Annotated in this window: 51 protein-coding genes, 3 tRNA genes and 1 pseudogene; 6 read left to right on the plus strand and 49 right to left on the minus strand. The window is 66.1% G+C overall.

Annotated elements, in window-relative coordinates; translation table 11 throughout:
• Positions 1-113: 113 nt before the first annotated feature.
• Complete coding sequence (gene phzM / locus HMPREF2716_RS02225; protein WP_019726769.1) at positions 114-1,322, plus strand: pyocyanin biosynthetic protein PhzM; 1,209 nt, start codon at positions 114-116, stop codon at positions 1,320-1,322.
• A 104-nt stretch (positions 1,323-1,426) separates the two neighbouring features.
• Here phzM and HMPREF2716_RS02230 read toward each other — a convergent pair whose 3' ends face one another.
• The 10 genes and pseudogenes from HMPREF2716_RS02230 to pchR all read right to left on the minus strand — a co-directional run bounded on the left by HMPREF2716_RS02230 (position 1,427) and on the right by pchR (position 22,007).
• Positions 1,427-2,671, minus strand: coding sequence for a RhtX/FptX family siderophore transporter (locus tag HMPREF2716_RS02230; RefSeq protein WP_023518042.1), 1,245 nt, complete (start codon positions 2,669-2,671; stop codon positions 1,427-1,429).
• Positions 2,664-4,169 (minus strand): PepSY-associated TM helix domain-containing protein, encoded by a 1,506-nt coding sequence (locus tag HMPREF2716_RS02235; RefSeq protein WP_023518043.1) that lies wholly within the window; start codon positions 4,167-4,169, stop codon positions 2,664-2,666. Before HMPREF2716_RS02235 ends, HMPREF2716_RS02230 begins: the two co-directional genes overlap by 8 nt.
• A gap of 1 nt (position 4,170) precedes the next feature.
• A complete protein-coding gene (locus HMPREF2716_RS02240; RefSeq protein WP_003142872.1) occupies positions 4,171-4,452 on the minus strand; it encodes a protein FptB in 282 nt (93 codons plus the stop codon).
• Positions 4,452-6,614 carry a Fe(3+)-pyochelin receptor FptA gene (gene fptA / locus HMPREF2716_RS02245; protein ID WP_033862807.1) on the minus strand — a complete coding sequence of 721 codons (2,163 nt, stop codon included), beginning with the start codon at positions 6,612-6,614 and terminating at the stop codon, positions 4,452-4,454. The genes HMPREF2716_RS02240 and fptA overlap by 1 nt, the downstream gene beginning before the upstream one ends.
• A 91-nt stretch (positions 6,615-6,705) precedes the next feature.
• Positions 6,706-8,430: an ABC transporter ATP-binding protein PchI gene (gene pchI, locus HMPREF2716_RS02250; protein WP_023128343.1), complete on the minus strand. Its 1,725-nt coding sequence runs from the start codon at positions 8,428-8,430 to the stop codon at positions 6,706-6,708.
• Positions 8,427-10,139, minus strand: coding sequence for an ABC transporter ATP-binding protein PchH (gene pchH, locus HMPREF2716_RS02255; RefSeq protein WP_003123949.1), 1,713 nt, complete (start codon positions 10,137-10,139; stop codon positions 8,427-8,429). The genes pchI and pchH overlap by 4 nt, the downstream gene beginning before the upstream one ends.
• Positions 10,136-11,185, minus strand: coding sequence for a pyochelin biosynthesis thiazoline reductase PchG (gene pchG / locus HMPREF2716_RS02260; protein ID WP_023088845.1), 1,050 nt, complete (start codon positions 11,183-11,185; stop codon positions 10,136-10,138). The genes pchH and pchG overlap by 4 nt, the downstream gene beginning before the upstream one ends.
• Positions 11,182-16,611 (minus strand): pyochelin non-ribosomal peptide synthetase PchF, encoded by a 5,430-nt coding sequence (gene pchF, locus HMPREF2716_RS02265; RefSeq protein WP_023518045.1) that lies wholly within the window; start codon positions 16,609-16,611, stop codon positions 11,182-11,184. The genes pchG and pchF overlap by 4 nt, the downstream gene beginning before the upstream one ends.
• Positions 16,608-20,923: pseudogene (gene pchE / locus HMPREF2716_RS02270) on the minus strand (pyochelin non-ribosomal peptide synthetase PchE). Before pchE ends, pchF begins: the two are co-directional and overlap by 4 nt.
• Before the next feature lie 193 nt (positions 20,924-21,116).
• Positions 21,117-22,007 carry a pyochelin biosynthesis transcriptional regulator PchR gene (pchR, locus tag HMPREF2716_RS02275; RefSeq protein ID WP_003106955.1) on the minus strand — a complete coding sequence of 297 codons (891 nt, stop codon included), beginning with the start codon at positions 22,005-22,007 and terminating at the stop codon, positions 21,117-21,119.
• Between the two features lie 229 nt (positions 22,008-22,236).
• Between pchR and pchD the strand changes: the two genes are divergently transcribed.
• The 4 genes from pchD to pchA are packed head-to-tail and all read left to right on the plus strand — an operon-like array spanning position 22,237 to position 26,364.
• Entirely contained in the window at positions 22,237-23,880 is a 1,644-nt protein-coding gene (pchD, locus tag HMPREF2716_RS02280) for a pyochelin biosynthesis salicyl-AMP ligase PchD (protein WP_023518047.1), read from the plus strand.
• Entirely contained in the window at positions 23,877-24,632 is a 756-nt protein-coding gene (pchC, locus tag HMPREF2716_RS02285) for a pyochelin biosynthesis editing thioesterase PchC (protein WP_003142837.1), read from the plus strand. The genes pchD and pchC overlap by 4 nt, the downstream gene beginning before the upstream one ends.
• Entirely contained in the window at positions 24,632-24,937 is a 306-nt protein-coding gene (pchB, locus tag HMPREF2716_RS02290; RefSeq protein WP_003106950.1) for an isochorismate lyase PchB, read from the plus strand. Before pchC ends, pchB begins: the two co-directional genes overlap by 1 nt.
• Complete coding sequence (gene pchA / locus HMPREF2716_RS02295) at positions 24,934-26,364, plus strand: isochorismate synthase PchA (RefSeq protein WP_003114686.1); 1,431 nt, start codon at positions 24,934-24,936, stop codon at positions 26,362-26,364. Before pchB ends, pchA begins: the two co-directional genes overlap by 4 nt.
• A gap of 88 nt (positions 26,365-26,452) precedes the next feature.
• On the opposite strand, the gene ssb is transcribed toward pchA, so the two are convergent.
• Both ssb and HMPREF2716_RS02305 read right to left on the minus strand, forming a co-directional pair.
• A complete protein-coding gene (ssb, locus tag HMPREF2716_RS02300) occupies positions 26,453-26,950 on the minus strand; it encodes a single-stranded DNA-binding protein (protein WP_003114685.1) in 498 nt (165 codons plus the stop codon).
• Between the two features lie 16 nt (positions 26,951-26,966).
• Entirely contained in the window at positions 26,967-28,355 is a 1,389-nt protein-coding gene (locus HMPREF2716_RS02305) for an MFS transporter (protein WP_070621789.1), read from the minus strand.
• Between the two features lie 213 nt (positions 28,356-28,568).
• Between HMPREF2716_RS02305 and uvrA the strand changes: the two genes are divergently transcribed.
• Positions 28,569-31,406 carry an excinuclease ABC subunit UvrA gene (gene uvrA / locus HMPREF2716_RS02310; protein WP_003118151.1) on the plus strand — a complete coding sequence of 946 codons (2,838 nt, stop codon included), beginning with the start codon at positions 28,569-28,571 and terminating at the stop codon, positions 31,404-31,406.
• Between the two features lie 71 nt (positions 31,407-31,477).
• On the opposite strand, the gene bfr is transcribed toward uvrA, so the two are convergent.
• The 37 genes from bfr to birA all read right to left on the minus strand — a co-directional run bounded on the left by bfr (position 31,478) and on the right by birA (position 51,722).
• Positions 31,478-31,942, minus strand: coding sequence for a bacterioferritin (bfr, locus tag HMPREF2716_RS02315; protein ID WP_003093668.1), 465 nt, complete (start codon positions 31,940-31,942; stop codon positions 31,478-31,480).
• 130 nt (positions 31,943-32,072) lie between these two features.
• Positions 32,073-33,521, minus strand: coding sequence for a catalase KatA (katA, locus tag HMPREF2716_RS02320; protein WP_003103909.1), 1,449 nt, complete (start codon positions 33,519-33,521; stop codon positions 32,073-32,075).
• Between the two features lie 280 nt (positions 33,522-33,801).
• Positions 33,802-34,191, minus strand: coding sequence for a 50S ribosomal protein L17 (gene rplQ / locus HMPREF2716_RS02325; RefSeq protein WP_003093672.1), 390 nt, complete (start codon positions 34,189-34,191; stop codon positions 33,802-33,804).
• Positions 34,192-34,234: 43 nt separating this feature from the next.
• A complete protein-coding gene (gene rpoA / locus HMPREF2716_RS02330) occupies positions 34,235-35,236 on the minus strand; it encodes a DNA-directed RNA polymerase subunit alpha (RefSeq protein WP_003093675.1) in 1,002 nt (333 codons plus the stop codon).
• A 22-nt stretch (positions 35,237-35,258) separates the two neighbouring features.
• Positions 35,259-35,879 (minus strand): 30S ribosomal protein S4, encoded by a 621-nt coding sequence (gene rpsD / locus HMPREF2716_RS02335; protein ID WP_003093678.1) that lies wholly within the window; start codon positions 35,877-35,879, stop codon positions 35,259-35,261.
• 16 nt (positions 35,880-35,895) lie between these two features.
• On the minus strand, positions 35,896-36,285 hold the full coding sequence (gene rpsK / locus HMPREF2716_RS02340) for a 30S ribosomal protein S11 (protein ID WP_003093689.1): 390 nt from the start codon (positions 36,283-36,285) through the stop codon (positions 35,896-35,898).
• An 18-nt stretch (positions 36,286-36,303) separates the two neighbouring features.
• Entirely contained in the window at positions 36,304-36,660 is a 357-nt protein-coding gene (gene rpsM, locus HMPREF2716_RS02345; RefSeq protein WP_003093692.1) for a 30S ribosomal protein S13, read from the minus strand.
• Between the two features lie 130 nt (positions 36,661-36,790).
• A complete protein-coding gene (gene rpmJ / locus HMPREF2716_RS02350; RefSeq protein ID WP_003093693.1) occupies positions 36,791-36,907 on the minus strand; it encodes a 50S ribosomal protein L36 in 117 nt (38 codons plus the stop codon).
• A 28-nt stretch (positions 36,908-36,935) separates the two neighbouring features.
• Entirely contained in the window at positions 36,936-38,264 is a 1,329-nt protein-coding gene (gene secY, locus HMPREF2716_RS02355) for a preprotein translocase subunit SecY (protein ID WP_003093694.1), read from the minus strand.
• A complete protein-coding gene (gene rplO / locus HMPREF2716_RS02360; protein ID WP_003093695.1) occupies positions 38,265-38,699 on the minus strand; it encodes a 50S ribosomal protein L15 in 435 nt (144 codons plus the stop codon).
• Between the two features lie 3 nt (positions 38,700-38,702).
• Positions 38,703-38,879: a 50S ribosomal protein L30 gene (gene rpmD / locus HMPREF2716_RS02365; RefSeq protein WP_003093696.1), complete on the minus strand. Its 177-nt coding sequence runs from the start codon at positions 38,877-38,879 to the stop codon at positions 38,703-38,705.
• Between the two features lie 2 nt (positions 38,880-38,881).
• On the minus strand, positions 38,882-39,382 hold the full coding sequence (gene rpsE, locus HMPREF2716_RS02370) for a 30S ribosomal protein S5 (RefSeq protein ID WP_003093697.1): 501 nt from the start codon (positions 39,380-39,382) through the stop codon (positions 38,882-38,884).
• Positions 39,383-39,385: 3 nt separating this feature from the next.
• Complete coding sequence (gene rplR, locus HMPREF2716_RS02375) at positions 39,386-39,736, minus strand: 50S ribosomal protein L18 (RefSeq protein WP_003093698.1); 351 nt, start codon at positions 39,734-39,736, stop codon at positions 39,386-39,388.
• Positions 39,737-39,746: 10 nt separating this feature from the next.
• On the minus strand, positions 39,747-40,280 hold the full coding sequence (gene rplF / locus HMPREF2716_RS02380) for a 50S ribosomal protein L6 (protein ID WP_003093699.1): 534 nt from the start codon (positions 40,278-40,280) through the stop codon (positions 39,747-39,749).
• Positions 40,281-40,291: 11 nt separating this feature from the next.
• The gene (rpsH, locus tag HMPREF2716_RS02385) at positions 40,292-40,684 is read right to left on the minus strand and encodes a 30S ribosomal protein S8 (RefSeq protein WP_003093700.1); all 393 of its coding nucleotides are present in this window, start codon (positions 40,682-40,684) and stop codon (positions 40,292-40,294) included.
• A 189-nt stretch (positions 40,685-40,873) separates the two neighbouring features.
• Positions 40,874-41,179 carry a 30S ribosomal protein S14 gene (rpsN, locus tag HMPREF2716_RS02390; RefSeq protein WP_003093701.1) on the minus strand — a complete coding sequence of 102 codons (306 nt, stop codon included), beginning with the start codon at positions 41,177-41,179 and terminating at the stop codon, positions 40,874-40,876.
• A 13-nt stretch (positions 41,180-41,192) separates the two neighbouring features.
• Complete coding sequence (rplE, locus tag HMPREF2716_RS02395; protein ID WP_003093703.1) at positions 41,193-41,732, minus strand: 50S ribosomal protein L5; 540 nt, start codon at positions 41,730-41,732, stop codon at positions 41,193-41,195.
• A 19-nt stretch (positions 41,733-41,751) separates the two neighbouring features.
• Positions 41,752-42,066, minus strand: a complete 315-nt coding sequence (gene rplX, locus HMPREF2716_RS02400; RefSeq protein WP_003093711.1) for a 50S ribosomal protein L24 — start codon at positions 42,064-42,066, stop codon at positions 41,752-41,754.
• Between the two features lie 12 nt (positions 42,067-42,078).
• Positions 42,079-42,447 (minus strand): 50S ribosomal protein L14, encoded by a 369-nt coding sequence (rplN, locus tag HMPREF2716_RS02405; RefSeq protein ID WP_003093714.1) that lies wholly within the window; start codon positions 42,445-42,447, stop codon positions 42,079-42,081.
• Positions 42,448-42,470: 23 nt separating this feature from the next.
• The gene (gene rpsQ / locus HMPREF2716_RS02410) at positions 42,471-42,737 is read right to left on the minus strand and encodes a 30S ribosomal protein S17 (RefSeq protein WP_003093717.1); all 267 of its coding nucleotides are present in this window, start codon (positions 42,735-42,737) and stop codon (positions 42,471-42,473) included.
• Between the two features lie 2 nt (positions 42,738-42,739).
• Positions 42,740-42,931: a 50S ribosomal protein L29 gene (gene rpmC, locus HMPREF2716_RS02415; RefSeq protein WP_003093720.1), complete on the minus strand. Its 192-nt coding sequence runs from the start codon at positions 42,929-42,931 to the stop codon at positions 42,740-42,742.
• Positions 42,931-43,344 (minus strand): 50S ribosomal protein L16, encoded by a 414-nt coding sequence (rplP, locus tag HMPREF2716_RS02420; protein ID WP_003093723.1) that lies wholly within the window; start codon positions 43,342-43,344, stop codon positions 42,931-42,933. Before rplP ends, rpmC begins: the two co-directional genes overlap by 1 nt.
• An 11-nt stretch (positions 43,345-43,355) precedes the next feature.
• Positions 43,356-44,042 carry a 30S ribosomal protein S3 gene (gene rpsC, locus HMPREF2716_RS02425; RefSeq protein ID WP_003093727.1) on the minus strand — a complete coding sequence of 229 codons (687 nt, stop codon included), beginning with the start codon at positions 44,040-44,042 and terminating at the stop codon, positions 43,356-43,358.
• Positions 44,043-44,054: 12 nt separating this feature from the next.
• Positions 44,055-44,387: a 50S ribosomal protein L22 gene (rplV, locus tag HMPREF2716_RS02430; RefSeq protein ID WP_003103908.1), complete on the minus strand. Its 333-nt coding sequence runs from the start codon at positions 44,385-44,387 to the stop codon at positions 44,055-44,057.
• Between the two features lie 12 nt (positions 44,388-44,399).
• Positions 44,400-44,675: a 30S ribosomal protein S19 gene (gene rpsS, locus HMPREF2716_RS02435; RefSeq protein ID WP_003093734.1), complete on the minus strand. Its 276-nt coding sequence runs from the start codon at positions 44,673-44,675 to the stop codon at positions 44,400-44,402.
• A 16-nt stretch (positions 44,676-44,691) separates the two neighbouring features.
• Entirely contained in the window at positions 44,692-45,513 is an 822-nt protein-coding gene (gene rplB / locus HMPREF2716_RS02440) for a 50S ribosomal protein L2 (RefSeq protein ID WP_003103878.1), read from the minus strand.
• An 11-nt stretch (positions 45,514-45,524) separates the two neighbouring features.
• Complete coding sequence (rplW, locus tag HMPREF2716_RS02445; RefSeq protein WP_003093736.1) at positions 45,525-45,824, minus strand: 50S ribosomal protein L23; 300 nt, start codon at positions 45,822-45,824, stop codon at positions 45,525-45,527.
• Entirely contained in the window at positions 45,821-46,423 is a 603-nt protein-coding gene (gene rplD, locus HMPREF2716_RS02450; RefSeq protein ID WP_003093737.1) for a 50S ribosomal protein L4, read from the minus strand. The genes rplW and rplD overlap by 4 nt, the downstream gene beginning before the upstream one ends.
• Before the next feature lie 13 nt (positions 46,424-46,436).
• Positions 46,437-47,072 (minus strand): 50S ribosomal protein L3, encoded by a 636-nt coding sequence (rplC, locus tag HMPREF2716_RS02455; protein WP_003103877.1) that lies wholly within the window; start codon positions 47,070-47,072, stop codon positions 46,437-46,439.
• Between the two features lie 82 nt (positions 47,073-47,154).
• Positions 47,155-47,466: a 30S ribosomal protein S10 gene (rpsJ, locus tag HMPREF2716_RS02460; protein WP_003103876.1), complete on the minus strand. Its 312-nt coding sequence runs from the start codon at positions 47,464-47,466 to the stop codon at positions 47,155-47,157.
• 156 nt (positions 47,467-47,622) lie between these two features.
• The gene (gene tuf, locus HMPREF2716_RS02465; protein ID WP_003115146.1) at positions 47,623-48,816 is read right to left on the minus strand and encodes an elongation factor Tu; all 1,194 of its coding nucleotides are present in this window, start codon (positions 48,814-48,816) and stop codon (positions 47,623-47,625) included.
• Between the two features lie 84 nt (positions 48,817-48,900).
• Positions 48,901-48,976, minus strand: a tRNA-Thr gene (locus HMPREF2716_RS02470).
• A 19-nt stretch (positions 48,977-48,995) separates the two neighbouring features.
• Positions 48,996-49,069 (minus strand) — tRNA-Gly (locus HMPREF2716_RS02475).
• A gap of 26 nt (positions 49,070-49,095) precedes the next feature.
• A tRNA-Tyr gene (locus HMPREF2716_RS02480) sits at positions 49,096-49,180 on the minus strand.
• A 147-nt stretch (positions 49,181-49,327) separates the two neighbouring features.
• Entirely contained in the window at positions 49,328-50,032 is a 705-nt protein-coding gene (locus tag HMPREF2716_RS02485) for an SPOR domain-containing protein (protein WP_003118935.1), read from the minus strand.
• 8 nt (positions 50,033-50,040) lie between these two features.
• Complete coding sequence (locus tag HMPREF2716_RS02490) at positions 50,041-50,787, minus strand: pantothenate kinase (RefSeq protein ID WP_003093768.1); 747 nt, start codon at positions 50,785-50,787, stop codon at positions 50,041-50,043.
• Positions 50,784-51,722 (minus strand): bifunctional biotin--[acetyl-CoA-carboxylase] ligase/biotin operon repressor BirA, encoded by a 939-nt coding sequence (birA, locus tag HMPREF2716_RS02495; RefSeq protein WP_016252943.1) that lies wholly within the window; start codon positions 51,720-51,722, stop codon positions 50,784-50,786. The genes HMPREF2716_RS02490 and birA overlap by 4 nt, the downstream gene beginning before the upstream one ends.
• Between the last annotated feature and the right edge of the window lie 133 nt (positions 51,723-51,855).

The raw sequence follows: 51,855 nt of genomic DNA on the forward strand, positions 1-51,855 counted from the left end.
CGAATAACGCCACCGGCGTTATCCGCCGCTGCGCCGACGTTTCATCGCGGTAAACGGTCATCCGTCCCAGCCGAACCCCCATCGATTCGAACACTCGAGAAAAGGAAGCACCCATGAGCGAACCCATCGATATCCTCATTGCCGGCGCCGGCATCGGCGGCCTCAGTTGCGCCCTGGCCCTGCACCAGGCCGGCATCGGCAAGGTCACGCTGCTGGAAAGCAGCAGCGAGATACGCCCCCTTGGCGTCGGCATCAATATCCAGCCGGCGGCGGTCGAGGCCCTTGCCGAACTGGGCCTCGGCCCGGCGCTGGCGGCCACCGCCATCCCCACCCACGAGCTGCGCTACATCGACCAGAGCGGCGCCACGGTATGGTCCGAGCCGCGCGGCGTGGAGGCCGGCAACGCCTATCCGCAGTACTCGATCCATCGCGGCGAACTGCAGATGATCCTGCTCGCCGCGGTGCGCGAGCGCCTCGGCCAACAGGCGGTACGCACCGGTCTCGGCGTGGAGCGCATCGAAGAGCGCGACGGCCGCGTACTGATCGGCGCCCGCGACGGACACAGCAAGCCCCTGGCGCTCGGTGCCGATGTGCTGGTCGGCGCCGACGGCATCCACTCGGCGGTCCGCGCGCACCTGCATCCCGACCAGGGGCCGCTGTCCCACGGTGGGATCACCATGTGGCGCGGCGTCACCGAGTTCGACCGCTTCCTCGACGGCAAGACCATGATCGTCGCCAACGACGAGCACTGGTCGCGCCTGGTCGCCTATCCGATCTCGGCGCGCCACGCGGCCGAAGGCAAGTCGCTGGTGAACTGGGTGTGCATGGTGCCGAGCGCCGCCGTCGGCCAGCTCGACAACGAGGCCGACTGGAACCGCAACGGACGCCTGGAAGACGTGTTGCCGTTCTTCGCCGACTGGGACCTGGGCTGGTTCGACATCCGCGACCTGCTGACCCGCAACCAGTTGATCCTGCAGTACCCGATGGTCGACCGCGATCCGCTGCCGCACTGGGGCCGGGGACGCATCACGCTGCTCGGCGACGCCGCCCACCTGATGTATCCGATGGGCGCCAACGGCGCTTCGCAGGCGATCCTCGACGGCATCGAGCTGGCCGCCGCGCTGGCGCGCAACGCCGACGTGGCCGCAGCCCTGCGCGAATACGAAGAAGCGCGGCGGCCGACCGCCAACAAGATCATCCTGGCCAACCGCGAACGGGAAAAAGAGGAATGGGCCGCGGCTTCGCGACCGAAGACCGAGAAGAGCGCGGCGCTGGAAGCGATCACCGGCAGCTACCGCAACCAGGTGGAACGGCCACGCTAGCAACACCGGGCAGGCCACCGCGCCTGCCCTCTCCCGCCTCTCCCGTCCGCGGGAGAGGCGGCATCCGTGCGGGTGCCGGGCGCTGCGCGCCTATCGGCAGCGCCTCAGACCTCTTCCGCCCGCCCCTTCCACTCCCCGCGCCCCTCACCGGCCTGCAGGCGCAGGGCGAGCAACAGGGCCAGCACCGCCAGGGCGCTGCCGGTGAGGAAACCGCCGGCATAGCCGATCTGCGCGGTGAGGCTGACCAGGAACGAAGACGCCAGCATCTCGCCGAGGTCTCGGGTGCTCTGCACCGCGGTGACATCGGTGCCGGCCTGGCCGCCCTGGCCGGCGAAGCGCATCGCCGCGGTGAGGATCGCCACCGAGGTGATGCCGGTAGCCAGCGAGCCGATCAGCACGCAGGTCCACGCCAATCCTTCGCTCAGTGCCAACCAGCGACCGGCCTGCAGATACCAGAGCAGCGCCGAACAACCGGCGAGCACCACGCCAAGGGCGAAACCGCGCCACAGGCCGATCCGCCTGACCAGCCAGGCGCCGCCGCCGCAGCCGAGGAATACCGTGACCAGGCCACCGCTCATGCCCAGCCGGCCGATGTCCTGCAAGGCCCAGCCGGCATCGCTGAGGTACAGCTTGGACAGGCCGAAGCCGGATACCGCGGTCATCGCCGACAGCAGTGCCAGTGCCAGCAGCGAAGGCGCCAGCGGCCGACGCAGGAAGCGCAGCAGGCTGGCCTTGGCGGCCGGTGCCGGGGGGAGTTCGTGGGGGTCGCCGCGCCCCAGGGCGAGCACGCAGCACAGGCTTGCCAGCGGCACGCAGGCCACGACCAGGAACGCCGCGCGCTGGCCGAAATGCCCGGCGAGGATCAGGCTGCCGGCGCCACCGCCGAAGAAGCCGATCATCACCCCGGCGATCTGTACCGCGTTGACCTTGGCCAGCAGCTCGCCGCTGAAGTGCTCCGCCGCCATGCCGTCGGTGGCGATGTCCTGGGTCGCGCTGGCCAGCGAAGCCAGCGCCAGCAGGCCGACCGCCCAACCGGCACTGGCCACGCCGAGGCCGAGCGTCGCCAGGCCGAGCAGGCAGGCGAGGACGATGCATTGCATCGGCAGGATCCAGCTACGCCGCCGGCCGAGACGGCGCGACCAATGGTTGTCGACCCAGGGCGCCCAGAGGAACTTGACCACCCAGGGCAGCCCCACCAGGGGCAGGAAGGCCAGCGCCTGCAATGGCGCGCCATCCTGGCGCAGGAGGGTGGGCAGGGCGTCCATGGCCAGGCCGATGGGAATGCCCTGGGACAGGTAGAGCAACGCCAGGGTGATGACCAGGCGGCGGTGGCGATACAGCTCAAGCATGGTGGTCTCCGGTGACACGGGGGTGGGCGGGTGGCGCGGCGGCGCGCGCCTGCATCCAGGCGTGCCGGATGAGTAGCGCGCCGCAGAGGATCAGGGTGAGGTCGGGGCCCAGGGCCGGCAGCCGGCCGCGCATGAGCCAGGGCGCCAGGTGCGCGACGGCGGCCGCCAGGCAGGCCAGCCCGGCGACGCCGAGCAACCCGCGCGCCAGCGGCCAGTCGCCCGGCAGCAGCAACGCCGCCAGGCCAGCGGCGGCCCACAGGACAAGGAACAGCCGCCCCGGCCAGGGTCCGGCGAGTAGCTCCGAGGGCACGAGTTGCAGCCCCAGCAGGAGCAACGCGGCCGCCGCCACCAGGCCGGCACAGAAACCCTGGCTCAGGCGCTGCAAGAGCCGTACGCGGGCGTCCGGCGCCGAGGCGCGTCGTTGCAGCCACAGGTACAGGCCGCTGGCGCAGAGCAGGCAGGCGCCGAGGCCCATCGCCAGGTGCAGGCCGCGCAACGCGGCGGACCAGCCCGGCCCGAGCCACTGGTACTGGGCGAAATGCAACGGCTGCACGGCGATGAAGGCGCGCAGCCAGAACCCGCGCTGCGCCGAGCTGCGCTCGTCGAGCAGGGCGCCGTCGGCCAGCCGATAGCGGTGCCGCTCGAAGTTCGCGGTACTCGGCAGGCCACGCTGGATACCGGCGATCTCCACGCTGCCGGCGACATCCCCGGCATGGCTGAGGCTCAAGCGCTGGGCGACGAAGCCGGGCGCCCGCACGGCATCGCCGGCAAGCAGGCGGTCGAGATCGATGCGGGACGCCAATGGCCGCCCCTCGGCGGCGGGCGGCGGCGGTCCCATCAACTCGACGAACACCCGGTTCGGTTCCTGCGGGTAGGCCACCGGCGCCAGCAGCAGGGTCCCGAGCGCGCCCAGCCCGCTGAGCGCGCCGGTGAAACCGAACAACAGCAGCCAGGGCAGTCCCCAGATGCCGATCAGGCCATGCAGGTCGAACAGCGCCAGGCGCAGCCCGCGATCCCGCCGCCAACGCCGCAGGTCGCGCCAGCGGCGGCTGTGCAGCAGCACGCCGGCCAGGCACAGCAGCAACAGCGATACGCCGAACAGGCTGACCAGCACCCGCCCGGGGAAGCCGACGAACAGGCTCTTGTGCAGGTTCAGCAGGAGGTCCAGCGCCGGCATCGGTGGCAGCACCCGGCCGCTGGCCGGGTCGAGGTCCAGCCGGCAGTCCAGGCGCGCATCGCAGACGCTGAAGGCGGCATGGCCGGGAGCGGGCAGCAGCAGGGTCGCATCGCGGATGTCGACGCCTTCCTCGCCCGCCCGTTCGAGCAGGCGCTCCAGCGCAAGGGCTTCTCCTCCCGCCTGCGCCGGGGCCCGCAGCCACTCGCGCAGGTCGTCGTGGCCAAGACTCCAGGCGCCACTGAACAGCACCACGAACAGCAACACGCCGAACAGCGCGCCGGCGCCACCGTGCAGCGAGAGCAGGAGAGGACGCGCCGCCACTTCAACCGCGCCCCGCCAGCAGCCACAACGCCAGGCCCAGTAGCAGCAGGCTACCGCCCAGGCGCCAGGCGAAGTTGCCCGGACCACGCGCCAGCAACCCGCCGACAAGCAGCAACAAGCCCACCCCGAGCGCGCCGAAGAGCCCGGCGTAGAGACGCTCGAGCGGGTCGTCCAGGGGCAGCCCGCGAGTCAACAGATAGCCGCTGGCGGTCGCCGCCGCCAGGCTGCCGGCGAGCGCCAGCGGAACCCGCCAGGCCCAGCCGAAGCCCGACTGGCGCGGCATCAGAACGCGCCCCGCAGGCTGACGTTGAAGCTGCGCGGTTCGCCGTAGCGGTTGTTCCAGTTGGGGTTGGACAGGCTCTGGTAGTAGGTCCGGTCGAACAGGTTGTTGACGTTGACCGCCGCCGTCCAGTGCTCGTCGATCTTGTAGCCCAGGCGCATGTTGACCAGTGCGTAGCCGCCCTGGCGCATGCTCACGCCGCGGTAGTCGACGCTGTAGTCGCTCTGCGCCTGGAGTCCGCCGCCGACGCTCCAGCGCCGATCCTGCCAGGGCAGGTCGTAGTTGCTCCACAGGCGCAGCAGGTGCCTCGGGGTGAAGGTGGAGTAGCGCGTCCCCGAGTCGTTCTGGCTGTCCTTGAGGTACTCGGTGCTGGTGTAGGTGTAGCCGGCCGAGAGACTCCAGTAGGGCGTCAGGTAGCCGGTGCCTTCCAGCTCGAAGCCCTGGCTGCGCACCTTGCCGCCGCTGATGTAGAACGGATTGTTGGGCGGCCCCGGATGGTCCGGGTCTTCCTGCGGATTGTTCTCCAGGTCGATGCGGAACGCCGCCAGCGACAGGTTCAGGCGGCCGTCGGCCAGTTCGCCCTTGATCCCGGTTTCGTAGGTCTTGCCTTCCACCGGGCTCAACGGCTCGCTGTTCCAGGTCTGGCGATCCGCCTGCGGCTGGTAGACCTCGGCGTAGCTGACATACCACGACCAGTCCCTGGCGAAGTCCCAGATCAGCCCGCCGTAGGGCGTGAACTGGCGACCGGGATTGAAGCGGGTGGCCGGGGTGTCCTGGTCCCACCAGCTTTCGCGGCCGCCGACCACCAGGGTCAGCGGCTCGGCGAGCTTGATCCGACCCAGGGCATAGAGGCCTTTCTGGGTGGTGGTGGTGGTGCCCGGCGAAGTGTACTGGCCGATCTGCGGGCGCGGCACGCCGTGCGGGTCCCAGCGGTAGACATTGACCGGGGTGTTCGGCAGGTTGAGGAAGCGTGCGGTGTCCTGGCGGGTCTCGCCCTGGGCGTAGGTGACCCCACCGAGCAGTTCGTGGGTCAGGCCGAACAGTCGCACCGGCCCATTGAGGTTGGCGTCGAGGCTGCGCTGGATGCTCTTGAACTTGTAGGCGGCGCCCGTCAGCTGGCCACCGTCGCCGGTCTGCGGGTCGATGGCGCCGAAGGAGCCGGCGTAACGCAGGCGCGAATCGGCTTCCTGGTATTCGGCGCTGACCTTGCCTTTCCAGCCGCCGCCCAGTTGCTGTTCGAGGGAGCCGAAGGCGCGGTAGGTGTCCCACTTGAAGCGGTCCCAGTCGACATCGAGGTAGGTGTCGCGGGACAGCCCGAGATTGGACCCATCCTTGGCCATCGGTACCCCGGCCATGTTGGTGATCGAGTCGATGTGCTGGTATTGCGCACCGACGGTGAGCAGGGTGTCGGGGCTCAGGTCGAACTCGGTCACCCCGTAGAGCAGGCGGGTGCCCTGGTCGGCCACGTCGTAGAAGTAGTCGCGGTCCTCGTAGGCGGCCACCGCTCGGCCGCGCACGTTGCCGCTGGCGCTCAGCGGGCCGCCGACGTCGACCTCGGCGCGGTAGCGGTCCCAGCGCCCAGCGCTGAGGGTGGTGCTGGCGGCGAACTCGCGCTGCGGCCGCTTGCGCACCAGGTTGACGGTGGCCGCCGGGTTGCCGGTGCCATGCAGCAGTCCGTTGGAGCCGCGGAGGATCTCGACCCGCTCGTAGATCGCCATGTCCTGCGGCGAACTGGCGGTATTGCCGAGCAGTGCCGGCACCCCGTCCAGCTCGAAGGAGTCGACCTTGAAGCCGCGCACGTAGTAGGCGGTGGTCAGCAGCTGGAACGGCTGCACGGTGACCCCGGTGGCCTGCTGCATGGCTTCGTCGAGGCTGAACAGATTCTGCTGTTCGAGGCGCTCATGGTCGATGACGCTGGCGGACTGCGGCAGCTCGCGCGGCTTGAGCGGCACCTTGCCCAGGGTAGTCACCCCCGGCGGCTGGGTGGCAGACGTGCTTTCTCCGCTGATCACCATGTCCGGCAGTTCCGTCTCGCCGTCCTTGCGCGCGTCGGCCACGGCCGCGGCCAGCGGACTCAGCGCCAGCAGCAGCCCCAGGCACAACGGGGTGTGCCGATTGCGGGCGATGCCCTGGCGTCCCTTGATCACCTTCGTCTCCGTTTTCATCGTTCGAACAGCCTCGGGGGATATACGATTTGATAATGCTTATCATTATGAAGAAATCGTCTCCGGGGCTTTTTCGATTGCCGGTCTTTCTCTATCGATCCACGACCGTCGCGGAACTTTCCTCGCCCGCCAGCCCGACGAAACCGGCATACCAGTCGTCCCGGACGAGCAGATCGGCGTGACGTCCGCTGAGGCGCAGGCGCCCCTCCTCCAGCAGCAGTACCTGGTCGGCCTGACGCGCCAGCGCCGGGCGGTGGGTCACTACCAGCAGGGTGCGCCGGCCGCGCAACCCGAGCAGGCTGCGCAGCACCTGCGCCTCGCTGGCGGCGTCGAGGCTGGCGGTGGGCTCGTCGAGCAGCAGCAACGGCGCCGTCGAGAGCAGCCCGCGAGCCAGGCACAGGCGTTGCCGCTGGCCGCCGGACAGCAGCGCGCCGCCGGGACCGACGTCGCTGTCCCAGCCCTGCGGCCAGGCCTCGATCTCTTCCAGCAGGCCAACCGCCCGCGCCGCCTCGCGCAGCGCTTCGAGATCGGCGTCCGCTCGCGCCATGCGCAGGTTCCAGGCAACGCTGCCGCGGAACAGGCCGTTGTCCTGGAACACCAGGTTACGACTGGCGGCGAGGGTCGTTTCGCTCAACCGGCGGATATCCACGCCACCCAGCAGGACACGCCCGGCATCGACGTCGTAGAGCCGCCCGAGCAGCGCCAGCAGGCTGCTCTTGCCGGCCCCGGAGGGTCCGACGAGGACGTTCAGCGAACCCGGCTCCAGCCTCAGGGAAATGTCCTCGAGCAAGGCGCGGCCATCTTCCAGGCGCAATTCCACGGCCTCGGCCGCCAGGCTGGCGTCGTGCGGCCGCTCGCCCGGCTCGGGGCTGCGCAGCGGAGCCAGGGCGAAAACCCGCAGCAGGGTATCCAGCGCCTGCCAGGCGCCGCGCAACGCCTGGTCGAGATGGGTGAGCTGGGCCAGCGGCTCGATGAAGCGCACCAGCAGCACCAGCACGGCCACCAGCCGAGCGCCGTCCAGCCATTGCCGCTCCACCGCCCAGGCGCCGCCGAGCAGGGCGAAGGCGAACGCCGCCTGCACCGCCAGGGCGAAGCCGAGGCCGCTGGGCAGGCTGCGCCGCAACAGATCCAGGGTGCTGCGGTGGAGACTGCGCAAGGCCTCTTCCAGCCCCTGGCGGGCGACGCTTTCGCGCTGCGCCGCGCGCAGCAGCGGCTGGCGTTCGGCGAACGCCTGCAACTGCCGTGCGGCGTCGCGCTCGGCGGCCAGCCGGGCATCCTCCGCCGCCAGATTGCGCCGCCCGCTCCAGCGCAACAGCGCAGCGAGGACGGCACCGGCAACGAGCAGGCCGAGGGCGATGGACGGGTCGATCAGGAACAACCCGAGGATCACCCCGAGCGGCGTCACCAACGCGGCGATCAGCGGCCCCAGCAGGTGCGCCGGAATGCCCATCGCCTGCATCACCGGGCCGCGCAGCAGGCCTTCGGCCGGCGCGACCCGGCGCAGCGCCGGCGGCGCCAGGCGCGGCAAGCGCGCCACCAGGCTGCGCACCAGTCCAGCCGCCAGCGAGCCGCCGGCGGCGAAACCGCGACGCAGGGCCAGGTACTGCAACAGCGCCTGCGCCAGGCTCAAGCCGAGCAATGCGGCGACCCAGCGCCAGGGCAACGCGCCTTCGGCGAACCAGGCCTCGACCAACGGCACCAGCAATACGCCACAAGCGGCGTCCAGCAGCGCCGCCAGGACCGCCCAGGCGCTCGCCCGGCGCAACGCGGCACGGCAGTCTTCGGGCAGCGCACGCATTCGTTCGAACAGGGTCATGCCGCCACCTCCGCGCCGTTCTGTTCACGCCACAAGCGCGCATAGGCGCCGTCCGCCGCCAACAGCGCCGCGTGCTCGCCGCGTTCGACCAGACGGCCAGCGACCAGCACCAGGATCAGGTCGGCATCGCTGACTTCGGCCAGACGATGGGCGACGATCACCCGGGTCCGGCCACCGCCGCGTTCGCGCAGGTTGCGCAGGACCTGCCGGGCGGTCTGCGGATCCAGCGCCGAGGTTGGCTCGTCGAGCAGCAACAGGCGCGCCGGCGATAGCAGCGCACGGGCCAGGGCCAGTCGTTGCAGTTCGCCGCCGGACAGTTGCAGGTCGCGTCCCGGCACGCTGTCGTAGCCACGCGGCAGGGCCATGATGCGCTCGTCGAGGCAGGCGTCACGGGCCGCCTGGCGAATCTCCTGGAGATCGGCATCGGGGCGGAACAGGGCAATGTTGTCGGCCAGGGATATCTCCAGCGCCGCCGCCTGCTGGCCGACCAGCGCGATATGCCGATGGCGCACGGCATCGGGCATGTCCTTCAGTGCCAGGCCGCCAACCTCCAGTTCGCCGCGCTGCGCGTCCATGTAGCGCGCCAGCAGGTGCAGCAGGGTGCTCTTGCCGGAGCCCGAGGGACCGACCAGGGCCACCAGGCTGCCATCCTCCAGCTCCAGATCGATATCGGCCAGGACCTCCACGCCTTCATAGGCATGGCCCAGGCCGTGCAGCGCCACCGCGCCATCGACCGGCTCGCGGGTCGAGCGGCCCTCGGCCAGCGGCGCCTGGTCGAACACCTGCTGCAGGCGCTCGGCGGCGGCGCGCGCGCCCAGCAGCGCGTCGCCGCCGTGGCCGAGCGCCTGCACCGGGGCAGCCAAGGCCCGCAGCAGGAGCAGGAAGGCACAGGCCTGGCCGAGCGCCAGCGGCACGCCGAGGGCATCCAGGGCCAGCGCGCCGAGCAGGACCCAGGCCAGCAGCCAGGGCGTCGACAACTGCACGTAGACCAGCGCGGCGAGGTGGCCGACCCGCTTCACCCAGGCGCCGAACGCTTCGCCGAAGGCCGCCGCCGACGCCTCGGCGCCCTGTTGTATGCCGGCGCCGGGGTACTGTCGGGCCAGCAGCAGGTTGTGGGCGAATTCGCCATAGTCCGCCGAGAGCCTTTCCAGCGCGGCGTTGCGCCGCAGCACCAGGTCGCGATAGCGCGCCGAGCGCAGCAGCAGGAAGCCGGCGGCGGCCAGCACCAGCGGCAGCAGGCAGAACAGCAGCAGCCAGGGGTGCAGCCAGGCCAGCCAGAGCAACGCGACGAGCGGCACCACCAACAGGTTGCTGAGATCGTTGGGAGCGTGCGCGATCAGTTGGTGCAGGGCCCGCACGTCCTGCTCCACGAGGCGCGCCACGCCGTCCGGGCCCTGGCGACCGAACCAGTCCAGCGGCAGCCGTTGCAGGTGCGCCAGCAGGCGCAGGCGCAGGTCGTTGCAGAGGTCCGCGTCGACCCGGTGGGCCAGGTGCGCGGCCAGCGCCTGGCAGCCCAGCCAGGCCAGCACCGCCAGCAGCACCAGGGCCAGCAGGGCCGGCTGCGCCTGGCCGCGCGCCAGCGGCTCGGCGAGCCAGGCGAGAAGCATCCAGGGCAACAGCGAGCAGAGCCCGGCCAGGGCCTGCAACCCCATGGCCGCCGCCAGCCGCCAGCGATAGGTGCGCAGCAGGCGCCACAGCACCGGGGTCACGAGGCTTGCTCCAGCACCTGTTCCAGGCTCGCCGGCGCCAGCGACGCCGGCGGCGCCTCAGGGAAGCCAAGGCACTCGCCGATCCGCTGCCACAGGGCGGCGACCTCCAGGCTGCGTTGGTTGCGCCGACGCACCTCGTCGCCGTCGGCGAGCAGCGCCAGCGCCTCGGCCGCCGCCGCCGGCCACAGGCGCTGGTGCACCTGGGCCCAGCTGCACGGTTCGGCATACCAGAGCTGGGCGCTGGGCAGCGGTTCGCCGGCTATCTCGTCGAACAGCGCGAACAGGCCGTCGTCATCCTCTGCCGGTACCGCCACCGCAGGCGTCCACAACAACGGGCCATGGGGGCTGAGCAGGCTCAGCGTGCCGCGATCGGTGGTCAGGCTGACGCGCTGCAACAAGGTCATGCGCCCGTCGTCGGCGGCCGCCAGTTCGTTGAGCACGAGCAGGCTCAACGGCACTTCCGCCAACACCAGGGACAGCCCGCGCATCGCCGACAGGTCGTTCGAGGGCGACTCCAGCGACCAGGGGCCAACGCCCTCCAGCAACGCGGCGAGGATGTCCAGGGTGGCGAAACCGACCTGCACCCCGCAGGCCGCGTCCAGGTGGCGGATGCCGCGCCGGCGATGCAACTGGCGGCCCAGCTCGATGAAACGCGCCACCGCCGGCAACTGCGGATAGAAGGTGTTGAGCAGGCAGCGCCGGCCCAGGCGCTCGGCGCTGCGCAGCAGGTCCTGCCATTCGCGCGGCAGCAACGGATGCTCGATCAGCACGTCGATGCCACGCGCCATCAGCGCCTCGGCCAGCGCCGGGCCCTGCTCGCCGCGTGCCGCGCCGCCGACCGCGACGCAGGCCAGGCGGACATCGTCGGGCAACGCCTCGACCTCGCACCAGGTCTCCACCCCGAGGCGCTCGGCCAACGCCCGCGAACGCCGGCTGCCCTGGCCAAGGATCCCGCGCAGGACGAAGCGCGGATCGGCGGCGACGCCGGCGGCATAGAACTGGCCGAACCGGGAACCGGCGACCACCACGGAACGGACGTCGCTCATCGGCTCGCCTCCTCTGGCATGGGTTTCGACAGGGATTGCGCCAGGGCTTCGCCCAGGCAGTCGAAGTGCCCGCCGGGCACCTCGTGGATGCCGCACGCGCCGAGCGCGGCGGCCCGCCATTGGGTCTCCAGGGCCTCGGCGTAGCACGGCACCAATGGGTTGCCGGCGTCCGGCACGAACAGCCGCAGCGCGCCGACGTAGGGCTCCGGCGCCGCGGCCTGGCTGGCACGCACCGAGTGACAGAACAGTCGGTAGAGGGTGTCGCGTTCGACGCTGGCGGCGTCGGCGCTACCGCTGGCCGCCTGTAGCACGCGGCCGCGCAGGGCGACGAGATCGGCCAGGCCCGGTAGCTCCGCCAGCGCCTCGGCGCCCAGGCGCTCCGGTGTCTGCGCGAGCGCCGCCTGCACCGCCTGGCCGAGACGTTCCGGCGCGGGGAAGCCGAGCGCCGCGGTATCCAGTCCGAGGGTCGCGGCGAAGCTGAACAACAGTAGGCGCTCGTCGTCCACCCGGTAGGGAATCCGGTAGCTGGAGACGATATCCAGCTGGCGCACGCGCACCCCGCACTGGACCAGGGACTTGGCGGTCTCCAGGGCGACCAGCCCGCCGGAGCAGTAGCCGAGCAGGTCAACCTCACGCAGCCCGGCGCCATGGAGCGCCTCAGCGTAGCGGCGGCCGAGGCAGGCGTTGAGATGCTCGGCGGGGATCGCCAGGTAGGCGTCGCTGTCATGCACGGCCAGCCCCAGCAACGGCCGCCCCTCACCCAGGGCGCGAAGCAGCGGGCGGTACGGCAGCAGCGTGCCGAGGCCTTCGTGGACCAGCACCCTCGGCACGCCCTCGCCGGGCACCAGGCGCACCAGCGGGTCGAGCGCCACCGCGCCCTCGGCGAGCGGTGCGCGCGACATGCCGGCCTGCGCCGGGGCGACGCCGCGCGCCGCGGCCAGGGCTGGCCCACGGCCCTCTTCCGGCGCGCTGCGCAGGCGTTCGGCCAGGCCGCGCGGCGTCGGCTGGCTGAGCGCCCAGCGTAGCAGGCGATCGAACGGATGCCGGCGGGCGCTTTCCAGTCGTTCGCGCAAACGGGCGATCAACTGGGCGATCAACAGCGAGTCGCCGCCAGCCCCGAAGAAGTCTTGCTCGACGCCCAGCGACGGGTTGTCCAGCACCTCCCGCCAGAGTGCCAGCAGCGCATTCTCCAGTTCGTCGGCCGGTGCCTGCGCGACGCCATGCCGAAGGTCCGCCTGGGGCTGGCGGGCAAAGCCGGTCAGGGCCTTGCGGTCGATCTTGCCGTTGCCGGTGACCGGCAGGCGTTCGAGCACGCGCAACTGCGCCGGGAGCATGTAGCGCGGCACCCGCGCTTCGACGAAGGCCAGCAGCTCGGCCGGCTCCAGGCGGGCGCGGTCGGTCTTGCAGCGAGCCAGCAGGACATCGTAGCCAAGCAGGTCGAGAGCGCTGCCCGGCGGCACCACCCCACAAGCCAGGTCGCCACCCTGTGCCGCCAGCCACTCCAGCCATTGCCCGGTGTGGACGAACAGTTGGCGGCGCTCGTCGCGGAGGTCGCGCGGGTTTTCCATCATCAGGCTCTGGCTGACGCTGATCTCGTTGTGCTCGCGCGTCAGTTCCTGGATCACCAGCCAGGCGTCGGCGCTCAGCAACTCGCGCAGGCCGGCCAGCAGCGCCGGGGTGTCCAGCGCGTTGTTCAAGGCCCCGGAGCTGAGCAGGATATCCACCGAGTGCGGCGCCACGCCCTGGTCGAGAAGATCGCCGTTCATGTCGAAGCGGCCGAAGCGTACCCACGGCTGGTCGGCGAAGCGCTCGCGGGCGGCGGCGAGGAAGTAGCTGGAAACGTCGGTGAACAGGTAGTCCACCTCCGCCCCTCGCTGCACCAGCGGCGCCAACCGGGCGATCACCGCGCGGCTGGCGGCGGCGGTGCCGGCGCCAAGCTCCAGCAGGCGCCAGCGCCGTTGCGGCTGGCGCTCGACGATGGCGGCGATGGCCTCGGCCATCGCCTCGTGCAGCGCCTGGGCATGCAGGCCCTGGCTGTACATGGCCTCGGCGATGCGCGCCGAGCCCTGCGGGAACATCAGCGCCGCCGGGCTGATCCGCCCGGCCAGTTGCTCGCCGAGGGATTGCGCGCTGTCACGCAGGTAGGCGACCAGCTCGGCCGGCCAGAGCGCCGCCGGCGCGCAGCCGGCGAACGCCGTCCAGGCGTCCTCCGGACTCTGCGCGGGACGCTCGGCGCAGCCCAGCCAGCCCTCGCCCTCGGCGCGCAGGTAGCCGCCCTCCTCCAGCTGGCGCAACCAGTGGCGCAGCAGGCGCTGGCGCGCCTCGGCGATACCGAGGCGCTGGCACAGGGTGGCGAAGTCCAGCGGCGTCGCACTGGCGAACAGACCGCTGCCGGCCAGCCAGGCGGCCAACGAGGCGAGGCAGGCACGGTCGAGTGCGGCCACCGCCGCGGCGATGCCCTCCTCGCTGCCCCAGTCGCGGCGCAAGGCCTGGGCCGCCCGCTGGCGCACCGCGTCGAGCGCCGTACGCGGATCCTCGCCAGCCTCCACCGGCGCATGCAGGGTGACGAAGCTGGCCAGGCTGCGCTCGTGGGTCTCGCCGAGCACCACGGTGGCCGCCAGGTTGACCTGCGGATGGGCGCACAGCGCGGCGTCCAGCTCGGCCAGTTCGATGCGGTGGCCGCGAATCTTCACCTGGTCGTCCTCGCGACCGAGGAACTCGATGCTGCCGTCGGCCAGGTAGCGGCCGAGGTCGCCGGTGCGATACAGGCGACGGCCATCGGGGTGACGGACGAAGCGTTCGGCGGTGCGCTGCGGATCGCCGGCGTAGCCGAGCGCCAGGCCCACCCCGCCGATATGGATCTCGCCGCGCACGCCCGGCGGGCAGCGCCGCCCGCGGGCATCCAGGACTTCCACGCTCTGCCCACGCAGGGCACGGCCATAAGGGATGCTGGCCAGCTCGGTGTGCTGCGGGCGGATCGGCTGCTCGATCGACCAGATCGCCGCCTCGGTGGCGCCGCCCAGGCTGAACAGCGCGCTGTCCGGCCAGCGCCGCCACCAGCGGGTCGGCAGGCTGACCGGAATCCAGTCACCGGACCAGAGCACGCAGCGCGGTCCCGGCAGGTGACGTTGCGGCTCGCTCTCCAGGTAATCGATGAGCATCTGGCCTTGGGCCGGCACCGAGTTCCACAGGGTGATGGCGTGGCGTTCCAGCAGTTCCGCCCAGTGCGATGGATCGCTGCCGCGCGCCGGGTCCGGGAGGACCACCTGGGCCCCCGCCGCGGTGGCGCCGAAGAAGTCGTAGACCGAGAGGTCGAAGCTCAGCTCGGCGAGGCCGAGGACGCGGTCGTTGGCGTCGACGCCGTAGCGCTGGTTGATGTCGAGCAGCGTGTTGCTCACCGCCGCATGGCTGAGCATCACGCCCTTTGGCGTGCCGGTGGAGCCGGAGGTGTAGATCACGTAGGCGAGGTCGTCCGCCGCCACCTCCGCCGCGGGCGGTGGCGGCCAGGCGCTGTCGGCGGCCAGCCGGTCGATGGCCACGCAGGCGCAGCCGACGTCCGGGACATCGCTTTCCAGGCAGACCAGCGCGACCACTTCGGCGCTGGCGAGGATCGCCTGGCGCCGCAGCGGAGGCTGGCGGATGTCTACCGGCACATAGGCGGCGCCGGCCTGGAGGATGCCGATCACCGCGACCAATTGCGCGGCGCTTTTCGGCAGCATCACCGCGACCCGCCGGCCACGGCCCGCGCCGTGCGCTTCCAGGACGCGGCGCAGGGCGCTGGCGTGCTGGGCGACCTGGCGGTAGCTGTAGCTGCCGGCGGCATCGTGGATCGCCGTGGCGTCGGGGGTCAGCAGGGCACGCTCGGCGAAACCGGCGGCGATGCTCCGGGCACTACCGGGCAACGCCTGCGGCGGCGCCTCGACGGGTTCCGTGGCATCGCCGTAGGTCCAGGCGCGCGGGCTCTGCGCCAGGCGCCGGAGCAGCCCGACGAAGTCGTCGAACATGGCTTCCGCCTGGCCCTCGGGGAACAACCCGAGGCGTACGTCCCAGCCGATCTCCAGGCCGCCGAACTGGTCGGTGACCTGGCAGTCCAGCCAGACCTGCGGGGTCTGGCTGATCATGTAGCGTGGCGCGCGCGGCGCCTCGCCATCGCCGAGCAGGCGCTGCACGCTGCCGATGCCACTGGTGAACACCACCGGCATCAGATCGGCGCCGCGACCACGCCGGCGCGCCAGTTCGCGCAGCAGGTCGACGCCGCTGAAGGTCGGGTGGTCGAGGTCGTCGAACATCTGCTCGCCGATGCGTCGGGCACGCTCGACGAAACTGTCGCCGTGGCGGCTGTCCACTGCCAGCAGGCTGAGCGCGGTGAAGTCACCGAGCACCTGCGCCAGCTGCGGATGCAGCGGCGGCCGGTTGAGTACCGTCAGGTTGAGACAGAACGCCGGTGCCTGGCTCCAGCGACCGATGGTCTCGGCGAAGGCCGCCAGGGCCACGCCGGCAGCGCTCAGGCCGTGTTCGCCGGCGCGCGCGCCGAGCGCCTGCCAGGCGGCCTCGTCGAGGCGCGCGTGGAAGTGCCGGAAGCGCGTGGACCGGGTGTCCGGCTGCACCCGCAGCGGCAGGTCGGGACGCCCCGGTAGCGCGTCGAGACGCGCCAGCCACCAGTCGCGGTCGCGCTGCCAGGCTGGCGACTGGCGTCGGCGCTGCTCGACGCCGACATAGTCGCGGAAGGTCGCCTCCAGCGGTTCCGCCGTCCATTGCGGATCGAGATAGCGGCGGCGCCATTCGCCAAGCAGCAATTGCAGGCTGGCGTAGTCGACCAGGGTGAAATCCACCGAGCAGTGCAGTACGCAGGCATCCCGGCCGATACTCAGCTCGGGGCGCAGGACCGGCCACTGGTCGAGCGCCGCGCAGGCGTGGTCGAGGCGTTCGCGGACCCGCTCCAGGTGCGCCTGGAAAGCGGCCTCGTCGAGCCCCGCGCAGGCATGCACGGTCAGCCGCTGCCAGGGCACCTCGGGCAGCACGCGCTGCCAGGCGTTGTCCTCGATCACCGCGCGCAGCATCGGGTGGCGCTCGACCATGGCGTTCCAGGCCGCCTCCAGGCGCGCCGGATCGGTGTCGACCGGCCAGTCGTACTCGGCGTACAGCTGGCAGGCGTTACCGCCGTAGTCGAAGGCCGCCTGGCGGCCCAGCACGTAGGCGGCCTGCACCGGGGTCAATGGGAAGCGCTGGTGGGCCAGGTCGGGTTCGGCGCGCCAGCCAGGGCCGCCTTCCAGGTGTTCCAGCAGGGCCTCGCGCTCGGCCCGCAGGCGCTCGGCGAGGCCGGCGTCGAGGGCGCCCTGGGGGGCGCGATAGCGCAGGCGGCCCGCCTCGCTCCAGAGTTCGATGCGCCGGCTGCGGCAGGTTTCCAGCAGTTCGCCGAGGCTCATAGCACGCCCTCTTCCAGTTGGGTTTCCTCGATTTCGACGGTCTGCGCCTGCAAGTGGCGGGCAAGACCGGCCAGGGTCGGCTGGCGATAGAAGTCGGCCATGCCCAGGCGTACGCCGAAACGCTCACGTATGCCGGCCAGCAGGCGGGTCGCCAGCAGGCTGTCGCCGCCGAGGCTGAAGAAGCTCGCCTCGCGACGACGCACCGGGCGTTTGAGAACCGCTTCCCAGCACTCGGCCAGCGCTTGCTCATGGGCTTCCAGCGGCTCCTCCGCCGAGGGCTCGTGACGACACTCGCCGAGTGCGCGGGTCATGCTCTCGGCCAGGCGGCGACGATCGACCTTGCCATTGCCGTTCAACGGCAGGCTTGGCAGGCACCACAGGCGTTCGGGCCGCATCGCCTGGGGCAGGCGTTGCTCCAGGCCGGCCTGGAGCGCGGCGGCGTCGAGCCCGAGTCCCGGCGCCAGCGCCTCGACCAGGGCGAGCCGTTCGCTGCGCCACAGGCAACGCGGCGCCAGTCCCGCAGCGGCGAGATCGGCCAACAGGCTCGGCAACTCCGCCAGGCGCAGCGGCCGGTCGTCGAGCAAGGCCGCACCGAGCAGCGCCAGTGGCGACTCGCATAGCAGGTCCACCAGCAACAGGCGGCCCTGCGGGCGCAGCAGCGCCGCCGCCAGCGCCAGGCCTTCGCGGCTGGCCTCGTAGGCGTGCAGCGCGGCGAAGCTGATCACCCGGTCGTAGCGACCGAGGTGCTCGGCAGGTAGCAGGCCGTCGTCCAGCGCCTGCACCACGATCCGTTCCGGCAAGCGGGTGGCGGCGGCGTCGAGGAGGACGCGGCTGCGTTCGAAGAGGGTCAGTTCCAGCCCCGGGCGCAACAGCGAGGCCATGCCCTGGTCGAGCCAGAGCCCGGCGCGGGTATCCAGCACCGCCACCCGCAGGCGTTCGCCGGCAGCCGGCGTCGGCAGCGCTTCGAGCAGGCGCGCCAGGGCCTCGCGGCCGTCCGGCAGGCGCGCGGCCACCGCCTGCGGCGCCAGCCAGGGATCGAGGAGCAGCGCGGCCGGCGCCTGTTCGCCGGCGAGCAGGCCGCGCAGAGCGTTGCCCATCGCGGTCAGCCCCGCGGCCTGCCAGCCGAGCCGGCGCAACGCCTCGTCGAGCGACGGCAGCGCGCTGGCGGCGGAGTCCGCTAGCCAGTCCAGCCAGCGCCGGCGCAAACCGTCGTCTAGCTCCAGCGGCGCCTCCAGCAGCGCGCCGAGGATTTCCCGGTGAGTACCGCCTCGGCCTCTGCCAGGCCGGAGAAGGGCTGTGCGGCCGGTAGTTCCATGGAGCCTTCGGCCCGTGGCGCCAGGCGCGGTACCAGCACCGCGCCGAGGCTCGCCACGCCACCGCCGAGCACCACCGCGCAGGCGCTCTCCACGCCAGCCTGGGCGCACAGCGCGGCCTCCACCTCGCCCAACTCGATGCGCTGGCCGCGCACTTTCACCTGCTGGTCGACCCGACCGAGGAATTCCAGGGTACCGTCGCCCCAGTAGCGACCGCGATCGCCGGTGCGATACCAGCGGCCCTGGGCATCGTGGACGAAGCGCCGGGCGCTGAGTTCGGGATCGTTGCGATAGCTGCGGGCCAGGCTGGCGCCGCCGATCCACAGCTCGCCGACCACCAGGTCCGGCACGTCGCGCCCGTGGGTGTCGACCACCCGGTAGGCCTGTCCCGGCAATGGCCGGCCGTAGGGAATCGAACGCCAGTGCGGCGGCACCGTATCGACGCTCTGCAGGTTCGACCAGATGCCCGCTTCGGTAGCGCCACCCAGCACATGCAGGCGGCAGCCTTCGGCACAACGTGGGCGCAGGCGGCCGGGCAGGTCCAGAGCCACCCAGTCGCCGGACAGCAGCACCGCCCGCAGACTGCGATAGTCGGCCTGGCTCGCCGGCAGGCTGAGGGCCATCTCCAGCAAGGCCGGCGCCGAGTTCCACAGGCTCACCGCATGCCGCTGGATAGCCTCCGCCCAGGCAGCGGCATCGCGCGCCTGTTCCTGGGCCGGCAGGACCAGGCTGGCACCGGCGCCGAGGCCGCCGAACAGGTCGAAGACCGACAGATCGAAGTCCAGCGCGGAGACCGCCAGCAAGCGATCCGATGCGTTCACCCGCAGCAGGTCGAGCAGCGCGTCGATGGTATTGATCGCCGCCGCGTGGCTGACCTCGACGCCCTTGGGCACCCCGGTGGAGCCCGAGGTGTAGATCACATAGGCACTCGCCTGCGGCGCCAGCGGCACGGGGGCGGCCAGCGCCGGGCCGCGCAGCAGGCGCTGGACATCCAGGCGCGGCGGCAAGGCCTGCGGATCGTCCTCCTCGGTGATCGCCAGGCATACCCCGGCGGCCTCTTCGATCAGGCGCCGCCGTGCGGGCGGCTGGTCGATGTCCAGCGGCACGTAGCAGGCGCCTGCGGCGAGCACGCCGAATACCGCCGCGACCTGCTGCGGTCCGCGCGGCAGGCTGACCTCGACCGCGTCGCCGGGGCGCACCCCGGCTTCGCGCAGGCCGCCGGCGATGCGCAGCGCACGCTCGGCCAGTTCGCCGCGGGTGACACGTTGGTCGCGATAGAGCAGCGCGTCAGCATCCGGCGCCTCGGCGGCGCGAAGGAAGAAGTCGCGATGCAGGGTGCGCGCCGTGGCGCATGCCGGCTGGCCGTTGAGCAGGGCCCGGCGCGCCTGCTGCGCCCAGGGCAACGGCAGATCGGCGGGCTGCTCCCAGGCGCTGTCGCAGAGACGCTGGAGCAGCCCCACGTAGGCTTCGAACATGGTTTCCGGCAGACCTTCGGGGAACAGGCCGACGACGCTGTCCCAGGCCAGCAGGATACCGTCGCCCACCCGGTAGAGCTGGTGGTCGAGCCAGACCTGCGGGGTCTGCGAGAGCATGTCGTGGAGATCGCCGAAAGCGTCGCGGAAGGCCGCCGGGACGAAGCCCTCCTCGCCCAGGTTGCTGGCGAACACCACCGGCGCCGAGCGCGGCTGGCCCCGCCGGCGCGCCTCGCGGAGCACCTCCAGGGCGGGGAATGCGGCGTGGTCGATGGCTCCGTGGAGGTTGCGCTGGAAGCTCTTCACCGCCTCGGCGAAGGACACCCCGGCCTGCATCCGGCACTCCAGCAGCAAGAGGGTGGTGAAGTCGGCGATCACTTCGCCGATACGCGGGTCGTCGGCATGCCGATCGAACAACGGCACGTTGAGGAGAAATTCCGCGCTTTCGCTCCAGCGCGCCAGGACCAGCGCGAAGGTGCAGCCGAACACGCTGGACAAGGTCACGCCATGCTGCGCGGCAAGACGCTCCAGGCGCCGGCTCTCGCCGGCGGAAAGCTGGAATGCCAGGCGCCGGGTGCGCGGCTGGCGGATGCTTTCCGGCGCGCAGGCCAACGGCAGGGCCGGCGCGTCCGGCAAGCGCGGCAGGCGTTCCAGCCAGTAGTCGCGGGCCCGCGCCGCGGCCTCGGCGCGTTGCGCCGCACGGCGCGCCAGGTAGTCGGCGAAATGCAGCGCCGGCGGCTCCGCCAGGCGCTCCGGCGCCAGGTAGGCAACGCCCAGTTCGGCCAGCAGCAGGCGCAGGCTTTCGACATCGGCGGCAAGCAGGTCGAGACTCAGCCAGAGGCGATCCTCGCCGCCCGGCATGCGCACCAGCCCGAGCAGGAACACCTGGCCACGCTCCACCGCCAGGCATTCATGGGCGCGCCAGTCGCGCAGCGCCTGCCAGTCGCGCTCGGCCTCGTCCACCTGCAAAGTGCGCCAGTCCTGCAGGTCGAAGCAGGACAGCGGCGGCGTCGGAAGGATCTGCTGGCGACCGTCGAAGAAGCGCGCCCGCAGCATCGGGTGGCGTTGACGCACGCACTCCGCCGCCGCGGCCAGGCGCTGCGGGTCGACATCCCGCGCGCGGAATTCCAGGAAGGCATGGCAGCTGACGTTGCCCAGCACCTCGCCGGCGCCACGTCCCAGCCAGTAGGCCTGCTGCACGGAAGACAGCTCGAACGGCTGGTCGCGATCCTGCGCCGCCGGCAGCGCGACCGTTGCCGGGGCGGACAGCCGGTCCGCGCAGGCCAGCAGGTCGAGCCAGGCCCCCAGGCAGGGGCGCTGCGCCAACTGGGCGAAGTCCAGCGTCGAGCCACGCGCGCGCAGGCGTTCCTGCAGGTACATCAGGCGGATCGAGTCGAGGCCGCAGCCCAGCAGGTCGTCGTCGTCCGCCAGGGCGCGCACGTCGGCAAGCGGTTCACCGAGCAGGTCGGCGAGCTGCTCGGTCAGCCAGTCGCGCAGGGCGGTACGGGAATCGGGGGGCAGATCCATGGGGGCTCCCTAGGGCAAGCATCTGAGGTCGGTTGCCAGTTCCTGGCAACGATTATCAAATGCGACCTTATCTCACTTGCCTGGAAGGCCTGGCCGGCAATGCTTTAGACAGCCGGACTGTTTCGTTAGATGCAGCGTCATCCCGCAGCGGCGACACCCCTCCCGTGGCCGGGTCGGGGGTCGTCGCGGAGACTCAGCGGATCTCGCTGGGGGAGATGCCGTAGCGCTTGCGGAAAGCGATGGAGAAATGCGCCGGGCTGTAGCCCACCCGGTAGGCCACCGTGGAGACGTTCGCCTCTTCGTCGCAGAGCATCCGGTGCGCCTCGCGCAGGCGGTACTCCTGCAGGTAGCCGAATACGCTGGCGCCGAACACCTTGCGGAAGCCGGCGGTCAGCTTGCGCGGGTTCATGCCCACGCGGCTGGCCAGCGTGTCCAGCGACGGTGGTTCCTGCAAGGCGCCGACCAGCAGGTCGCGGGCGGCGTGGATGCGCTCGACCTCGGAGCAGGTGATGCGCGGCTCCTCGACGGGGCGCCCCTCGCCGGAAAGGAACTGGGCGCTGAGCGCGGCCAACTCCAGGGCCTTGCCGCCGAGGTAGAGATCGCGGGTCGGACCGAGCATCTGGCAGGTGGCGATCTGCGAGGCCAACGCCTGCATCGCCCGCGGCGCCGGGCAGCTCATGATCCGCGGATCGCCGCCGGGGCGGCGTATCAGTTGCTCGGGCAGCCAGCCGAGGCGGCTGTCCAGGGCTTCGACGCCGAGCTGGACGATGGTGTAGCGCAACGGCTTGTCGGTGCCGTAGATCTGCGCCGAGGTGAAGTCGCCATCGTTTGCGATGGTGCACAGGCTCGGCCCCTCGATGAGGTGCTCGGGCTGGCCGGGAATCCGGCAGCGCAACTGGCCGCTCTGCACGAGGATCAGGCGCAGGCCGCGCTCCAGCGGTTCCTCGAACCAGTCCTCGCTGGCCGAACAGAAGGTTCCGGTCACCAGCTTCATGTTCGGATCGATGTGCGCGACGCCGGGCCGGTTGCCCGGTGCCGGCGCGGCGGCATCGGCCTGTGGCGGAGCAATGATGGTGATGGTCATCAGGTTTTCCTGTAGCCCGGGCGCTGCCGACGCGGCGACGCCTTCCTGGATACGTGGGGGCAGGGGGACTTTTTAGCGGAGATGGACAAAGCGCCCTGCACTCCGCCCCTGCAGCGAATGAAAAAGCCCCGCAATCGAAAGGCGCGGGCTTGCGCGGTCCCTGCCGCCCGCCAATGATAATAAATCTCATTTCCCAGCAATGGCAATCGACCGCATCCACGGAGATCGCATGACTTCCTCGCCCGTCACCCCATCGCCCGTCGACGACGCCCCCGACTGGCCCGCCGCCTTCGTCCGCCGCTATCTCGACGCCGGCCACTGGCAGGACCGGAGCTTCGCCGAAGCCCTGGCCGCCAGCGCCGCGCGCCATCCGCAGCGGATCGCGCTCTGCGACGACGACCAGCGGCTCAGCTATGCCGACCTGCTCCAGCGCTGCCGCCGCCTGGCAGCCGGACTGCGCCAGGCCGGCCTCGCACATGGCGACACGGTAGTGCTGCACCTGCCCAACGGCATCGCCTTCGTCGAGACCTGCTTCGCCCTGTTCCAGCTCGGCGTACGCCCGGTGCTCGCCCTCCCCGCCCATCGCCAGCATGAGATCAGCGGTTTCTGCCGCTTCGCCGAGGCCAAGGCCTACATCGGCGCCGAACGGATCGACGGCTTCGACCCACGGCCGATGGCCCGTGAGCTGCTCTCCAGCGGCGCCTGCCGGATGGCGCTGATCCACGGCGAGGCCGAGGCGCCGCTGCAAGCGCTGGCACCGCTGTACCAGGCCGACGCGCTGGAAGACTGCGCCGCCCGCGCCGAGGATATCGCCTGCTTCCAGTTGTCCGGCGGCACCACCGGCACGCCGAAGCTGATTCCCCGGCGTCATCGCGAGTATCTCTACAACGTCCGCGCCAGCGCCAAGGTCTGCGGCTTCGACGAGCACACGGTGTACCTCACCGGCTTGCCGATGGCGCACAACTTCACCCTCTGCTGCCCCGGAGTGATCGGCACGCTGCTGGCCGGCGGCCGCGTGGTGGTCAGCCAGCGCGCCGATCCCGAGCATTGCTTCGCCCTGATCGCCCGTGAACGGGTCACCCACACCGCCCTGGTACCGCCGCTGGCGATGCTCTGGCTGGATGCCCAGGAAAGCCGCCGCGCCGATCTATCCAGCCTGCGTCTGCTCCAGGTCGGCGGCTCCAGGCTCGGCAGCAGTGCCGCGCAACGCGTCGAACCGGTGCTCGGCTGCCAGTTGCAACAGGTGCTGGGAATGGCCGAGGGGCTGATCTGCTACACCCGCCTGGACGATCCGCCCGAACGCGTGCTGCATACCCAGGGCCGGCCGCTGTCGCCGGACGACGAAGTGCGGGTGGTCGACGCCGAGGGCCGCGAGGTCGGCCCCGGCGAGGTCGGCGAACTGACCGTGCGCGGTCCCTACACCATCCGCGGCTACTACCGCCTGCCCGAACACAACGCCAAGGCCTTCAGCGCGGACGGCTTCTACCGCACCGGCGACCGGGTCAGCCGCGACAAGGACGGCTACCTGGTGGTGGAGGGCCGCGACAAGGACCAGATCAACCGCGGCGGCGAGAAGATCGCCGCGGAAGAGGTGGAGAACCTGCTGATCGCCCATCCGCAGGTGCACGACGCCACCGTCGTGGCGATGCCCGACAGCCTGCTCGGCGAGCGCACCTGCGCCTTCGTCATCCCGCGCCAGCCGGCGCCCTCGGCGCTGAAGCTGAAGCAATACCTGCACGCCTGCGGGCTGGCCGCGTTCAAGGTGCCGGACCGCATCGAGCTGGTCCCGGCCTTCCCCCAGACCGGCATCGGCAAGATCAGCAAGAAGGACCTGCGCGAGCGCCTGCGCCGCGAGCTGGAGGCCCGCGCATGAGCTCCGCCTGGGTCCGGCCGCTCCGCCTGACGCCGATGCCGCGCCTGCGCCTGGCCTGCTTCCCCCATGCAGGCGGCAGCGCCAGCTTCTTCCGTAGCTGGAGCGAACGCCTGCCGCCAGACATCGACCTGCTTGCCCTGCAGTACCCGGGTCGCGAGGACCGCTTCAACGAGGCGCCGGCCACCCGCCTGGAGGACCTCGCCGACGGCGCCGCCCTCGCCCTGCGCGATTTCGCCGACGCGCCCCTGGCGCTGTTCGGCCACAGTCTCGGCGCGGCGCTGGCCTACGAAACCGCCCTGCGCCTGGAAAGCGCCGGCGCGCCGCTGCGCCACCTGTTCGTCTCCGCCCATCCGGCACCGCACCGGCAACGCGGCGGCGCGTTGCACCGCGGCGACGAGGCGGCGCTGCTGGAGGACGTCCGCCGCCAGGGTGGCGCCAGCGAGCTACTCGAGGACGCCGACCTGCGCGCGCTGTTCCTGCCGATCCTGCGCGCCGACTACCAGGCAATCGAGACCTACCGACGGGCGCAGCCCATCGCCCTGGCCTGCGCCCTCGACGTCCTCCTCGGCGAGCACGACGAGGAAGTCAGCGCCGCCGAGGCGCAGGCCTGGAGCGACGCCAGCCGGACTCCCGCCAGGCTGCGGCGCTTTCCTGGCGGCCACTTCTACCTGAGCGAGAGGCGCGACGCGGTGATCGAGCACCTGCTGCGCCGCCTCGCACATCCCGACGCCCTTTCCCGAGAGGTTGCATGATGAAAACTCCCGAAGACTGCACCGGCCTGGCGGACATCCGCGAGGCCATCGACCGGATCGACCTGGATATCGTCCAGGCCCTCGGCCGCCGCATGGACTACGTCAAGGCGGCGTCGCGCTTCAAGGCCAGCGAAGCGGCGATTCCGGCGCCCGAGCGGGTCGCCGCGATGCTCCCCGAGCGCGCCCGCTGGGCCGAGGAAAACGGACTCGACGCGCCCTTCGTCGAGGGACTGTTCGCGCAGATCATCCACTGGTACATCGCCGAGCAGATCAAGTACTGGCGCCAGACACGGGGTGCCGCATGAGCCGGCTGGCGCCCCTGAGCCAGTGCCTGCACGCCTTGCGCGGCACCTTCGAGCGCGCCATCGGCCAGGCGCAGGCGCTCGATCGTCCGGTGCTGGTGGCGGCGTCGTTCGAGATCGACCCATTGGACCCGCTGCAGGTATTCGGTGCCTGGGACGACCGGCAAACGCCCTGCCTGTACTGGGAACAGCCCGAGCTGGCGTTCTTCGCCTGGGGCTGCGCCCTGGAGCTGCAAGGCCACGGCGAACAGCGCTTCGCCCGGATCGAGGAAAACTGGCAATTGCTCTGCGCCGACGCCGTGGTCGAGGGCCCGCTGGCGCCGCGCCTGTGCGGCGGATTCCGCTTCGATCCGCGCGGCCCGCGCGAGGAACACTGGCAAGCCTTCGCCGATGCCAGCCTGATGCTCGCCGGCATCACCGTGCTGCGCGAGGGCGAACGCTACCGGGTACTCTGCCAACACCTGGCCAAGCCCGGCGAAGATGCCCTGGCCCTGGCCGCCTACCACTGCTCGGCGCTACTGCGCCTGAGGCAGCCGGCCAGGCGCCGGCCCTCGGGGCCGACCGCTGGCGCGCAGGGCGACGCTTCGGCGCAGGAGCGCAGGCAATGGGAAGCCAAGGTGAGCGACGCGGTAAGCAGTGTCCGCCAGGGACGCTTCGGCAAGGTCGTGCTGGCCCGCACCCAGGCCCGGCCTCTCGGCGACATCGAGCCGTGGCAGGTCATCGAACACCTGCGTCTGCAACATGCCGACGCCCAGCTGTTCGCCTGTCGCCGCGGCAACGCCTGCTTCCTCGGCGCCTCCCCGGAACGCCTGGTCCGCATTCGCGCCGGCGAGGCACTCACCCATGCCCTGGCCGGGACCATCGCCCGCGGCGGCGATGCCCAGGAAGATGCGCGGCTCGGACAGGCCCTGCTGGACAGCGCCAAGGACAGGCACGAACACCAGTTGGTGGTGGAGGCGATCCGTACGGCCCTGGAACCCTTCAGCGAGGTGCTGGAAATCCCCGATGCGCCCGGTCTGAAACGACTGGCGCGAGTCCAGCACCTGAACACGCCGATCCGCGCCCGCCTCGCTGACGCAGGCGGCATCCTGCGGCTGCTGCAGGCGCTGCATCCGACCCCCGCGGTGGGCGGCTACCCACGCAGCGCGGCGCTGGACTACATCCGCCAGCACGAAGGGATGGACCGCGGCTGGTACGCCGCGCCGCTGGGCTGGCTCGACGGCGAAGGCAACGGCGATTTCCTGGTGGCGCTGCGCTCGGCCCTGCTCACGCCGGGCCGGGGCTACCTGTTCGCCGGCTGCGGTCTGGTAGGCGATTCGGAACCGGCCCACGAGTATCGCGAAACCTGCCTTAAGCTCAGTGCCATGCGGGAAGCTCTATCCGCCATAGGCGGCCTGGACGAAGTGCCCTTGCAGCGCGGCGTCGCCTGAAAACGAAGACCCCCTGCGGCCCGAGGGCGGCAGGGGGTCTTCGAAGGTCTGCCCGTGGCGCGGACGGGCCGCGCCGCAAAGGCGTCGCTTAGAACGGAATGTCGTCGTCGAAGCTGTCATAGTCCTGGGCCGGTTGCGGCGCCGGTTGCTGCTGCGGGGCCGGACGCGACTGCTGCTGCGGGGCCTGCTGCGGGCGCTGCATGGGCTCGCGCGGGGCGCGCTGCGAATCGTCGCCGGAGGGGCGGCCGCCGAGCAACTGCATGTTGCCGTTGATGTCGACCACGATCTCGGTGGTGTAGCGATCCTGACCGTCCTGGCCCTGCCACTTGCGGGTGCGCAGGCTGCCTTCGACGTAGACCTGGGAACCCTTGCGCAGGTACTCGCCGGCGATCTCCGCCAGGCGGCCGAAGAACACCACGCGGTGCCATTCGGTGCGCTCCTGTTGCTGGCCGGTCTGCTTGTCCTTCCAGCTCTCGCTGGTGGCGAGGGTGATGTTGGTCACCGCATTGCCGTTGGGCATGTAGCGGGTTTCCGGGTCACCACCGACGTTACCAACCAGAATGACTTTGTTAACCCCACGGGCCATGACGTTCTCCTAAGGTTCAGCATCCGCCCGGCGCGGCCTGGGCCAGGCGCTCGAGGGCGGTGCGATCCACTTGTTGGGTATCCACTTTGACATAGGCGGCGGCCTCCTCGGCCACCACCACGGCGTCTGCCACACCGGGCAACGCCCTGAATCGCTGGACCAGCACCACGTCCTGCAGCGCGGCGGGCGCGAGCGGCAGGCGAATGCTGGTCACATAAGGCGGTTCGCGCATGGTAACAGCAATCGCCAGCCAGAGGGCAGCGAGCACCGCGCATCCGATGAACACCATGCTCAGCCCGCCGTGCTGGAACATCCAGCCGCCGAGGATGCCGCCCAGCGCCGCGCCGAGGAACTGGCTGGTGGAATACACCCCCATCGCCGTGCCCTTGCCGCCGGCCGGCGAGACCTTGCTGACCAGCGACGGCAGCGAGGCTTCGAGCAGGTTGAAAGCAGTGAAGAACACCACCGTGCCGACCACCAGCATGGCCAGGCTGTGACCGAAGACCAGGAAGAACAGTTCGCAGGCCAGCAGGGTCGCCACCGCGCCGGTCAGCACGCGCTTCATGCGACGCTTCTTCTCGGCGTAGATGATGAACGGCACCATGCCGAAGAAACCGACCAGCAGCGCGGTCAGGTAGACCCACCAGTGCTGCTCCTTGGGCAGGCCCCCCTCGTGCACCAGTGCCAGCGGCAAGGCGACGAAGCTGGCCATGAGGATGGCGTGGAGGATCAGGATGCCGGCGTCCAGGCGCAGCAGGTCGCCGTGCTTCAGGGTCGGCAGCAGGGCCTGGCGCGCCACGCTGGATTCGCGGTGCTGGGTCATGTGGTCCGGCTGCGGGACGAAGAACAGGATCAGCAGCAGGCCGACCAGCGCCATCCCGGCGGTGAACCAGAACAGCCCATGCAGGCCGAACAGATGGGTCAGCACCGGGCCGAGCACCATGGCCACGGCGAAGGAGACGCCGATGCTCATGCCGATCATCGCCATCGCCTTGGTCCGGTGCTGCTCGCGGGTGAGGTCGGAGAGCAGCGCCATCACCGCCGCCGAGATCGCCCCGGCGCCCTGCAGGACGCGGCCGGCGATCACCCCCCAGATGGAGTCGGCATTGGCCGCGAGGGCCGCGCCGGCGGCGAAGATCAGCAGCCCGACGACGATCACCGGGCGCCGGCCGATGCGGTCGGAAATGGTCCCGAAGGGAATCTGCAGGATCGCCTGGGTCAGGCCATAGGCGCCGATGGCCAGGCCGATCAGCGCCGGGGTCGCGCCGGCCAGGTCCTGGCCGTAGGTGGCCAGCACCGGCAGGACCATGAACATGCCGAGCATGCGGAAGGCGAATACCAGTGACAGCCCGACGGCCGCTCGCGTTTCGGTACCGCTCATCCGCTCAGTATGTGAGTCGTGCATAACACCCTCATGGAAGAAACCGCTGCAGGGCAAGGCCTCATGCCCCTGCCAATGGCGCCGCCGCCCGCTCCTGGGCGGCCGGGGCAATGCCCGCGCCGGAAAAATGCCGCGCATTCTACCAGTCCGCCCCCTCGCGGCACAGGCGCGCCACTTTGCCGCGCGCTAGCGGCCAGCCGTATAATCAGCGGTTTTCGCCCGCCATGCGAGGCCGCTGTGGATAAGATCCTGATTCGTGGGGCGCGTACCCACAACCTGAAGAACGTCGACCTCACACTGCCACGCGACAAACTGATCGTGATCACCGGTCTTTCCGGTTCCGGCAAGTCTTCCCTGGCTTTCGACACGCTCTATGCGGAAGGCCAGCGGCGCTACGTGGAATCCCTCTCGGCCTACGCCCGGCAGTTCCTGTCGATGATGGAGAAGCCGGACGTGGACACCATCGAAGGGCTGTCGCCGGCGATTTCCATCGAACAGAAGTCCACTTCCCACAACCCACGCTCCACCGTGGGTACGATCACCGAGATCTACGACTACCTGCGCCTGCTTTATGCCCGCGTCGGTACCCCGCGCTGCCCGGACCACGACATCCCGCTGGAGGCGCAGACCGTCAGCCAGATGGTCGACCAGGTCCTGGCCCTGCCGGAAGGCAGCAAGCTGATGCTGCTGGCGCCGGTGATCCGCGAGCGCAAGGGCGAGCACCTGGCGGTGTTCGACGAGATGCGCGCGCAGGGCTTCGTCCGCGCCCGGGTCGACGGCAAGCTCTACGAACTCGACGAAGTGCCGAAGCTGGATAAGCAGAAGAAGCACAGCATCGATGTGGTGGTGGACCGCTTCAAGGTTCGCGCGGACCTCCAGCAACGCCTGGCCGAGTCGTTCGAGACCGCCCTGTCCCTGGCCGACGGTATCGCCCTGGTAGCACCGATGGACGAGGACGAGGATGTCGAGGAGATCATCTTCTCGGCGCGCTTCGCCTGCCCGGTCTGCGGCCACTCTATCAGCGAGCTGGAACCCAAGCTGTTCTCCTTCAACAACCCGGCCGGCGCCTGTCCGACCTGCGACGGCCTCGGCGTGAAGCAATTCTTCGACGCGCGCCGGGTGGTCAACGGCGAGTTGACCCTGGCCGAGGGCGCGATCCGCGGCTGGGACCGGCGCAACGTCTATTACTTCCAGATGCTCGGTTCGCTGGCCCAGCATTACGGCTTCAGCCTGGAAGAACCCTTCGACGAACTCGGCGCCGAACACCAGAAGGTGGTGCTCTACGGCTCCGGCCGGGAAAACGTCGACTTCCGCTATCTCAACGACCGCGGCGACATCGTCAAGCGCTCGCACCCCTTCGAAGGCATCCTGCCGAACCTTGAGCGGCGCTACCGCGAGACCGAGTCGGCCACGGTCCGCGAGGAGCTGGCCAAGTTCCTCAGCACCCAGCCCTGCCCGGATTGCCACGGTACCCGCCTGCGCCGCGAGGCGCGGCATGTGTGGGTCGGCGACCGGACGCTGCCGGCGATCACCGCGATGCCGGTCGGCGAAGCCTGCGAGTATGCCGCCGGACTCAGCCTGACCGGCCGCCGTGGCGAGATCGCGGCGAAGATCCTCAAGGAAATCCGCGACCGCCTGCAATTCCTGGTCAACGTCGGCCTCGACTACCTGACCCTCGACCGCAGCGCCGACACCCTGTCCGGCGGCGAAGCCCAGCGCATCCGCCTGGCCAGCCAGATCGGCGCCGGCCTGGTGGGAGTGATGTACATCCTCGACGAACCCTCGATCGGCCTGCACCAACGCGACAACGAGCGCCTGCTCGGCACCCTCACCCACCTGCGCAACCTCGGCAACACGGTGATCGTGGTCGAGCACGACGAGGACGCGATCCGACTCGCCGACTACGTCGTCGACATCGGTCCGGGCGCCGGCGTGCACGGCGGCCAGGTAGTGGCGGAAGGTACGCCCGACCAGGTGATGAACCACCCCGACTCGCTGACCGGCAAGTACCTTTCCGGGCGCAAGAAAATCGCGGTTCCGGCCAAGCGCACCCCGCGCGACAAGAAGAAGCTGCTGAAGCTGAAAGGCGCCCGCGGCAACAACCTGCAGAACGTCAACCTGGAAATCCCGGTCGGCCTGTTCACCTGCATCACCGGGGTCTCGGGCTCCGGCAAGTCGACGCTGATCAACAACACCCTGTTCCCAATCACCGCCACCGCGCTGAACGGCGCGACTACCCTGGAAGTGGCGCCGTATGACTCGTTCGACGGCCTGCAGCACCTGGACAAGGTGGTCGACATCGACCAGAGCCCGATCGGTCGTACCCCGCGCTCCAACCCGGCGACCTATACCGGCCTGTTCACGCCGATCCGCGAACTGTTCTCCGGCGTGCCGGAGGCCCGCTCGCGCGGCTACGGTCCCGGCCGCTTCTCGTTCAACGTCAAGGGCGGCCGTTGCGAGGCCTGCCAGGGCGACGGCGTGATCAAGGTGGAGATGCACTTCCTGCCGGACATCTACGTTCCCTGCGATGTCTGCAAGGGCAAGCGCTACAACCGCGAGACCCTGGAGATCCGCTACAAGGGCAAGAGCATCCACGAGGTGCTGGAGATGACCATCGAGGAAGCCCGCGAGTTCTTCGACGCCGTCCCCGCCCTGGCGCGCAAGCTGCAGACGCTGATGGACGTCGGCCTGTCCTACATCAAGCTGGGCCAGAGCGCGACCACCCTCTCGGGCGGCGAGGCACAACGGGTCAAGCTGTCCCGCGAGCTGTCCAAGCGCGATACCGGCAAGACCCTGTACATCCTCGACGAACCGACCACCGGCCTGCATTTCGCCGACATCCAGCAACTGCTCGACGTGCTCCACCGCCTGCGCGACCACGGCAACACCGTGGTGGTGATCGAGCACAACCTGGACGTGATCAAGACCGCCGACTGGCTGGTCGACCTCGGCCCCGAGGGCGGCTCCAAGGGCGGCCAGATCATCGCCAACGGCACGCCGGAGCAGGTGGCCGAGATGTCCCAGTCGCACACCGGCCACTTCCTCAAGCCGTTGCTGGAACGCGATCGCGCCTGATTGCCGGGCGCTCATGAAAAAGCCCCTGCGACCGTGAAGCGCAGGGGCTTTTTCGTATCCGCGGGGTAGGGTCAGATCTGCGATTGCAGGTAGTTCTCCAGGCCCATCCTGGCGATCAGGCCAAGCTGTTGCTCCAACCAGTAGGCGTGGTCTTCCTCGGTGTCGGCCAACTGGGCCTTGAGGATGTCGCGGCTGACGAAGTCCTTGTGCTGCTCGCAGAGGGCGATGCCCTTGGCCAGCGCGGCGCGGACATGGCGCTCGAGCTTGAGGTCGGCCTCGAGCATCTCCGGCACCGTGGTGCCCGGGTGGATATCGTCGGGACGCATGCGCGGCGTACCTTCGAGCAGGAGGATACGGCGCAGCAGGGCGTCGGCGTGTTGGGTCTCCTCCTCCATCTCGTGGTTGAGGCGCTCGTAGAGCTTGCTGAAGCCCCAGTCCTCGTACATGCGCGAGTGGATGAAGTACTGGTCGCGCGCGGCCAGCTCGCCGGTCAGCAGCGTGTTGAGGTAATCGATGACTTCCGGATGGCCTTGCATCGGGGGGCTCTCCCTGGAGAAAACTAGGAATCTAGCCGCATATGCTCCCGGCTCCGCCTGATCCGGGTCAAGCCAATGCAGATAAAAAAGCCCCCTTCCTAGGAAGGGGGCCGGGGGCCTCATCAGGCCATCAGTCCAGCTTCAGGCCGAGGGCGTCGGCGACGCCTTTGCCGTAGGCCGGGTCGACCTTGAGGAACAGGCCGATCTGGCGACGCTGGATCTGTTCCGGTACATCGCGGATGTCTTCGGCGATGTTGGCGAACAGCCGCTGCTTCTGCTCGTCGGTGAACAGATGGAACAGCGCGGCCGGCTGGCTGTAGTAGTCGTCGTCCACCCGGTGGTTCCAGTGGTCCGCCGCACCCTCCAGGCTCAACGGCGGCTCGGAGAAGTCAGGCTGCTCCTGCCACTGGTTGAAGCTGTTCGGCTCGTAGGTGACGCGCTGATGGGCGTTGTTGCCGTCCACCCGCATGCCGCCGTCGCGGTGGTAGACCTGGTGCGGGCAACGCGCGGCGTTCACCGGGATCTGGTGGTGGTTGACGCCCAGGCGATAGCGATGGGCGTCGCCGTAGGAGAACAGACGGCCCTGGAGCATCTTGTCCGGCGAGAAACCGATACCGGGCACCACGTTGGCCGGTGTGAAAGCGGCCTGCTCGACCTCGGCGAAGTAGTTGTCCGGGTTACGGTTCAGCTCGAAGAAGCCCACTTCGATCAACGGGTAGTCGCCGTGGGGCCAGACCTTGGTCAGGTCGAACGGGTTGTAGCGATAGGTGGCCGCTTCCTTCTCGGGCATGATCTGCACGTACATCTTCCAACGCGGGAAATCGCCTTTCTCGATGCTCTCGTACAAGTCGCGCTGCGAACTCTCGCGGTCCTGGGCGATCACTTCGGCGGCCTCGGCGTTGGTCAGGTTCTCGATGCCCTGTTGGGTCTTGAAGTGGAACTTGACCCAGAAGCGCTCGTTGTTCGCATTGATGAAACTGAAGGTATGGCTGCCGAAACCATGGATGTGCCGATAGCTCTTCGGCAGGCCGCGGTCGCTGAAGTCGATGGTCAACTGATGCAGCGACTCGGGGAGGTGAGAGAAAAAGTCCCACTTGAAGGTCGCATTGCGCAGGTTGGTGCGCGGGTCACGCTTTACCACGTGGTTGAGATCGGGGAACTTGAGCGGGTCACGCAGGTAGAACACCGGGGTGTTGTTGCCGACCAGGTCCCAGTTGCCCTGCTCGGTGTAGAAACGCATGGAGAAGCCGCGGATATCGCGCTCGGCATCCGCCGCGCCGCGCTCACCGGCGACGGTGGAGAAGCGCAGGAACATATCGGTCTTCTTGCCGACCTGGGAGAAGATCTTCGCCCGGGTGTAGGGGGTGATGTCATGGGTGACGGTGAAGGTGCCGTAGGCCGCGGAGCCTTTCGCATGCATGCGGCGCTCGGGGATCACTTCGCGATCGAAGTGGGCGAGCTTCTCGAGGAACCACACGTCCTGCAGCAACATCGGGCCACGCGGACCGGCGGTCTGCACGTTCTGGTTATCGACCACCGGTGCGCCAGCGGCAGTGGTCAGGCGGGTCTTCTCTTCCATTTACTCTCTCCTCAACGGCTAACGTGCTATGAAGCGAAGCGGCTACACGGAAATCATCAGCGTGGACCAGGGATTGGCGGAGGACAACCTCCAGGCTGAGCCAAGCGCCCTTTGCATTGATCTCGCTTACCCGAACGTAGCTTTTCGTAAAAGCAGGTTAAGGATGAATGACAGCCCTCCAACAATCCAATTTATTAAAGACAGCGAGCCGATAGATAAAAACTTTAAGGCAGGTAATAAAAAACCGGGCCTAGGCCCGGTTTCTTGTGCAGCAGATGCCTTATTCGGCAGCTTCTACGACTTCACCGCCGACAGGACGATCAACCAGCTCGACGTACGCCATGGGGGCGTTGTCGCCAGCGCGGAAACCGCACTTCAGGATGCGCAGGTAGCCGCCCGGACGGTTGGCGTAGCGCTTGCCCAGGTCGTTGAACAGCTTGCCAACGGCAGCTTTCGAACGGGTACGGTCGAAAGCCAGGCGACGGTTGGCGACGCTGTCTTCCTTGGCCAGGGTGATCAGCGGCTCGGCAACGCGACGCAGTTCCTTGGCCTTGGGCAGGGTGGTTTTGATCAGTTCGTGTTCGAACAGCGACACCGCCATGTTCTGGAACATAGCCTTGCGGTGCGCGCTGGTGCGGCTCAGGTGACGACCACTTTTACGATGGCGCATGGTTCAATTCCTTTCCAAACTTTACGTTCGGTAGTTACGACGATCAGGCAGTGGCCTTGTCGTCTTTCTTAAGACTTGCCGGCGGCCAGTTATCGAGGCGCATACCGAGGGACAGACCACGGGAAGCCAGAACGTCCTTGATTTCGGTCAGGGACTTCTTGCCCAGGTTCGGCGTTTTCAACAGCTCCACTTCGGTGCGCTGGATCAGGTCACCGATGTAGTAGATGTTTTCCGCCTTCAGGCAGTTGGCCGAACGTACGGTCAGTTCCAGGTCATCGACCGGGCGCAGGAGGATCGGATCGATCTCGTCTTCCTGCTCTTCAACGACGGGTTCGCTGTCGCCCTTGAGGTCCACGAACGCTGCCAGCTGCTGTTGCAGGATGGTAGCGGCGCGACGGATAGCCTCTTCGGGATCCAGGGTGCCGTTGGTTTCCAGGTCCAGGACCAGTTTGTCCAGGTTGGTGCGCTGCTCGACACGGGCGTTTTCCACCACGTAGGAGACACGACGGACCGGGCTGAACGATGCGTCGAGCTGCAGACGGCCGATGCTGCGGCTTTCGTCTTCATCGCTCTGACGTGCGTCGGCAGGCTCGTAGCCACGGCCACGAGCTACCTTCAGCTTCATGTTCAGCGCGCCGTTGTCTGCCAGGTTGGCGATAACGTGGTCACCGTTGATGATCTCAACATCGTGATCCAGCTGAATATCGGCAGCAGTCACAACACCCGAGCCCTTCTTAGCCAGGGTCAGCGTCACTTCATCACGACCGTGCAGCTTGATGGCCAGACCTTTCAGGTTCAGCAGGATCTCGATTACATCTTCCTGCACACCTTCGATCGCCGAGTACTCGTGGAGTACGCCGTCGATCTCGGCCTCGACCACTGCGCAGCCAGGCATGGAGGACAACAGGATGCGACGCAGCGCGTTGCCCAGGGTGTGACCAAAACCACGCTCGAGAGGCTCGAGCGTGATCTTGGCGCGGGTTTGACTGACCACCTGCACATCGATGTGGCGGGGGGTCAGGAACTCATTTACCGAACTCTGCATGGATGCACCTATTTTCTAGCCCTTACTTGGAGTAGAGCTCGACAATCAGGTTTTCGTTGATATCAGCGGACAGGTCGCTGCGAGCCGGAGCACTCTTGAAGGTACCAGCCTTCTTGTCGAGGTCGACTTCGACCCACTCGACGCGACCGCGCTGGCCACAGAGTTCCAGAGCCTGAGCGATACGCAGCTGGTTCTTCGATTTTTCGCGAACAGCTACGACGTCACCGGCCTTCACTTGGTAGGAAGGGATGTTGACGGTCTGACCGTTGACGGTGATGGCCTTGTGGGATACCAGCTGGCGGGATTCCGAACGAGTGGAACCGAAGCCCATGCGGTATACGACGTTGTCCAGGCGGCACTCGAGCAGTTGCAGCAGGTTCTCACCGGTAGAACCCTTGCGACGGGAAGCTTCCTGGTAGTAACCGCGGAACTGACGCTCCAGCACGCCGTAGATGCGACGTACTTTCTGCTTTTCACGCAGCTGCAGACCGTAGTCGGACAGACGGCCACGACGCTGGCCATGCTGGCCAGGAACGTTTTCAGCCTTGCACTTCGAGTCGAGGGCGCGGGCGCCGCTCTTCAGGAACAGGTCGGTGCCTTCACGGCGAGACAGTTTGCACTTGGGACCAATGTAACGAGCCATTTCTCACTGTCTCCTATTACACGCGACGCTTTTTCGGCGGACGGCAGCCGTTATGCGGGATCGGGGTTACGTCGGTGATGCTGGCGATCTTGTAGCCGCAAGCATTCAGAGCGCGAACGGCGGACTCGCGGCCCGGGCCCGGGCCCTTGACGTTGACGTCCAGGTTCTTCAGACCGTATTCCAGGGCAGCCTGGCCGGCACGCTCGGCCGCTACCTGGGCAGCGAACGGGGTGCTCTTACGCGAGCCGCGGAAACCGGAACCACCGGAGGTCGCCCAGGACAGTGCGTTGCCCTGACGGTCGGTGATGGTCACGATGGTGTTGTTGAAAGACGCGTGGATGTGGGCGATCCCATCGACCACTGTCTTTTTGACTTTCTTACGGGGACGAGCAGCAGGTTTTGCCATGACTAGATTCCTACGCGATTACTTGCGGATCGGCTTACGCGGGCCCTTGCGGGTACGCGCGTTGGTCTTGGTACGCTGACCGCGAACCGGCAGACCGCGACGATGACGCAGACCGCGGTAGCAACCGAGGTCCATCAGACGCTTGATGTTCATGTTGATTTCGCGACGCAGGTCACCTTCGGTGGTGATCTTCGCGACTTCGTTACGCAGCTGATCAATCTGCTCGTCGCTCAGGTCCTTGATCTTGGCAGCCGGGTTTACGCCGGTGGCTGCGCAGATGCTCTGAGCAGTAGTGCGACCAACACCATAGATGTAGGTCAGCGAGATAACAGTGTGCTTGTTATCCGGAATGTTGACGCCTGCAATACGGGCCATTCAGAAAAACTCCAATTGACAGCTACCCTGCGCCCAGGAAGCCAAGAAAGGGCGCGGATATTAGCGCTGTAATAGCAAATAATCAACCCGGCAGCACACTAGCTGCCGGGTTATCACGCGTGGATCACAATCAGCCTTGGCGCTGCTTGTGACGCGGTTCCGCGCTGCAGATCACCCGCACGATGCCATCGCGACGGATGATTTTGCAGTTACGGCACAGCTTCTTGACCGATGCACGAACTTTCATCACCAACTCCTCGAACCTTACGGGTCTATCAGCGCAGCATGCCGCTGCCGTAGCCCTTCAGGTTGGCTTTCTTCATCAGGGATTCATACTGGTGAGAAACGAGGTGAGATTGCACCTGGGCCATAAAGTCCATGACAACCACGACCACGATCAACAGCGAGGTCCCGCCAAGATAGAACGGCACGTGCGCCGCAACCACCAGGAACTGGGGCAGCAGGCAGACAGCCGTCATGTACAGAGCACCGAACATGGTCAAACGGGTCAGCACGCCATCGATGTAGCGAGCGGACTGTTCGCCCGGACGGATGCCCGGAATAAATGCACCGGACTTCTTGAGGTTCTCCGCCACGTCCTTCGGGTTGAACATCAGCGCTGTATAGAAGAAGCAGAAGAAAACGATCCCTGCAGTGAACAGCAAGATGTTCAGCGGCTGCCCCGGAGCGATCGCTTGCGCGACGTCCTGCAACCAACCCAAGCCTTCCGACTGACCGAACCAGGAGCCCAGGGACGCCGGGAACAGCAGGATACTGCTGGCGAAAATCGCGGGAATCACACCCGCCATGTTCACCTTCAACGGCAGATGGCTGGTCTGCGCTGCAAACACCTTGCGGCCTTGCTGGCGCTTGGCGTAATGCACCGCGATGCGACGCTGGCCACGCTCGATGAACACCACGAACGCGATGATCGCCACGGCCAGCAGGCCGACGCCGATCAGGGCGAAGATGTTGATGTCACCTTGACGGGCAGACTCGAAAGACTGACCGATGGCGCGCGGCAGGCCTGCAACGATACCAGCGAAGATCAACATCGAGATGCCGTTGCCGACACCGCGCTCGGTGATCTGCTCGCCCAGCCACATCATGAACATGGCACCAGCCACGAAGGTGGTGACAGCCACGAAGTAGAAGCCGAAGTCGTTGGAGAAGGCTACGCCCTGGCTGCCCAGGCCAACGGACATGCCGATGGCCTGGACCAGTGCCAGGACTACAGTACCGTAGCGGGTGTACTGGCTGATCTTGCGACGCCCAGACTCACCCTCTTTCTTCAACTGCTCCAGCTGCGGGCTGATAGCGGTCATGAGCTGCATGATGATCGATGCCGAGATGTACGGCATGATCCCCAGTGCAAAGATACTCATGCGCTCCAGCGCGCCGCCGGAAAACATGTTGAAGAGGCTAAGAATGGTCCCCTCGTTCTGCCGGAACAGTGCCGCCAAGCGATCGGGGTTGATGCCCGGAACTGGGATGTGCGCGCCGATCCGATAGACGATGATCGCCAGGAACAGGAAACGCAGACGTGCCCAGAGCTCGGACAGACCGCCGTTGCTTAGCGCAGAGAGAGCACCTTGCTTAGCCATTTAGTCCTCGAATTTACCGCCAGCTGCTTCGATAGCCGCACGCGCACCCTTGGTGGCGGCGATACCTTTCAGGGTGACCGCACGACCAACTTCGCCGGACAGCATGACTTTGACGCGCTGTACGTGCTGGTTGATCAGGTTGGCATCCTTCAGGGTCTGCAGGCTGACGACGTCGCCTTCGACCTTGGCCAGCTCGGAGGTGCGTACTTCAGCACGATCCATGGCCTTCAGGGAAACGAAGCCGAACTTCGGCAGGCGACGGTGCAGAGGCTGTTGACCACCCTCGAAGCCCGGAGCGACCTTGCCACCGGAGCGGGAGGTCAGACCTTTGTGACCACGGCCACCGGTCTTGCCCAGACCGCTACCGATGCCACGGCCCGGACGGTGCTTTTCGCGACGGGCACCCGGCGCGGAACGCAGATCGTTCAGTTGCATGGATTAACCCTCCACACGCAGCAGGTAGTAGGCCTTGTTGATCATGCCGCGGTTCTCAGGAGTGTCCTGAACTTCGACGGTATGATTGATGCGACGCAGGCCGAGACCCTTGACGCAAGCCTTGTGGTTGGCCAGACGGCCGTTCAGGCTCTTGACCAGAGTGACTTTGACAGTTGCCATGGTTAGAGAATCTCCTCGACGCTCTTGCCACGCTTGGCCGCTACTGCTTCCGGAGCCTGCATGTTCTTCAGGCCCTTGAAGGTGGCGTAAACCACGTTCACCGGATTGGTGGAGCCATAGCACTTGGCCAGGACGTTCTGCACACCAGCCACTTCCAGAACGGCACGCATGGCGCCGCCGGCGATGATGCCGGTACCTTCCGAAGCCGGCTGCATGTACACCTTGGAGGCGCCATGGGCGGACTTGGTCGGATACTGCAGGGTGGTGCCGTTCAGATCGACTTGGATCATGTTGCGGCGAGCGGCCTCCATTGCTTTCTGGATGGCGGCCGGCACTTCACGCGCCTTGCCACGACCGAAACCAACGCGACCCTTGCCATCACCCACCACGGTCAGTGCGGTGAAAGCGAAGATACGGCCACCTTTTACGGTTTTGGCGACGCGGTTAACCTGAACCAGCTTCTCGATGTAGCCTTCGTCGCGCTTTTGCTCGTTGTTTGCCATAACTTAGAACTCCAGTCCGCCTTCACGAGCGGCATCAGCCAGCGCTTTCACACGGCCGTGGTACTTGAAGCCAGAACGATCGAACGCCACCTGGGTGACGCCGGCCGCTTTGGCGCGCTCGGCGACCAGTTGACCAACTTTCTTGGCTGCATCGATGTTGCCGGTGGCACCTTCGCGCAGGTCTTTGTCCAGGGTCGAGGCGCTGGCCAGGACCTTGCCGCCGTCGGCCGCAATGACCTGGGCGTAAATGTGCTGGGAAGAGCGGTACACGCAGAGGCGTACGGTTTCCAGCTCGCGCATCTTCAGGCGTGCCTTGCGAGCGCGACGCAGACGGGTTTCTTTCTTGACGCTCATTTGCTATGCCCTACTTCTTCTTGGCTTCTTTACGACGGACGACTTCGTCGGCGTAACGCACGCCCTTGCCTTTGTAAGGCTCCGGCGGACGGAAGTCGCGAATTTCGGCAGCAACCTGACCGACCAGCTGCTTGTCGATACCCTTGATCAGGATATCGGTCTGGCTGGGGGTCTCAGCGACGATGCCGGCCGGCAGTTCGTAATCAACCGGATGGGAGAAGCCGAGGGACAGGGACAGCACTTGGCCCTTGGCCTGCGCTTTGTAACCAACGCCGACCAGCTGGAGCTTGCGCTCGAAGCCCTGGCTGACGCCGACTACCATGTTGTTCACCAGAGCACGGGTGGTACCAGCCATGGCGCGAGTCTGCTGGTCGCCGTTACGCGCAGCAAAACGCAGCTCACCGCTGTCCTGGATCACTTCGACCGAAGGATGGACCTTGAGCTCCAGAGCACCTTTGGCGCCCTTGATGGACAGTTGCTGACCAGCCAGTTTGATTTCAACGCCGGCAGGCAGCTTGACGGGGTTCTTAGCAACGCGAGACATGCTGATTCCCCTTAGAACACAGTGCAGAGCACTTCGCCGCCAACACCAGCAGCACGGGCAGCACGATCGGTCATCACACCTTTGTTGGTGGAGACGATCGACACCCCGAGGCCGCCACGAACTTTCGGCAGTTGCTCAACGGATTTGTACTGACGCAGGCCAGGACGGCTGATGCGCTTGACCTCTTCGATGACAGGCTTGCCTTCGAAGTACTTCAGTTCGATGGACAGCTGGGGTTTTACTTCCGAGCTGATCTGGAAATCCGCAATATAGCCTTCGTCCTTCAGGACTTTGGCTACCGCCGCTTTCAGTTTCGAGGACGGCATGCTTACGACGGTCTTTTCAGCCATCTGGGCATTACGGATGCGAGTTAGCATGTCTGCTAACGGGTCCTGCATACTCATGGGCTTAACGCTCCTGATACAAAAGAATAAGCCTTCAACTTCAATTCGCCCATAAACGCCAGGCGAAACAAACCCAGGCTCAGGGGAGCCGGGTATTCTAGAGATCACGCCAAAACGAATCAAGCCCCATGAGGGGCTTGATTCGATGTCGCGATCAACGGTGCCGACTGGCGACACCGTTCGCTGCGATTACCAGCTGGCTTTCACCAGACCCGGTACGTCGCCGCGCATGGCGGCTTCGCGCAGCTTGTTACGGCTCAGGCCGAACTTGCGGTAGAAGCCGTGCGGACGACCGGTCAGGCGGCAACGGTTACGCAGGCGGCTGGCGCTGGCGTCACGCGGTTGCTTCTGCAGGGCGACCTGGGCATTCCAACGCTCTTCCGCAGAGGAGTTCGGATTAGCGATGATCGCTTTCAGCTCGGCACGCTTCTTGGCGTACTTGGCTACCGTCAGCTGACGCTTCAGCTCGCGGTTCTTCATGCTCTCTTTAGCCATGTTCCTACTCCAATCAGTTACGGAACGGGAATTTGAAAGCACGCAGCAGGGCGCGACCTTCGTCATCCGTACGAGCGGTGGTGGTCAGGGTGATGTCCAGGCCACGCAGCGCATCGATCTTGTCGTAATCGATTTCCGGGAAGATGATCTGCTCTTTCACGCCCATGCTGTAGTTGCCGCGACCATCGAAGGACTTGGCATTCAGGCCGCGGAAGTCACGCACGCGCGGCAGGGAGATGGACAGCAGACGATCCAGGAATTCGTACATCCGGTCGCTACGCAGGGTGACCTTGACGCCGATCGGCCAGCCTTCACGGATCTTGAAGCCTGCGATGGACTTACGAGCGTAAGTCACGACCGGCTTCTGACCAGTGATCTTTTCCAGATCGGCTACGGCGTTCTCGATGATCTTCTTGTCACCGACCGCCTCGCCAAGACCCATGTTCAGGGTGATTTTGGTAACGCGCGGAACTTCCATCACGTTCGCCAGCTGAAGCTCTTCTTTCAGCTTGGGCGCGATTTCCTTCCGATAAATTTCTTTCAATCGTGCCATGGTGATCTACCTAGCAGCCTCAAGCCTGAACCGGTTTCTGGGTCGACTTGAAGACACGAATTTTCTTACCGTCTTCTACCTTGAAGCCAACGCGGTCAGCCTTGCTGGTTTCAGTATTGAAGATGGCGACGTTGGAGACGTGCAGAGGCGCCTCCTTCTCGACGATACCGCCCTGTTGGCCGAGCATCGGATTGGGCTTGGTGTGGCGCTTGATCAGGTTCACCCCGCCGACGACCAGACGGTCGTCAGCGAGAACCTTCAGCACCTTGCCACGCTTGCCCTTGTCCTTGCCGGCAATGACGATTACTTCGTCGTCACGACGAATCTTTTGCATGACGGCTACTCCTTACAGCACTTCGGGGGCGAGCGAGACGATCTTCATGAACTTCTCGGTACGGAGTTCACGAGTCACTGGCCCAAAGATACGGGTGCCGATCGGCTCCTGCTTGTTGTTCAGCAGGACGGCGGCGTTGCCGTCGAAGCGGATGATGGAACCGTCGGTACGACGTACGCCGTGCTTGGTGCGAACGACCACGGCAGTCATGACCTGGCCCTTCTTCACTTTGCCGCGCGGAATCGCTTCCTTGACGGTGACCTTGATGATGTCGCCGATGCCGGCGTAACGGCGGTGGGAACCGCCGAGCACCTTGATGCACATCACACGACGCGCGCCGCTGTTGTCAGCGACATCGAGCATGGATTGAGTCTGAATCATATAATTTCTCCGACCCCTAGTCCTTAGACTTCCACCGCGCGTTCAACGATATCAACCAGGGTCCAGGCCTTGGTCTTGGCCAGCGGACGGGTTTCGCGAATGGTGACCAGGTCACCAATGCGGCACTGATTGGATTCGTCGTGTGCGTGCAGTTTGGTCGAACGCTTGACGTATTTGCCGTAGATCGGGTGCTTGACGCGACGCTCGATCAGTACGGTGACGGTCTTGTCCATTTTGTCGCTGACGACGCGGCCGGTCAGCGTACGGACGGTTTTCTGAGCTTCAGCCATGATCACTTACCTGCTTGCTGATTGAGCACAGTTTTAACGCGAGCGATGTCGCGCTTAACCTGCGAGAGCAGGTGAGACTGCCCCAACTGGCCAGTTGCTTTCTGCATGCGCAGATTGAACTGGTCGCGCAGCAGGCCGAGCAGTTGCTCGTTCAGCTGCTCAACGGATTTTTCACGAAGTTCATTCGCTTTCATCACATCACCGTCCGCTTAACAAAGGAGGTGGCGAGGGGCAGCTTTGCAGCAGCCAGGGCGAAAGCCTCACGCGCCAGCTCTTCGGAAACACCCTCGATCTCGTACAGGACCTTGCCCGGCTGGATCTGGGCTACCCAGTACTCGACCCCACCCTTACCTTTACCCATACGAACTTCGAGGGGCTTCTTGGTGACAGGCTTGTCAGGGAATACGCGGATCCAGATCTTGCCGCCACGCTTCACGTGACGGGTCAGCGCACGACGCGCGGACTCGATCTGACGAGCAGTAAGGCGGCCACGGCTAGTGGCCTTCAGTGCGTACTCACCGAAGCTGACCTTACTACCACGATGAGCCAGACCACGGTTGTGGCCGGTCATTTGTTTGCGGAACTTCGTACGCTTGGGTTGCAGCATTTGCGTACTCCTTACCTAGCAGCTTTTTTACGAGGAGCGGGTGCTACCGGCTTCAGCTCTTCCTGGCGGCCACCGATGACCTCGCCCTTGAAGATCCAAACCTTGACACCGATCACACCGTAAGTGGTGTGCGCTTCGTAGGTGGCATAGTCGATATCGGCGCGCAGGGTGTGCAGGGGCACACGACCTTCGCGATACCATTCGGTACGGGCGATTTCAGCCCCACCCAGACGACCGCTGACCTGAATCTTGATGCCCTTGGCACCAATGCGCATGGCGTTCTGTACGGCGCGCTTCATGGCGCGACGGAACATTACGCGACGCTCCAGCTGCTGGGCTACGCTCTGCGCAACCAGCATGGCATCGAGTTCCGGCTTGCGGATTTCCTCGATGTTGATGTGCACAGGCACACCCATTTGCTTGGTCAGGTCCTGGCGCAGTTTCTCAACATCTTCACCTTTCTTGCCGATCACGATGCCGGGACGAGCGGTGTGGATGGTGATGCGTGCGGTTTGAGCCGGACGATGAATATCGATACGGCTTACGGACGCGCTTTTTAGTTTGTCTTGGAGGTACTCACGCACCTTCAGGTCGGCAAACAGGTAATCCGCATAGTTCTTGCGGTCTGCGTACCAAACGGAGGTGTGCTCCTTGACGATACCCAGGCGAATGCCATTGGGATGTACTTTCTGACCCATCTGTCGACTCCGTTACTTGTCCGCAACCTTGACCGTGATATGGCAAGACCGCTTCACGATGCGATCAGCACGGCCTTTGGCACGCGGCATGATGCGCTTGAGCGAACGACCTTCGTTGACGAAGACGGTGGAGACCTTCAGGTCATCCACATCGGCGCCTTCGTTGTGCTCAGCGTTGGCAACGGCCGACTCCAGCACTTTCTTCATGATCTCGGCGGCTTTCTTACTGCTGAAAGCCAGGAGGTTGAGCGCTTCGCCCACCTTCTTCCCGCGGATCTGGTCGGCGACCAAGCGGGCTTTCTGGGCGGAGATACGAGCGCCCGACAGCTTAGCGGCTACTTCCATCTTCCTTACCCCTTAACGCTTGGCTTTCTTGTCCGCAGCATGCCCGCGGTAGGTGCGGGTAGCGGCGAACTCGCCCAGTTTGTGGCCGACCATGTCCTCGTTGACGAGAACCGGTACGTGTTGACGGCCGTTGTGCACGGCGATGGTCAGACCAACCATATGCGGCAGAATCATCGAACGACGCGACCAGGTCTTGATCGGCTTGCGGTCGTTCTTTTCCACCGCGACTTCGACCTTCTTCAACAGGTGAAGATCGATAAACGGACCTTTTTTCAGTGAACGTGGCACTGTGGTATCCCTCTATTTACTTGCGGCGGCGGACGATCATGTTATCGGTACGCTTGTTCGAGCGAGTCTTCTTACCCTTGGTCTGAAGACCCCACGGCGATACCGGATGACGACCAGCAGAGGTACGGCCTTCACCACCACCATGCGGGTGGTCGACCGGGTTCATCGCCACGCCGCGAACGGTCGGGCGAACACCACGCCAGCGCGTAGCACCGGCTTTACCCAGCGAACGCAGGCTGTGCTCGGAGTTCGAGACTTCGCCCAGGGTCGCACGGCACTCAGCCAGGACTTTACGCATTTCACCGGAGCGCAGACGCAGGGTTACGTACGCACCTTCACGCGCGACCAGCTGGGCGGAAGCGCCAGCGGAGCGAGCGATCTGAGCGCCTTTACCCGGCTTCAGCTCGATACCATGAACAGTGCTACCCACCGGGATGTTGCGCAGAGGCATGCTGTTGCCTGCCTTGATCGGCGCACCGATACCGGAGATCAGCTGGTCACCTGCAGCAACGCCCTTGGGGGCGATGATGTAGCGACGCTCGCCGTCTGCATACTTCAGCAGAGCGATGTGTGCAGTGCGGTTCGGATCGTATTCGACGCGTTCAACGATGGCAGGGATGCCATCCTTGTTGCGACGGAAGTCGACCAGACGGTAGTGCTGCTTGTGACCACCACCGATATGACGGGTGGTGATACGACCGTTGTTGTTACGGCCGCCAGACTTGGATTTCTTTTCCAGCAGCGGTGCGTAGGGAGCGCCTTTGTGCAGCTCCTGATTCACCACCTTGACGACAAAGCGACGACCAGCGGAAGTCGGTTTGCACTTAACGATTGCCATGATGCACCCCTTTACTCAGCGCTGGTGGCGAAATCGAGATCTTGGCCCGGCTGGAGAGCGATGTACGCTTTTTTCCAGTCGTTACGCTTGCCCAGACCGCGAGCGGTGCGCTTGGTCTTACCCTTGACGTTCAGGGTAGTGACGCGCTGTACCTTCACGCTGAACAGGCTTTCTACGGCCTTCTTGATTTCCAGCTTGGTTGCATCGGTGGCAACCTTGAAAACGAATTGGCTCTTGCCGTCCGCGAGACCCGTGGCTTTCTCGGAGATGTGCGGACCAAGCAGCACTTTGAATACGCGTTCCTGGTTCATCCCAGCAGCTCCTCGAACTTCTTCACGGCGGACACGGTGACCAGCACCTTGTCGTAGGCGATCAGGCTGACGGGGTCGGAACCTTGGACATCACGTACATCGACGTGCGCCAGGTTGCGCGCAGCGAGGTACAGGTTCTCGTCGACACCATCGGTCACGATCAGCACGTCTTTCAGACCCAGGGTGTCCAGCTTGGCAACCAGGCCCTTGGTTTTCGGTGCATCGACAGCGAAGTCGGCAACGACGACCAGACGGTCCAGACGAACGAGCTCGGCAAGGATGGAGCGCAGTGCTGCGCGGTACATCTTCTTGTTCAGCTTCTGTTCGTGGCTACGCGGTTTAGCGGCGAAAGTGGTGCCGCCCCCACGCCAGATGGGGCTACGGATGGTGCCAGCGCGAGCACGACCGGTGCCCTTCTGACGCCACGGCTTCTTGCCACCACCAGAGACTTCGGAGCGAGTCTTCTGCGCCTTGCTGCCCTGACGGCCGCCAGCCATGTAGGCCACGACTGCCTGGTGCACCAGGGTCTCGTTGAATTCGCCACCAAAGGTACGCTCGGAGACTTCGATAGCCTGAGCGCCGTTCACATTCAATTGCATCTCAGCTTCCCCCTTAACCGCGAGCCTTGGCTGCCGGACGCACGATCACATCACCGCCGGTAGCGCCGGGAACGGCACCCTTGACCAGCAGAAGATTGCGTTCAGCATCGACGCGCACGATCTCCAGGGATTGAACGGTTACCCGCTCCGCACCCAGATGACCGGACATTTTCTTGCCCTTGAACACTCGACCAGGAGTCTGGCACTGGCCGATGGAACCCGGGACGCGGTGGGAAACGGAGTTACCGTGGGTGTTATCCTGACCACGGAAGTTCCAGCGCTTGATGGTGCCCGCGAAGCCCTTACCCTTGGACTCGCCGGTAACGTCTACCATCTGGCCTGCCTGGAACAGATCGACAGTGATCTGGTCACCAGCGGCATACTGCTCTTCGCCCAGACGGAATTCCCACACGCCGCGACCGGCGGCGACATTCGCCTTGGCAAAGTGACCAGCTTGCGCTTTGGTAACGCGAGAAGCACGACGCTCGCCGGCGGTGACTTGCACTGCACGGTAGCCATCGGTTTCTTCAGTCTTGAACTGGGTGACGCGATTCGGCTCGACCTCGATGACCGTAACCGGAATAGAGACACCTTCCTCGGTGAAAATGCGGGTCATGCCGCATTTACGACCGACAACACCAATTGTCATGTTGTAAACCTCTTGAGTGTACGGGGCTTTCACCCGCTATGGCCGCCCATTTCAGAGCGTTACACGACCAATGCCGAAGGCATTAGCCGAGGCTGATCTGTACTTCAACGCCTGCAGCAAGATCGAGCTTCATCAGCGCATCGACGGTTTTATCCGTCGGCTGGACGATGTCCAGTACACGCTTATGTGTACGAATTTCGTACTGATCACGCGCATCTTTGTTGACGTGCGGAGAGATCAGCACGGTGAAACGTTCCTTGCGGGTCGGCAGAGGGATTGGACCACGCACCTGAGCACCAGTACGTTTCGCGGTTTCCACGATTTCCTGGGTTGATTGATCGATCAGGCGATGGTCAAAAGCCTTCAACCGAATCCGGATTTGTTGGTTTTGCATTTGACCTCAGACTCCAATTTACCATTCCCAACGGACGGACTACGCCCGTTAAAAGGAGGCGCAATTGTACGGATGCCCCCACAGGGTGTCAATATTTAACCAACGAACGAAAAAAGGGGCCCCGGAGGGCCCCTTTTCTGATGGCAGGATCAGCGATTACTCGATGATCTTGGCAACCACGCCGGCGCCAACGGTACGGCCGCCTTCGCGGATCGCGAAGCGCAGGCCATCTTCCATGGCGATCGGAGCGATCAGGGTGACAACCATCTTGATGTTGTCGCCCGGCATTACCATCTCTACGCCTTCCGGCAGTTCGCAGTTACCGGTCACATCGGTGGTACGGAAGTAGAACTGCGGACGGTAGCCCTTGAAGAACGGGGTGTGACGACCACCTTCTTCCTTGGACAGCACGTACACTTCGCACTCGAACTTGGTGTGCGGCTTGATGGTGCCCGGCTTGGCCAGTACCTGGCCACGCTCTACGTCTTCACGCTTGGTGCCGCGCAGCAGGATACCAACGTTCTCACCAGCACGACCTTCGTCGAGCAGCTTGCGGAACATTTCAACGCCGGTGCAGGTGGTCTTGGTGGTCGCCTTGATGCCGACGATTTCCACTTCTTCCTGGACCTTGATGATGCCGCGCTCTACACGACCGGTTACCACGGTACCGCGGCCGGAGATCGAGAACACGTCTTCGATCGGCATCAGGAACGGCTGGTCGATGGCACGAACCGGCTCCGGAATGTAGGAGTCCAGGGTCTCTACCAGCTTCTGCACGGCGCTTACGCCGATGCCGTTGTCATCCTTGCCTTCCAGCGCCATCAGCGCGGAACCGATGATGATCGGAGTGTCGTCGCCCGGGAAGTCGTAGGTGTTCAGCAGATCGCGAACTTCCATCTCGACCAGTTCCAGCAGCTCGGCGTCGTCGACCATGTCGGCCTTGTTCAGGAACACGACGATGTAGGGAACGCCCACCTGGCGGGACAGCAGGATGTGCTCGCGGGTCTGCGGCATGGGGCCGTCGGCAGCCGAGCAAACCAGGATCGCGCCGTCCATCTGAGCAGCACCGGTGATCATGTTCTTCACGTAGTCGGCGTGACCGGGGCAGTCAACGTGGGCGTAGTGACGAACAGCGGAATCGTATTCAACGTGCGAGGTGTTGATGGTGATACCGCGGGCCTTTTCTTCCGGCGCGTTGTCGATCTGATCGAAAGCACGAGCGGAACCACCCCAGGTGTCGGAGCAGACCTTGGTCAGTGCAGCGGTCAGAGTGGTCTTGCCATGGTCAACGTGACCGATGGTGCCGACGTTGACGTGCGGCTTGTTCCGTTCAAATTTTTCTTTAGCCATGGAGACCATCCCCTTCAAGGAATTGAGCGGATCACGCTACCATTAGAACAAGGGCAGATATTTTCATATCTGCCCCTGGATAAATGGAGCTCATGAGCGGATTTGAACCGCTGACCTCACCCTTACCAAGGGTGTGCTCTACCAACTGAGCTACATGAGCGAAACACAAGCAACTTGACTGGAGCGGGTAGCGGGAATCGAACCCGCATCATCAGCTTGGAAGGCTGAGGTTCTACCACTGAACTATACCCGCGGAGCCCGAAGCTCACGCTTTTAAACTGGTGGAGGGAGAAGGATTCGAACCTTCGAAGTCTATGACGTCAGATTTACAGTCTGATCCCTTTGGCCACTCGGGAATCCCTCCAAACTGGTGGGCGGCATTCTCTACGTCTGCCACCTTGCTGTCAAGAGTTTTCTCTTAAAAAACCTGAACTTAGGTTTCAACAGCAACTTCATGGTAGGAGTCTTTCAGCCTTCCCCCTGCGAAGCGGGCGCCATTCTATGCAAACCATCAGGGGGATGCAACACCTTTGCACGACATTATTTGATGCTGCAATCCCTTGAAGTCCCGAGCCAGCTCCTGGAGCAGTTGCTCATCCACCAGACGCCGGCTGCCGGGTGCCACCCTTACCCAGAAATCACGCTGCCCGCGGGGCAATTCCTTCAGCTCCGCCTCGTAACCTGCCGTCTTGAGACGGGCCTGCGCACTTTCAGCCGAATCCCGCGCGGAAAACATCCCCAAAGAAATGCCATTGGCCAGCACTCCCTCGCCAATCAGGTAGCTGTCGATATTGCGCGCCTGAAGCTCCTTCAACTGACGAAGCGCAGCCTCCCGCGAGGCTAGCGGAGGAAGATAGACCCAGTAATCGACGCTCATCTCCCCACGGGCCTCGACCTCCGCCTCGATATCCAGGCCCAGCAGGCGCTGCTGCAACCTTCGGGCATCCGCCTCCTCACCGCCTCCGCCAAGATAGAGACAGGCCGACTCGGATGCGATCGACTCTTCGGCAGCCGGAGGCACACTCGGCGCCGGCACCTGCGATCCCGAGCGCGCCCTGGAAGCAAGGTTGCTCTCGGCCAACAGCAGAATGTTCTTCTGCCCATCCTTATAGAGTTCCAGCGGTGCGATTTCCTTGGCCCGTAGCGGGGATTGCTGCTGGTGCCAGACGTAGTAGAAGACGTTCAGGGCCAGGAGAAACAGGAAGAACCAGCGCATAGATCCTCTCACTCAATCGGGCAAGCCAGTGCCAGCCCTACGAAAACCAGGTCCGGCATGATCCGGGCGCCAGCCAGTTCGTCGCGAACCAGTTCGGCATCCCCACCCGTCAGGAATATTTCACAATCCGGACCGAGCAGCTCGCACGCCATGGCGTACTGCTCACGAACGAACCCCCTGAGCATGAGCAGACAACCCCGCTCAACCGCCTCGGCCGTGGCCTGCCCTGGCTGGAGACTGGCAAGCGCCCGCCGGGCCTCTGCATCGTCGTAGCGGATACGTCGGGTATGGGTGCGCAACTGGCTTCTCATCAGGGTCATGCCCGGGCATATGTAGCCCCCCAGATGCACTCCATCCGCCGCGACCAGGTCAGAGGTGACCGCGGTCCCCAGATCAATGACCAGGCAGGCCTTCTTAGCCAGGTGATGAGCCGCGACGAGGGCCAACCAGCGGTCGAGCCCCAGGCGCTGGTAGTCGAGATAGCCGTTGCGCACTCCCGCCAACTGCTTGCCGGATGATGCAACCAGCGCCGAAACCGGGAACAGCTGCTCCAACCGTGCGACCAGTTGCGAGGTTTCCTGCTCGCTGCGAACGCTCACCAGGCGACAGGCTCGCACTGGCAGCGCTTGCTGCGATGTTAACTGTTCGACCAGGGCATCATCGGACTCCGCAAGGCCACCGGCGACCGACCGTGCCGCGCCCTCGATGACCCGCCACTTGATCAGCGAGTTTCCACAGTCGAGCTCAAGAATCATTGACGCAACCTCAAACTAAGCTCCCCTCCACTGAACCCCTGCTCCACGCCATCCACCTCGAGACGCAGCGCTCCTCGGCTATCGACACCCAGCACACGACCCTCGATGGAACTCAGAGCAGTCGAGAGAATGACCTGGGCACCCTGCCAGAGATTGCAGGACTCCCACTCCTCGCGACTTGCAGCAAAGCCTTCGCGCGAATGCCTATCGAGATAATCGGCCAGCTGCCGATTGAGAGCAGAAAGCAGCCGCGAACGATCCACCAGCTCCCCCAGCGCTTCGCGCAGGGAGGTCCAAGGCTGGCCGATATCAGTGGCGGTCTTCATGTTGACGTTGATCCCTATGCCGATAACGACATGACACAGATCCGCGGGGTCGCCACTCAGCTCCAGGAGAATTCCGGCGATCTTCTTGCCTCCCTGCAGAACGTCGTTCGGCCACTTCAACCCGGCGTCCCGGACGCCCAAGGACTCCAGGGCCCGGAGCACCGCGAGACCGACAACCAGGCTCAACCCTTCGAGCTCCCGAGCGCCCCCCCTGACAGTAATGGCCAGAGAATAATAGAGGTTCTCTCCATAGGGACTGACCCAGGCTCGCCCGCGACGTCCACGCCCGGCAGTCTGCTGCTCGGCGACGATAACGAAAGGCGTCGAGGCTCCAGCCGCGAGCCTGCGCATGGCCTCGCTATTGGTTGAATCGACGGTGGGCATGATCTCGACAGGCCAGAGGCTGTCGATCTTCCGCGGATCCAGGAGACTGAGGGGACTCGCCAGGCGGTAACCCCGGCCACGCACCTTGTGGAACTGCAGGCCATGTTCAGCCTCCAGGTGCTGCAAGCGTTTCCAGACTGCACTGCGACTGATGCCCAGTACCGCCCCCAACTCCTCACCGGAGTGGAATCGCCCGTCTTGAAGTAGTTTCAGCAAGGTCTGCATAGACGCCCCACACTAGCCAGGCACGCATCATATAGAGGCACTTGCGCTTTGCCTACGAAAAGCCCTGCCGTATAGCTGCCTTTCCCCGGATTTTCGCAGACTTTTCCGCGCGCAAAAGCAAAACCCCTGGTCA

This window comes from Pseudomonas sp. HMSC076A11 (assembly GCF_001810205.1).
In the GTDB taxonomy this organism is placed as follows: Bacteria; Pseudomonadota; Gammaproteobacteria; order Pseudomonadales; family Pseudomonadaceae; genus Pseudomonas; species Pseudomonas aeruginosa.

Coding starts and splice junctions, on each gene's coding strand:
- phzM (WP_019726769.1), top strand. CDS start 114: ATGAGCGAACCCATCGATATCCTCATTGCCGGCGCCGGCATCGGCGGC.
- HMPREF2716_RS02230 (WP_023518042.1), bottom strand. CDS start 2,671: ATGCTTGAGCTGTATCGCCACCGCCGCCTGGTCATCACCCTGGCGTTG.
- HMPREF2716_RS02240 (WP_003142872.1), bottom strand. CDS start 4,452: ATGCCGCGCCAGTCGGGCTTCGGCTGGGCCTGGCGGGTTCCGCTGGCG.
- fptA (WP_033862807.1), bottom strand. CDS start 6,614: ATGAAAACGGAGACGAAGGTGATCAAGGGACGCCAGGGCATCGCCCGC.
- pchI (WP_023128343.1), bottom strand. CDS start 8,430: ATGACCCTGTTCGAACGAATGCGTGCGCTGCCCGAAGACTGCCGTGCC.
- pchG (WP_023088845.1), bottom strand. CDS start 11,185: ATGAGCGACGTCCGTTCCGTGGTGGTCGCCGGTTCCCGGTTCGGCCAG.
- pchF (WP_023518045.1), bottom strand. CDS start 16,611: ATGAGCCTCGGCGAACTGCTGGAAACCTGCCGCAGCCGGCGCATCGAA.
- pchR (WP_003106955.1), bottom strand. CDS start 22,007: ATGACCATCACCATCATTGCTCCGCCACAGGCCGATGCCGCCGCGCCG.
- pchD (WP_023518047.1), top strand. CDS start 22,237: ATGACTTCCTCGCCCGTCACCCCATCGCCCGTCGACGACGCCCCCGAC.
- pchC (WP_003142837.1), top strand. CDS start 23,877: ATGAGCTCCGCCTGGGTCCGGCCGCTCCGCCTGACGCCGATGCCGCGC.
- pchB (WP_003106950.1), top strand. CDS start 24,632: ATGAAAACTCCCGAAGACTGCACCGGCCTGGCGGACATCCGCGAGGCC.
- pchA (WP_003114686.1), top strand. CDS start 24,934: ATGAGCCGGCTGGCGCCCCTGAGCCAGTGCCTGCACGCCTTGCGCGGC.
- ssb (WP_003114685.1), bottom strand. CDS start 26,950: ATGGCCCGTGGGGTTAACAAAGTCATTCTGGTTGGTAACGTCGGTGGT.
- HMPREF2716_RS02305 (WP_070621789.1), bottom strand. CDS start 28,355: ATGCACGACTCACATACTGAGCGGATGAGCGGTACCGAAACGCGAGCG.
- bfr (WP_003093668.1), bottom strand. CDS start 31,942: ATGCAAGGCCATCCGGAAGTCATCGATTACCTCAACACGCTGCTGACC.
- katA (WP_003103909.1), bottom strand. CDS start 33,521: ATGGAAGAGAAGACCCGCCTGACCACTGCCGCTGGCGCACCGGTGGTC.
- rplQ (WP_003093672.1), bottom strand. CDS start 34,191: ATGCGCCATCGTAAAAGTGGTCGTCACCTGAGCCGCACCAGCGCGCAC.
- rpoA (WP_003093675.1), bottom strand. CDS start 35,236: ATGCAGAGTTCGGTAAATGAGTTCCTGACCCCCCGCCACATCGATGTG.
- rpsD (WP_003093678.1), bottom strand. CDS start 35,879: ATGGCTCGTTACATTGGTCCCAAGTGCAAACTGTCTCGCCGTGAAGGC.
- rpsK (WP_003093689.1), bottom strand. CDS start 36,285: ATGGCAAAACCTGCTGCTCGTCCCCGTAAGAAAGTCAAAAAGACAGTG.
- rpsM (WP_003093692.1), bottom strand. CDS start 36,660: ATGGCCCGTATTGCAGGCGTCAACATTCCGGATAACAAGCACACTGTT.
- rpmJ (WP_003093693.1), bottom strand. CDS start 36,907: ATGAAAGTTCGTGCATCGGTCAAGAAGCTGTGCCGTAACTGCAAAATC.
- secY (WP_003093694.1), bottom strand. CDS start 38,264: ATGGCTAAGCAAGGTGCTCTCTCTGCGCTAAGCAACGGCGGTCTGTCC.
- rplO (WP_003093695.1), bottom strand. CDS start 38,699: ATGCAACTGAACGATCTGCGTTCCGCGCCGGGTGCCCGTCGCGAAAAG.
- rpmD (WP_003093696.1), bottom strand. CDS start 38,879: ATGGCAACTGTCAAAGTCACTCTGGTCAAGAGCCTGAACGGCCGTCTG.
- rpsE (WP_003093697.1), bottom strand. CDS start 39,382: ATGGCAAACAACGAGCAAAAGCGCGACGAAGGCTACATCGAGAAGCTG.
- rplR (WP_003093698.1), bottom strand. CDS start 39,736: ATGAGCGTCAAGAAAGAAACCCGTCTGCGTCGCGCTCGCAAGGCACGC.
- rplF (WP_003093699.1), bottom strand. CDS start 40,280: ATGTCTCGCGTTGCTAAGAACCCCGTCAAGCTGCCTGCCGGCGTTGAA.
- rpsH (WP_003093700.1), bottom strand. CDS start 40,684: ATGAGTATGCAGGACCCGTTAGCAGACATGCTAACTCGCATCCGTAAT.
- rpsN (WP_003093701.1), bottom strand. CDS start 41,179: ATGGCTAAAGAGAGCATGAAGAACCGCGAGCTGAAGCGTCAGCTGACG.
- rplE (WP_003093703.1), bottom strand. CDS start 41,732: ATGGCACGATTGAAAGAAATTTATCGGAAGGAAATCGCGCCCAAGCTG.
- rplX (WP_003093711.1), bottom strand. CDS start 42,066: ATGCAAAAGATTCGTCGTGACGACGAAGTAATCGTCATTGCCGGCAAG.
- rplN (WP_003093714.1), bottom strand. CDS start 42,447: ATGATTCAGACTCAATCCATGCTCGATGTCGCTGACAACAGCGGCGCG.
- rpsQ (WP_003093717.1), bottom strand. CDS start 42,737: ATGGCTGAAGCTCAGAAAACCGTCCGTACGCTGACCGGCCGCGTCGTC.
- rpmC (WP_003093720.1), bottom strand. CDS start 42,931: ATGAAAGCGAATGAACTTCGTGAAAAATCCGTTGAGCAGCTGAACGAG.
- rplP (WP_003093723.1), bottom strand. CDS start 43,344: ATGCTGCAACCCAAGCGTACGAAGTTCCGCAAACAAATGACCGGCCAC.
- rpsC (WP_003093727.1), bottom strand. CDS start 44,042: ATGGGTCAGAAAGTACATCCCAATGGCATTCGCCTGGGTATCGTCAAG.
- rplV (WP_003103908.1), bottom strand. CDS start 44,387: ATGGAAGTAGCCGCTAAGCTGTCGGGCGCTCGTATCTCCGCCCAGAAA.
- rplB (WP_003103878.1), bottom strand. CDS start 45,513: ATGGCAATCGTTAAGTGCAAACCGACTTCCGCTGGTCGTCGCTTTGTC.
- rplW (WP_003093736.1), bottom strand. CDS start 45,824: ATGAACCAGGAACGCGTATTCAAAGTGCTGCTTGGTCCGCACATCTCC.
- rplD (WP_003093737.1), bottom strand. CDS start 46,423: ATGCAATTGAATGTGAACGGCGCTCAGGCTATCGAAGTCTCCGAGCGT.
- rplC (WP_003103877.1), bottom strand. CDS start 47,072: ATGACAATTGGTGTTGTCGGTCGTAAATGCGGCATGACCCGCATTTTC.
- rpsJ (WP_003103876.1), bottom strand. CDS start 47,466: ATGCAAAACCAACAAATCCGGATTCGGTTGAAGGCTTTTGACCATCGC.
- tuf (WP_003115146.1), bottom strand. CDS start 48,816: ATGGCTAAAGAAAAATTTGAACGGAACAAGCCGCACGTCAACGTCGGC.
- HMPREF2716_RS02485 (WP_003118935.1), bottom strand. CDS start 50,032: ATGCGCTGGTTCTTCCTGTTTCTCCTGGCCCTGAACGTCTTCTACTAC.
- HMPREF2716_RS02490 (WP_003093768.1), bottom strand. CDS start 50,787: ATGATTCTTGAGCTCGACTGTGGAAACTCGCTGATCAAGTGGCGGGTC.
- birA (WP_016252943.1), bottom strand. CDS start 51,722: ATGCAGACCTTGCTGAAACTACTTCAAGACGGGCGATTCCACTCCGGT.